The sequence below is a fragment of the Brachybacterium sp. J144 genome, from assembly GCF_036321705.1.
Taxonomy (GTDB): Bacteria; Actinomycetota; Actinomycetes; order Actinomycetales; family Dermabacteraceae; genus Brachybacterium.
The window spans coordinates 1-45,444 of the sequence record NZ_JAZDCG010000033.1 but is presented as its reverse complement, the minus strand read 5'-3'; the positions used below and the strand labels follow the sequence as shown (position 1 = coordinate 45,444).

General features: G+C 73.4%; 36 protein-coding genes and 1 tRNA gene. 13 read left to right on the top strand and 24 right to left on the bottom strand.

Features of this window, described 5'->3' with window-relative positions:
- Positions 1–32: 32 nt before the first annotated feature.
- From ileS to V1260_RS13360, 3 genes are all read right to left on the bottom strand, one after another.
- Positions 33–3,329: an isoleucine--tRNA ligase gene (ileS, locus tag V1260_RS13370; protein WP_329747319.1), complete on the bottom strand. Its 3,297-nt coding sequence runs from the start codon at positions 3,327–3,329 to the stop codon at positions 33–35.
- Between the two features lie 293 nt (positions 3,330–3,622).
- Complete coding sequence (locus V1260_RS13365) at positions 3,623–5,188, bottom strand: sensor histidine kinase (RefSeq protein ID WP_329747318.1); 1,566 nt, start codon at positions 5,186–5,188, stop codon at positions 3,623–3,625.
- Entirely contained in the window at positions 5,185–5,973 is a 789-nt protein-coding gene (locus V1260_RS13360; RefSeq protein WP_329747317.1) for a response regulator transcription factor, read from the bottom strand. Before V1260_RS13360 ends, V1260_RS13365 begins: the two co-directional genes overlap by 4 nt.
- Before the next feature lie 221 nt (positions 5,974–6,194).
- Between V1260_RS13360 and V1260_RS13355 the strand changes: the two genes are divergently transcribed.
- Both V1260_RS13355 and V1260_RS13350 read left to right on the top strand, forming a co-directional pair.
- Positions 6,195–6,569 (top strand): hypothetical protein, encoded by a 375-nt coding sequence (locus V1260_RS13355; RefSeq protein WP_329747316.1) that lies wholly within the window; start codon positions 6,195–6,197, stop codon positions 6,567–6,569.
- A gap of 93 nt (positions 6,570–6,662) precedes the next feature.
- Entirely contained in the window at positions 6,663–6,935 is a 273-nt protein-coding gene (locus tag V1260_RS13350) for a 2Fe-2S iron-sulfur cluster-binding protein (protein ID WP_329747315.1), read from the top strand.
- 95 nt (positions 6,936–7,030) lie between these two features.
- Here V1260_RS13350 and V1260_RS13345 read toward each other — a convergent pair whose 3' ends face one another.
- The 3 genes from V1260_RS13345 to V1260_RS13335 are packed head-to-tail and all read right to left on the bottom strand — an operon-like array spanning position 7,031 to position 9,220.
- Positions 7,031–7,261 carry a hypothetical protein gene (locus tag V1260_RS13345; protein ID WP_329747314.1) on the bottom strand — a complete coding sequence of 77 codons (231 nt, stop codon included), beginning with the start codon at positions 7,259–7,261 and terminating at the stop codon, positions 7,031–7,033.
- Between the two features lie 10 nt (positions 7,262–7,271).
- Positions 7,272–7,739: a hypothetical protein gene (locus V1260_RS13340; protein ID WP_329747313.1), complete on the bottom strand. Its 468-nt coding sequence runs from the start codon at positions 7,737–7,739 to the stop codon at positions 7,272–7,274.
- Positions 7,736–9,220: a PspC domain-containing protein gene (locus V1260_RS13335; protein WP_329747312.1), complete on the bottom strand. Its 1,485-nt coding sequence runs from the start codon at positions 9,218–9,220 to the stop codon at positions 7,736–7,738. Before V1260_RS13335 ends, V1260_RS13340 begins: the two co-directional genes overlap by 4 nt.
- 159 nt (positions 9,221–9,379) lie before the next feature.
- Here V1260_RS13335 and V1260_RS13330 point away from each other — a divergent pair, with 159 nt between their 5' ends.
- Positions 9,380–10,768: a sensor histidine kinase gene (locus V1260_RS13330; protein ID WP_329747311.1), complete on the top strand. Its 1,389-nt coding sequence runs from the start codon at positions 9,380–9,382 to the stop codon at positions 10,766–10,768.
- Positions 10,765–11,430 carry a response regulator transcription factor gene (locus tag V1260_RS13325; RefSeq protein WP_329747310.1) on the top strand — a complete coding sequence of 222 codons (666 nt, stop codon included), beginning with the start codon at positions 10,765–10,767 and terminating at the stop codon, positions 11,428–11,430. The genes V1260_RS13330 and V1260_RS13325 overlap by 4 nt, the downstream gene beginning before the upstream one ends.
- A gap of 48 nt (positions 11,431–11,478) precedes the next feature.
- On the opposite strand, the gene V1260_RS13320 is transcribed toward V1260_RS13325, so the two are convergent.
- From V1260_RS13320 to V1260_RS13290, 7 genes are all read right to left on the bottom strand, one after another.
- Complete coding sequence (locus V1260_RS13320) at positions 11,479–13,311, bottom strand: ABC transporter ATP-binding protein (protein ID WP_329747309.1); 1,833 nt, start codon at positions 13,309–13,311, stop codon at positions 11,479–11,481.
- The gene (locus tag V1260_RS13315; RefSeq protein WP_329747308.1) at positions 13,311–14,126 is read right to left on the bottom strand and encodes an SDR family oxidoreductase; all 816 of its coding nucleotides are present in this window, start codon (positions 14,124–14,126) and stop codon (positions 13,311–13,313) included. Before V1260_RS13315 ends, V1260_RS13320 begins: the two co-directional genes overlap by 1 nt.
- Positions 14,127–14,177: 51 nt before the next feature.
- Complete coding sequence (locus V1260_RS13310; protein WP_329747307.1) at positions 14,178–15,149, bottom strand: cation diffusion facilitator family transporter; 972 nt, start codon at positions 15,147–15,149, stop codon at positions 14,178–14,180.
- Entirely contained in the window at positions 15,149–15,586 is a 438-nt protein-coding gene (locus tag V1260_RS13305; protein WP_329747306.1) for an ArsR/SmtB family transcription factor, read from the bottom strand. The genes V1260_RS13310 and V1260_RS13305 overlap by 1 nt, the downstream gene beginning before the upstream one ends.
- A gap of 47 nt (positions 15,587–15,633) precedes the next feature.
- Complete coding sequence (locus V1260_RS13300; protein ID WP_329747305.1) at positions 15,634–17,112, bottom strand: FAD-dependent oxidoreductase; 1,479 nt, start codon at positions 17,110–17,112, stop codon at positions 15,634–15,636.
- Complete coding sequence (locus V1260_RS13295) at positions 17,109–19,325, bottom strand: molybdopterin oxidoreductase family protein (RefSeq protein ID WP_329747304.1); 2,217 nt, start codon at positions 19,323–19,325, stop codon at positions 17,109–17,111. Before V1260_RS13295 ends, V1260_RS13300 begins: the two co-directional genes overlap by 4 nt.
- 120 nt (positions 19,326–19,445) lie before the next feature.
- Positions 19,446–20,720 (bottom strand): dicarboxylate/amino acid:cation symporter, encoded by a 1,275-nt coding sequence (locus V1260_RS13290; RefSeq protein ID WP_329747303.1) that lies wholly within the window; start codon positions 20,718–20,720, stop codon positions 19,446–19,448.
- A 105-nt stretch (positions 20,721–20,825) separates the two neighbouring features.
- On the opposite strand from V1260_RS13290, the gene V1260_RS13285 reads away from it, so the two are divergent.
- The 7 genes from V1260_RS13285 (at position 20,826) to V1260_RS13255 (ending at position 29,313) form a co-directional block, all read left to right on the top strand.
- The gene (locus V1260_RS13285; RefSeq protein WP_442878160.1) at positions 20,826–21,638 is read left to right on the top strand and encodes an ABC transporter permease; all 813 of its coding nucleotides are present in this window, start codon (positions 20,826–20,828) and stop codon (positions 21,636–21,638) included.
- Positions 21,631–22,482, top strand: coding sequence for an ABC transporter permease (locus V1260_RS13280; protein ID WP_329747302.1), 852 nt, complete (start codon positions 21,631–21,633; stop codon positions 22,480–22,482). Before V1260_RS13285 ends, V1260_RS13280 begins: the two co-directional genes overlap by 8 nt.
- Positions 22,479–23,501, top strand: coding sequence for an ABC transporter ATP-binding protein (locus tag V1260_RS13275; protein WP_329747301.1), 1,023 nt, complete (start codon positions 22,479–22,481; stop codon positions 23,499–23,501). The genes V1260_RS13280 and V1260_RS13275 overlap by 4 nt, the downstream gene beginning before the upstream one ends.
- Before the next feature lie 109 nt (positions 23,502–23,610).
- Positions 23,611–24,906 (top strand): hypothetical protein, encoded by a 1,296-nt coding sequence (locus V1260_RS13270; protein WP_329747300.1) that lies wholly within the window; start codon positions 23,611–23,613, stop codon positions 24,904–24,906.
- A 77-nt stretch (positions 24,907–24,983) separates the two neighbouring features.
- Positions 24,984–26,042, top strand: coding sequence for a lipoyl protein ligase domain-containing protein (locus V1260_RS13265; protein WP_329747321.1), 1,059 nt, complete (start codon positions 24,984–24,986; stop codon positions 26,040–26,042).
- Positions 26,043–26,108: 66 nt separating this feature from the next.
- The gene (valS, locus tag V1260_RS13260; RefSeq protein ID WP_329747299.1) at positions 26,109–28,802 is read left to right on the top strand and encodes a valine--tRNA ligase; all 2,694 of its coding nucleotides are present in this window, start codon (positions 26,109–26,111) and stop codon (positions 28,800–28,802) included.
- A gap of 22 nt (positions 28,803–28,824) precedes the next feature.
- On the top strand, positions 28,825–29,313 hold the full coding sequence (locus V1260_RS13255; protein ID WP_329747298.1) for a hypothetical protein: 489 nt from the start codon (positions 28,825–28,827) through the stop codon (positions 29,311–29,313).
- Positions 29,314–29,373: 60 nt separating this feature from the next.
- Here the strand turns inward: V1260_RS13255 and V1260_RS13250 are convergent, their stop codons facing one another.
- The 4 genes from V1260_RS13250 to V1260_RS13235 all read right to left on the bottom strand — a co-directional run bounded on the left by V1260_RS13250 (position 29,374) and on the right by V1260_RS13235 (position 34,282).
- On the bottom strand, positions 29,374–30,732 hold the full coding sequence (locus V1260_RS13250) for a WXG100 family type VII secretion target (protein WP_329747297.1): 1,359 nt from the start codon (positions 30,730–30,732) through the stop codon (positions 29,374–29,376).
- 119 nt (positions 30,733–30,851) lie between these two features.
- Complete coding sequence (selB, locus tag V1260_RS13245) at positions 30,852–32,723, bottom strand: selenocysteine-specific translation elongation factor (RefSeq protein WP_329747295.1); 1,872 nt, start codon at positions 32,721–32,723, stop codon at positions 30,852–30,854.
- Positions 32,720–34,126: an L-seryl-tRNA(Sec) selenium transferase gene (gene selA, locus V1260_RS13240; RefSeq protein ID WP_329747294.1), complete on the bottom strand. Its 1,407-nt coding sequence runs from the start codon at positions 34,124–34,126 to the stop codon at positions 32,720–32,722. The genes selB and selA overlap by 4 nt, the downstream gene beginning before the upstream one ends.
- Before the next feature lie 61 nt (positions 34,127–34,187).
- Positions 34,188–34,282: transfer RNA gene (locus tag V1260_RS13235), tRNA-Sec, on the bottom strand.
- A gap of 139 nt (positions 34,283–34,421) precedes the next feature.
- Here V1260_RS13235 and selD point away from each other — a divergent pair.
- Positions 34,422–35,417: a selenide, water dikinase SelD gene (gene selD / locus V1260_RS13230; RefSeq protein WP_442878161.1), complete on the top strand. Its 996-nt coding sequence runs from the start codon at positions 34,422–34,424 to the stop codon at positions 35,415–35,417.
- A gap of 19 nt (positions 35,418–35,436) precedes the next feature.
- Here selD and nrfD read toward each other — a convergent pair whose 3' ends face one another.
- The 7 genes from nrfD to V1260_RS13195 form a co-directional block, all read right to left on the bottom strand.
- A complete protein-coding gene (gene nrfD, locus V1260_RS13225) occupies positions 35,437–36,552 on the bottom strand; it encodes an NrfD/PsrC family molybdoenzyme membrane anchor subunit (RefSeq protein WP_329747292.1) in 1,116 nt (371 codons plus the stop codon).
- Positions 36,549–37,550, bottom strand: a complete 1,002-nt coding sequence (locus V1260_RS13220; protein WP_329747291.1) for a 4Fe-4S dicluster domain-containing protein — start codon at positions 37,548–37,550, stop codon at positions 36,549–36,551. The genes nrfD and V1260_RS13220 overlap by 4 nt, the downstream gene beginning before the upstream one ends.
- Positions 37,547–40,843: a formate dehydrogenase-N subunit alpha gene (gene fdnG, locus V1260_RS13215; protein WP_329747290.1), complete on the bottom strand. Its 3,297-nt coding sequence runs from the start codon at positions 40,841–40,843 to the stop codon at positions 37,547–37,549. Before fdnG ends, V1260_RS13220 begins: the two co-directional genes overlap by 4 nt.
- A gap of 62 nt (positions 40,844–40,905) precedes the next feature.
- Complete coding sequence (locus tag V1260_RS13210) at positions 40,906–41,280, bottom strand: chorismate mutase (protein WP_329747289.1); 375 nt, start codon at positions 41,278–41,280, stop codon at positions 40,906–40,908.
- Entirely contained in the window at positions 41,280–42,617 is a 1,338-nt protein-coding gene (gene clpX, locus V1260_RS13205; RefSeq protein ID WP_329747288.1) for an ATP-dependent Clp protease ATP-binding subunit ClpX, read from the bottom strand. Before clpX ends, V1260_RS13210 begins: the two co-directional genes overlap by 1 nt.
- A 178-nt stretch (positions 42,618–42,795) precedes the next feature.
- Positions 42,796–43,422, bottom strand: a complete 627-nt coding sequence (locus tag V1260_RS13200) for an ATP-dependent Clp protease proteolytic subunit (protein WP_329747320.1) — start codon at positions 43,420–43,422, stop codon at positions 42,796–42,798.
- A gap of 130 nt (positions 43,423–43,552) precedes the next feature.
- Positions 43,553–44,185: an ATP-dependent Clp protease proteolytic subunit gene (locus tag V1260_RS13195; protein ID WP_329747287.1), complete on the bottom strand. Its 633-nt coding sequence runs from the start codon at positions 44,183–44,185 to the stop codon at positions 43,553–43,555.
- A 376-nt stretch (positions 44,186–44,561) separates the two neighbouring features.
- Here V1260_RS13195 and V1260_RS13190 point away from each other — a divergent pair, with 376 nt between their 5' ends.
- On the top strand, positions 44,562–45,371 hold the full coding sequence (locus V1260_RS13190) for a C40 family peptidase (RefSeq protein WP_329747286.1): 810 nt from the start codon (positions 44,562–44,564) through the stop codon (positions 45,369–45,371).
- Positions 45,372–45,444: the final 73 nt, after the last annotated feature.

Genomic DNA, 45,444 nt, shown 5'->3' with positions numbered 1-45,444 from the left:
CCCCCCCCCCCCCCCCGAGGGACCTGCCCTGCTCAGGCCTTCGCGACGCCGACCGTCACGGTGCCGCCCGTGACGGCCTCGGTCGAGGCGTGCGCCCCCGCGACGGGCTCGGCGCCGATCTCCACGGAGACCGCGAGCACCTCCCCGGCCACGAGATCGCGGTGGGCGCCGACCGCCTCGACCACGGTGGGATCGCCGGCCAGGGTCAGGACGATCCGGTCGGAGACCTCCAGGCCCGCCTCGCGGCGCGCCTGCTGGATCGCGCGGATCACGTCGCGGGCGGTGCCCTCCGCCTCGAGCTCCGGGGTGACCCGGGTGTCGAGGGCGAGGAAGTCGCCGCCGCGCAGTACGCCGACGGCGCGGCCCTCGATCGCCGCGGACTCCCCGGCGACGAGGTCCAGCGAGTACTCGCCCTCGACGAGGTCCAGCCCGCCCGCGGTGACGGTGCCGTCCTCGGCCTGGGACCAGTCGCCGCTCTTGGCGCCCTTGATCGCCTGCTGCACCTGCTTGCCGAGGCGCGGACCGGCGGCGCGCGCGTTGACGCTCAGGCGCTGCTCGACGCCCATGCCCTGGGCCTCCTCGCTCGTGACGTCCAGCAGGCGCACGGCCTTGACGTTGAGCTCGTCGGCGAGGATCGCCCCGAAGGGCTCGAGGGCGGCGGGATCGTGATGGACGACCACCAGCTCGGCGAGCGGCAGGCGCGCCCGCAGACCCTCCTTCTTGCGCAGGGCGTTGCCGGCGCTGGCCACGGCGCGCACGTCGTCCATGCGCGCGATCAGCTCCGCGTCCCGCGGGAAGAGGGAGTCGTCCGGCCAGTCCTCGAGATGGACGGAGCGGCCGCCGGTGAGCTGCTTCCAGATCTCCTCGGTGACCATGGGCAGCAGCGGGGCCGCGACCCGGCAGAGGGTCTCCAGGCAGGTGGAGAGCACGTCGATGGCCTGCTCGTCGCCCTCCCAGAACCGGTCGCGGGACCGGCGCACGTACCAGTTGGTGAGCATGTCGAGGTAGTCCTCGATCAGCTCGACCCCGTCGGCGATCGCGAGGGCGGTGAGCCGCTCGCGGACGCCCCGCACGAGCTCCCCGGTGCGGGCGAGCAGGTAGCGGTCCATGACGTCGTCGGACTCGTGGCGCGGGCGGCCCCGGTAGCCGGCGGGGATCCCGCCCGCGTCCTTCTCCCCGGCGGCGTTCGCGTACAGGCCCAGGAAGTACCAGACGCTCCACAGGGGCAGCACCACCTGGCGCGCGGCGTCGCGGATCTTGGGCTCGTCGACGATCAGGTTGCCGCCGCGGAGGATCGGAGAGGACATGAGGAACCAGCGCATCGCGTCGGCCCCGTACTTGTCGAACATCTCGCGCACGTCGGGGTAGTTGCCCAGCGACTTCGACATCTTCTGGCCGTCCTCGCCGAGCACGATGCCGTGGCAGATCACCGAGGTGAAGGCGGGGCGGTCGAACAGGGCGGTGGACAGCACGTGCATGACGTAGAACCAGCCGCGGGTCTGCCCGATGTACTCGACGATGAAGTCCGCCGGGTTGTGGGACTCGAACCAGTCCGTGTTCTCGAAGGGGTAATGCACCTGCGCGAAGGGCATCGAGCCGGAGTCGAACCAGACGTCGAAGACCTCCTCGACGCGGCGCATCGTCGAGGCCCTGGTGGGGTCGTCCGGGTTGGGGCGGGTGAGCTCGTCGATGTAGGGGCGATGGAGGTTGACCTCGCCGTGCTCGTCGCGCGGGAGGGTCCCGAAGGCCTCCTCGAGCTCCGCGAGGGAGCCGTAGACCTCGATGCGCGGGTGGTTGGGGTCGTCGCTCTTCCACACCGGGATGGGGGATCCCCAGTAGCGGTTGCGGGAGATCGCCCAGTCGCGGGCGCCCTCGAGCCACTTGCCGAACTGGCCGTGCTTGACGTTGCCGGGCACCCAGTCAATCTGCTCGTTCAGCTCGAGCATCCGCTCGCGCTGGTCGGCGACCTTCACGTACCAGGAGGAGACGGCCTTGTAGATCAGGGGGTTCCGGCAGCGCCAGCAGTGCGGGTAGGAGTGCACGTAGCTGGCCTCGCGGAACAGACGACCCATCGCCCGGAGGTTCCGGATGATCGGGCGGTTCGCCTCGAAGACCTGCACCCCGGCGATCTCGTCGAGGGCGGTGCCGCGGAAGTAGTCCAGGAACTGCGCGCCGTCGTCGACGGAGACGATCACGGGGATGCCGTAGGCGGCGTTGACCTGCTGGTCGACCTCGCCGTAGGCGGTGGCCTGGTGGACCACGCCGGTGCCGTCCTCGGTGGAGACGTAGTCGGCAACGGTGACGATCCAGGCGTTCTCGGTGCCCCACTTCTCCCGGTCCTCGGAGTACACGGTCCACAGCGGCTCGTACTCGACGTGCTCGAGCTCCGCCCCCGTGAAGGTGCGCTCCTCGACCGCGGCGGCCGCGGCGTCGGCGTCCTCGTAGCCGAGCTCCTTGGCGTACGAGCCGACGAGGGCGCGGGCCAGCAGGTAGCGGGCCTCGCCCGCGGCGGCGCCGTCGGCCGCCCCGAGGGGTCCGGCGGGGACGACCGCGTACTCGAGCTCGGGGCCGACAGCGAGGGAGAAGTTGGTGGGCAGGGTCCACGGGGTGGTGGTCCAGGCGAGAGCGCGGACCTCCCCGATCCCCAGCTCCCGGGCCCTGTCGCCGCTGAAGGGCAGGGTGACGGTGACGGTTTGGTCCTGACGGTCCTGGTAGACGTCGTCGTCCATGCGCAGCTCGTGGGCGCTGAGCGGTGTCTGGTCCTTCCAGCAGTACGGGAGCACGTAGTAGCCCTCGTAGGCGCGGCCCTTGTCGTAGAGGGTCTTGAAGGCCCACAGCACGGACTCCATGAAGGTCACGTCGAGGGTCTTGTAGTCGTTCTCGAAGTCGACCCAGCGCGCCTGCCGGGTGACGTACTCCTCCCAGTTCTTCGTGTACTTCAGCACGGAGGCGCGGGCGGCGTTGTTGAAGGCCTGCAGGCCCATGTCCTCGATCTCGGACTTCTCGGTCATGCCGAGCTCGCGCATGGCCTCGAGCTCCGCGGGCAGGCCGTGGGTGTCCCAGCCGAAGCGGCGGTCGACCTTGCAGCCGGTCATGGTGCGGAAGCGCGGGATGACGTCCTTGACGAAGCCGGTGAGCAGGTGCCCGTAGTGGGGCAGCCCGTTGGCGAAGGGAGGGCCGTCGTAGAAGACGAACTCCTCGGCGCCCTCGCGGCGCGCGATCGAGGCGCGGAAGGTGTCGTCGGTGCGCCAGAACTCCTGGATCGCGTTCTCGAGCGCGGGCAGGTTCGGCGAGGGGACGAGCGGGTCTCCGGAGACCGGGTAGACCATGGGAGGACCTCCGAGGAAGGACGGGGACGGCGGTGGGACGGCGATTCTGCTGTCCGAGGACGTCGCCGGCGCGCGGCCGGTGGCGCGGTACCACCTCGGTTGACACCTCCGCGGCGCGATGCCGCTCGGGTCTCCCCTCGTTCCTCAGCTGTGACGGGCTGGTCCCGGCGGGTTCTACTGGGCGCGGCGACGGCTCCTCGCGGATCCGTGCCCGTGCTGTTCTTCCCGCGGCTCTCCGGTGATGGCCGGGTCGATGCCGATGGCGGCCAGTGTACGCACCGCCCCGTGCGCGGTCACTCCCGCGCGAGCGGAAGAGACACGGTGAACACGGTGCGGCCGGGCTCGGAGGCGACGGCGATGGTCCCTTCGTGCGCCTCGACGATCGCCCGGACGATCGAGAGCCCGAGACCTGAGGTCCCCTCCCCGCCGGAGCGGGCGCGGTCGGCGCGGGTAAAGCGGCTGAACACGTCCGGCAGCAGCTCGGGGTCGATGCCGGGTCCCGCATCGGCCACCTCGAGCCGGGCCCCGCCGGGCTCCGCGCGCAGGCGGACCGCGATGGCGGTGCCCTCGGGGGTGTGCTTGCGGGCGTTGGAGAGCAGGTTGACGACCACCTGGGCGAGCTGCGCCTCCTCGCCGGCGACCATGACCGGCTCGTCCGGGACGGACACGTCGAGCGGATGGTCGGGGCCGGCGGCGCGGGCGTCCATGGCACACTCGAGCACGATCTCCCCGAGGTCGACCGGGACGCGGAGGAGGGGTGCGCGGTCATCGAGGCGGGTGAGCAGGAGCAGGTCCTCGACGAGGGAGGTCATGCGGCCGGACTGCGCCTGGAGCCGGTCGACGGACTGCAGGCCCCGGTCGCTGAGCTCCTCGGTGAGGCGCAGCATCTCGGTGTAGCCGCGGATGGCGGTGAGGGGCGTGCGCAGCTCGTGGGAGGCGTCCGCGATGAAGCGGCGCATCCGCTCCTCGCTGCGGTGCCGCGTCTCGATCGCGCCTTCCACGTTGTCGAGCAGGAGGTTCAGCGCGGCGCCGACGTCTCCCACCTCGGTCCCCGGGACGGCGTGACGCCCCGGGACCCGCTGCTCGAGGCGGACGCTGCCGTGCTCGAGCGGGGTGCGGGCCACCTCCGAGGCGAGCTCGGCCACGCCCTCGAGCGGCGAGAGGGTGCGGCGCACCAGCAGCGAGCCGCCGAGACCGGTGACCACCAGGGCGCCGAGCCCCGCACCGAGCAGGGTGAGGTCCAGCCGCAGCAGGGTCGAGCGGTTCTCGGCGAGCGGCAGGCCCGTAACCACGGCCGCGGAGTCGTCCAGCGGCTGGAGCATGACGCGATAGGTGCCGATGGAGAGGGTGACGGAGACGGCCTCCCCGGGCGCTCCGGCCGTACCGATCCCCCCGGGTCCGGTGCCGGCTCCCGCCCCGTCCGCGAGCTCGTCGAGCGCCGCCTCGAGCTCCTCCCGGTCCGCGACGGTGAGCGCACGGAGCTCCCCCGCGTCGTCGCGCCACAGCGCGGCGGTGATCGTGCCGTCCTGCACGTGCGCGGTGAGCTCGTACTCGCCGCTCCCCGGCCCGCCACCCTCGCCGTCGGGGATCCCGGCCCCGCGGTCCGCGGGGTCCAGCGGCAGGTTCCCGAGCTCGCGGGCGCCGGCGCGCTCCGAGGCGCGCTGCAGCTGCGCGTCGAGCTCGGCGTCCAGCTGCCGGCCCACGGAGACGTGGGTGACCAGGCCGACGGCGAGGCAGACGACCGCCACGGTCGCGAGCAGCAGCGCGACCAGCGTGGTGCGCAGCGCCGCCCGCCGCCGCGGACCCGTCCCGGCGGCGGCCGCGCTCCCGACGGCACCGGCCGACGGCGCTCCGCTCATCCCCCTGCTCCCCCGGCACCTGCTCCCCCGGCACCTGCGGCCCCGGGCGCGGGCTTGAGCACATAGCCCGCGCCGCGGACCGTGTGGATCATCGGCTCGCGGCCGGCGTCGATGCGCTTGCGCACGTAGGAGATGTAGAGCTCGACGATGTTGGCCTGCCCGCCGAAGTCGTAGTTCCACACGGCCTCGAGGATCTGCGCCTTGGACAGCACCTTCTGCGGGTTCTCCATCAGGTACTGCAGCAGCTGGAACTGGGTCGCGGTGAGGGCGATCACATCGCCGCCCCGCGTCACCTCATGGGCGTCGAGGTCCATCACCAGGTCGCCGACCACGAGCTCCTGGCTGCCCTGCGCGACGACGCCCGAGCGCTGCACCAACCGGTGCAGGCGCAGCAGCACCTCCTCGATCGTGAACGGCTTGGTCACGTAGTCGTCGGCGCCGGCGGCGAGACCGCCGATGCGGTCGGCGGGAGCGTCCATCGCGGTGAGCAGCAGCGCGGGGATCTCGGGATGCAGCGCGCGGATGCGCCGCAGCACCTCGACGCCGTCGAGGCCGGGCAGCATGCGGTCCAGGACGAGCACGTCGGGTCGGCTGCTGCGGGCCAGGCGCACCGCCTCGAGGCCGTCGCCGCACACCGTGACGTCCCAGCCGACCATCTGCAGCGGGAACCGCAGCAGGTCGGCGATGGTGGGCTCGTCCTCGACGACGAGGACGCGCACCGGCCCGCCGTCGGGATGCGACAGCGAGGGCAGTGCGGCGAGGGCGGATCTCGCGGACTCGGTCACCGGGCGCCTCCACGGGCATGGTCGATGCGGACCGGTCGGCTGGGGCGGCCGGGCCGGTGGATCTGAGAGTAGCCCCGCCCTGCGCCGAGAGGGCCTGTTCCGCCCCGCTTCCGAGCAGGTCACAGCGAACCCGGTCCGCGCGCACAGGACCGGCACAGGTGGGCGGCCTTGCATGGTGGCCATCGGCAGATCGCCGCACGGGACCCGAGGGAGGATCCGGCATGGACGAGGACGGCACGACCGCAGGCGGACCCGGGGACGGTCCCGCGCAGGACCGCGCCGGCACCGGCTCGGAGATCGCGCATCGCGCGGAGCACGCCGCGGGTGGGGCCGTCGGGTCCGTCGGAGCCGGTGCACCGGATTCCGAGTCCCCGCGGAGCCTCCGCGGGAGGGCGACCGCGAGCGTCGCCGCTCTCGGCGCCGCGACCCTGCTGGTGCTGAGCTTCGGCCCCTCGGCGCTCGCCCTCTCCCCCACGCCGTCGGCCGCCGGATCGGCCGATGCCGCAGGCGCCGTGTGGACGACCCCGCTGACGGGCCAGACCCCGATCCTCGGCCTCCCGCCCCGCTCCGCGGAGGACGACGGCTCCGACGGGTGAGGCGTGCCTCACCTCCTGTGCGGTCGCCGAGGGTGGGAGACTGGTGGCTCCATGGAGCCGCCCGACCGGGTGGCCGACGCAGAAGGAGCGAGGATGTCGCTGTTCGGAGAGCCCTTCACCGCCAAGTGCCTGAAGTCCGGAATCACCGTCGAGGTCGCCGAGGGCCAATCCCTGCTGCAGGCGCTCCTGGACGCCGGGGTCTCGATGGACTACTCCTGCGAGGGCGGGGTGTGCGGCACCTGCGTGGTGCCCCTGGTCTCCGGCGACGTCGAGCACATGGACGAGTTCCTCATGGACGACGAGAAGGACTCGCAGATGATCACCTGCGTCTCGCGCGGCGAGGGCGAGATCGAGATCGACGTCTGATCGGCGCCGACGCCTGCTGATCGCCGCCGTCTGAACTGCGCCGATGCCTGATCGGCGCCGGCGGGTGAACCGCGCCGACGGCGGGGCCCCGCCGGTTACAGCCGCGGCCCCGCCACCACCCAGGCGAGCACCACCAGCGCGACCAGACCCGCGGCCGCCGCGAGCGCCGCGGCGAGCGGCACCGTCGGCCCCACCACGAGCAGGCCCAGCACCCCGAGGGTCGCGACCAGCAGCATCGCCGCGAAGAGCACCGGGCGGCCGCCGAGCGGCTTGCGCGAGCGGGCGGTCAGCGCGGGCTCGGAGCCGGGCGCGGTCGAGATTGCCATGGGGTCCTCCTCAGGGGTGCGGTGCGGCATCGGGCGCGGATCCTCCAGCGGTGGGTCCCCGGCCGGATCCGGTCCCCGGGGCACGTGATCCATCCTCCGCGGCGGCGGGATGCGGGGCGTCCCCCGCCAGAGGGGTGAGGGCTCCGTCTTTCGTCGATCCGTCCCCGGTGGCCGTCCTCCCCCGGGTGGAGGGGAGCAGGGCCAGCACCAGCACCACGAGCGAGAGCCCGAGCACGGCCGCCACGGCAAGCAGCCACAGCTCGATCCGCGGGACGGGCAGCACCGCCGCCGCCGTCCCGACCACGCCGAGCAGGAGCACGAGCCCCGTGCCCACCGTGCCGCGCCGCGCCCCTGCCCGCGCCCGGTCCTGCGCCGCTCCCGGTCCGGACAGCGCCGTGTCCTGTCCGCTCGGCGCCGGTTCCGCGGCTCCTCCCGCTGTCGTCATCCCTGCTCGTCCGTCCTGGACCGTCTCCGTCATGACCCCTCCTCGAATCGCACCAGCTCGACCTGCCCGACGCCCGGCCATCCGGTGACCCGCAGCGCCGGGGCCTCCCGAGCACCCGCCTCCAGCCAGTCCCCTCCGGAGCCGAGCTCGACGCGGATGCCGTCGAGGTCCCGGGGCAGCAGCACCGTCACCCGGCCCAGCAGCGGGGAGCAGTCGACGGAAACGGGCACGGGGCCCTCCCCGCCCTGCTCCTGCTGAGCCCGCCAGCGCGCCACGTCCGCGGCGTCCACGTCCCGCAGGTCGATGGTGACCGGCTGCGACCACGTCTCCGGGCCCTGCGGGCAGGTGCGGCGGTCCCCGACGGAGAGATCCTCCGCGGTGAGGATCAGCGGCGCGGCCGCGGGATCGTGCACGGTCCGCACCCAGGCGGTGCCCGACCCAGCGCCGAGCAGGGCGAGCACGCCGACCAGGCCGAGCACGATGCTGCGTCGGCCCCGCAGACCGATCACCACGAGGGCAATGCCGGCGACGACCGTCGCGAGCCACAGGCCCGCGGTCACCCGTCCGATCTGCGGCAGGATCCAGGCCTCCGCGAGCCCCCCCGCGAGCCCGGGATCGAGGTTCAGCACGAGGACGCCGGCCGCCGCGGCGGCGAGCATGCCGGCGAGGACGGCGAGGACGGTCCGATCGCTCGCCCGGGGCACCGCGGGCCGCGGCGGGCGGGACGCCGCGGAGGGGATCTGCGCCCCGTCGGCCGAGCTGGATCCGCCGTCGGCCCCCGCCTCCGCCTCGCCGAGCGCCGGACCGGTCCGCCCCTCGCCGAGGGAGGCCCAGGCCCAGGGAGCGCGGCGACGGTGCTCGAGGAGGAAGGCGTCGAGGCTCTCCCGCTCCGTGATCCCGGCGCGGTGGGCGAGCGCGGCCAGCACCAGGGCGGAGCGCGCGGCGCGCGAGCGCAGCGCGGCGTGGACGACCAGACCGCCCAGCAGCACCACGAGCGCGCCGAGCACGGCCGCAAGCGCCGGCATCTCGAGGACGCAGACCAGCAGCCACCACAGCCCCACCAGCAGCGTCGGCAGGAGGGCGAGCAGCGCGAGCGCGTCGGCGAGCCGGGCCCGTCCGCGCAGCATCGCGGTGAGCGGCACCTCCGCCCCGTCCTCGGGAGCGGGACGCCCGGGCTCGTCCGCGGAGCGGGGGCAGAGGAGCATGCCGACGAGGTAGAGCGGCACCCCGGGACCGAGAAGCGTGAGCAGCACGGCGATGAGCCGCAGCAACCGGACCGGCACGCCGATGGACTCGGCGAGCGCGGCACAGACCCCGGCGAGCCGTCCGCGTCCCGGCTCGCGGAGCGGAGCGCCTCGGAGGACCCGGTCCGCGGTGCCGCCGCCGCGCCGGGGGCTGACCTCGGCGCGGAGGGCGCGCAGCGCGGCGTCCTCGGGCTCCGCCGGGGAGGGCACGGGTCGGGCGCCGGTCTCTGGGGCGCTCGTCTCTGGGGCGCCGGTCTCGGTGTCGGTCATGGCGATCATCCTGCCGCGCGGGCTCGACCGGGGCGTCCGTCGACATCCCGGAGCCATCCCGGAGTCGTCCCGGAGCCGACCCTGACCCGTCCCGGAACGGACCCGGGAACGTGCCCTCGCTCCGTGCTGTCGTCCCTGTCCCGAGGCAGAATGCTGGGCATGACCGCGCTGACACCGACCGCCGACGCCTGGACCCGCCGCCCCGGGGCGGCGCCCCTGGCCGGCGTGTGCGCCGCCCTCTCCCGGGCGCTGCGCGTCCCGGTCCGGGTGGTGCGGGCGGCGGTGCTGCTCCCCGCCCTGCCGCTGCTCCCGGCCCTGCTGCTCCTGGGCGACCTGGGCTCCACCTGGTCCGCGGTGCGCGCGCTGCTGGTTCTGGCCGCGCCGAGCGTGCTCGGCTACGCGGCGCTGTGGTGGGCGCTGCCCGACGGCTCCGGGGATCACGACGAGCTGCCCCTGCCCGATGGGACGGCCGCGGTGCGGGGTCGGCCCCGCGAGGCGGCCGAGGCGGAACCCGCTCCTCGTCGTCGCGGGCTGCGGGGCGGGCGCTGGCTACTCGCGGCCGCGATCCTCGGCGCCGTCGCCGTGCTGCTCGTGGTGACCGTCGGCGCGGACCTCGTGCGCCTGCTGTCCGGGACCGGCACCGTGCAGCCGGCGTCGGCGAACGGGATCGCCGGTGCGGCGGTCCTCGTGGGCATGGCCTGCGCCGGCGTGGCCCTCGGGCTGATGCCGCTCGGGGACCTGGACCGGGACCGCTGGGCCGGCCGCACCTCGAGCATGCCGCTCGGTGCGGGGCTCGCCCTCCTCGGCGGGCTCGCCCTGCTGCTCCTCGCCCTGCTGGTGGCGGTCGCGTCGACCGCGGGGCAGACGCTCGCCCTGCAGCTCGCCCTCGTCGCCCTCGGGGTCCTCGCGCTGCTCGCCCTGCTGCTCGTCCCCTGGGGCAGGCGGCTGTGGGCGGGGCTGCGGGAGGAGACCGAGCAGCGGGCGGTGATGCAGCATCACCGGGAGACCACCGCGCACCTGCACGACTCGGTGCTGCAGACGCTCGTGGTGCTCCAGCGACCCGGGACCGCGGCGGAGGAGATGCGGCGGATCGCCCGTGTCCAGGAGCGGGAGCTGCGCCGCTGGCTGTACCGCGACGGCGCCTCCGAGGTCGATGCCGCCACCGAGATGCGCGCCGCCGTGGAGGAGCTGACCGCACGGATCGAGGACTCCCACGGGGTGGAGGTGAGCACGGTGATCGTCGGCGATGCACCGCTCGAGGAGCGGCACCGCCCGCTCCTCGGAGCGCTGCAGGAGGCGACGCTGAACGCCTGCCGCCACGGCCGCGAGGGCGTCGACGTCTTCGTCGACGTCTCCCCCGCCCAGGTGCAGGCCTTCGTCCGGGACCGCGGTCCGGGCTTCGAGCTCGCGGAGGTGCCCGCGGACCGGCTCGGGGTGCGGGAGTCGATCATCGGGCGCATGGAGCGGGCGGGCGGCCGCGCCGAGGTGCGCCGTGCCCCGGGCGGCGGCACCGAGGTGGCGCTGATCCTGCCGGGGGCGGGGTCATGAGCGGGCTGAGCGTGCTGGTCGTCGACGATCATCGCCTCTTCGCCGCAGGGGTCGCCGCCGAGCTGGTGCGCGCCGATCCGCGGCTGCGCGTGGTCGGTCAGGCGCACGACGTCGACACGGCCATCTCCGCGATCGACGCGCTGCGGCCCGACGTGGTGCTCCTGGACGTCCACCTCCCGGGCGGCAGCGGGGGCGGCGGGGCCGAGGTCGCCGCGGCGGTGACGGCCCGTGCGGAGGCCTCCGCGGGGTCGACGCGCCTGCTCGCGCTGTCGGTCTCCGACGCCGAGGAGGACGTGCTGGCCGTGATCCGCGCCGGTGCCCGCGGCTACGTCACGAAGTCCATCACCGCCGAGGACCTCGCCGCCGCCCTGCGGCGGGTCGCCGAGGGCGATGCGGTGTTCTCGCCGCGGCTCGCCGGCTTCGTGCTCGACGCCTTCCGCAGCTCGGTCCCGGCGACGCCCACCGACCTCGATCTGCTCTCCCCGCGCGAGCAGGAGGTGATGACGCTGATCGCCCGCGGCTACACCTATCGCGAGGCGGCGGCGAGCCTTTTCATCTCCGATCGCACCGTCGAGAGCCATGTCTCGAGCGTGCTGCGCAAGCTGCAACTCTCCGACCGCCGCGAGCTGATGCGCTGGGCCCGCGACCGCCGCGTGATCTGAGCGGCCCCGCCCGGACGGACCGCCTCAGGGGGCCGACGCCCGGACCGCTCAGTCCCGCGCCGCTCCCTCGTCCCGCGCCGCGAGCTCGGCGAAGGCTCCGCCCGCCGCGAGGAGCTCCGCATACGTGCCGCGCTCGATGATCCGGCCCGCGGAGAGGACCACGATCTGGTCCGCATGGCGGATCGTCGAGAGCCGGTGCGCGATGGAGATGACCGTTCGGCCGCGGGAGACGGCGTCGAGTGCCCCGGACATGGCGCGCTCGGTCGCGGTGTCGAGGGCGGAGGTGGCCTCGTCGAGCAGGAGCACGGGCGGGTCGCGCAGGATCGTGCGGGCGAGCGCGAGGCGCTGCTTCTCCCCGCCGGAGAACCGGTAGCCCCGCTCCCCCACGATCGTGGCGTAGCCCTCGGGCAGGGCGTCGATGTGGTCGTGGATCTGGGCGATCCGGCAGGCGGTGACGAGCTCCTCGTCGCTCGCGCCCGGCCGGGCGAAGCGGAGGTTCTCGGCGATGCTCGCGTGCAGCAGGTAGGTCTCCTGGGTGACGACGCCGAGGCATGCGGCGAGCGACTCGCGGGTCAGCTCGCGCAGGTCGTGGCCGTCGAGGGTGATCCTCCCGGCCGAGGGATCGTAGAGGCGGGCGAGGAGGTACCCGGTGGAGGTCTTGCCGGAGCCGGTGGCGCCCACGAGCGCGGTGTGCTTCCCGGCGGGGATCACGAGGTCGATGTTGTGGAGTGAGGGCTCCTCCGCCCCGGGATAGGTGAAGTCCACGTGCTCGAGGCGCATCTCGCCGCGGGCGGCGGCGGGATCCAGGGCGGTCGCGCCGGGGCCGTCGGTCACGGTGAGCGGGGCGTCGAGGTACTCGAAGACCCGGGTGAACAGGGCGAGGGACGCGTTGACCTGGTTCGCGACCCGGAGCATCCCGTTGATCTGCGGGAACAGGCTCGATTGCAGGGCGATGAAGGCGACGAGCGTGCCAATGGTGACCCCGCGGTCGGCGAACAGCAGGTGCCCGCCGAGGAGGTAGGTCAGCGCCGGGAACAGCGCCATCAGCGTGGTGAAGACGGCCATGTGCCAGCGGCCGGCCATCTCGGAGCGCACCTCGAGGTCGGCGAGCCCGCGGGAGTCGGCGGTGAAGTTCTCCACCAGGGCGCGGGTGCGCCCCATGGTCAGGCCCAGCAGGATCCCGGAGACGGACAGCGACTCCTGGATCCCGGCGGAGAGGTCCGCCGCCTTCTCCTGCCGCTGTTTGACGATCGCCCGGCGGCGCCCGCCCACGCGCCGGTTCATCCACACCGCGAAGGGCAGGGCGACGAGGGAGAAGAGGGTCAGGCGCCAGTCGAGGGCGAACATCGCCACGATCGCCATGAGGATCCCGGCGCCGCTCGAGACGATCTGGGTCATGACGTTGGTGACCACGGCCTGCATCGAGCCGATGTCGGAGAAGATGCGGGACTGGATCTCGCCGGTGCGGGTGCGGGTGAAGAAGCCCAGCCCCATTCGCTGCAGGTGGCCGTAGACCGCGACGCGCAGGTCGTGCATGACGGACTGCCCCACCCGGGTCGAGAGCATCGCCTGGGAGACGCCCAGGGCGCTGCCGACGATGGTGACGGCGATCAGCCCGCCGACGGCCCAGGCGAGCAGGTCCGCGCGCTGCTCGGGCAGGGCGACGTCCACGATCTCCCGCACCAGGAACGGGGAGACGACACCCGCCGCGGCGCCGAGCACGATCAGGGCGAGGACCGCGACGAGGGTCGCCCGGTACGGCGTGAACAGGGCGAGCACGCGGCGCACATCGGCCTTCTGCCCCCTCGGGAGCCGCTCCTCGGGTCCCCGGCCCCCGCCGCCCATGCCCATGCCGTGGCCCGGCATCCCGCCGTGGACCATCAGACCCCCTGGTGGCGCGCGACCCGATGCGCCGCGGCCTGTGCGAGCGGCCGCACCGTCACCAGGTCGAGGTTCACGTGGTGCGGGGCGTTCAGGGCGTAGGAGATGACATCGGCGCAGTCCTCGGCCGTGAGAGGGTTCTCGACCCCGTCGTAGACGGCGTCGGCCCGTTCCTGATCGCCGAGCCGCACGAGGGAGAACTCCTCGGTGTGCACCATGCCGGGGGCGATCTCGATGACGCGGACCTTCTTGCCGTTGAGCTCGAGGCGGAGGGCTGCGGCGAGCATGTGCTCACCGGCCTTGGCGGCGTTGTAGCCGGACCCGCCGGGGTAGGCCTCCTGGGCGGCGACCGAGGTAACGAACAGCAGGTCGCCGCGGCCGCTCGTCCGCAGGGCGGGCAGCAGGGCGCGGGTGACACGCACGGTGCCGAGCACGTTGATGTCGTACATGCGCTGCCACTTCTCGAGGTCCGCCTCCGCAGCGGGCTCGACGCCGAGGGCGCCGCCGGCGACGTGGACCAGGGCGTTGAGGTCCTCGCCGAAACACTCGCGGACCCGGCCGACGAGGGCGTGGACCGAGGCGTCCTCGGTGATGTCCACGCCCAGCACCTCGCAGCCGGTCTCCGCGGCGAGCTCCGCGAGGCGGTCCTCGCGGCGGGCGACGGCGAGGACGCGCCAGCCGTCGGCGACGAGCCGGGCCGCGGTCGCACGGCCGATGCCGGAGGAGGCGCCGGTGACCACGGCGGTCAGGGCGGGGGGCGGGACCGGAGACGCTGAAGACGCGGAGGACGCAGGGTGCGCGACGGGAGAGCTCATGGGTCCGAGCCTACGTCCGCCGGGTGCTCGCCCCGGCGCCCGCCCAGCCGCTCACCAGGAGCTCTCCTCGTCGGTGCGATGCTCCGCCGGTTCGATCTGCAGGGTGCTGTGGTCGAGGCCGTGGGCCTCGCGCAGCACCTGCTGGGCGGCGTCGAGCACACCGTGGGCGTCGGCCCCCGGCTCCAGCCGCAGGTGGGCGGAGAGCACGTCCATGCCGGAGGTGAGCGTCCACAGGTGCAGGTCGTGCACCTCGGCGACGCCGGGGACCTCCCCGAGGTGGGTCTCGATGCCCTCGGCGTCGAGATGGCGCGGGGTCTCCTGAGCAAGCACCCCGAACACCTCGCGACCCAGAGTCACCGCGCGCACGGCGATGAACGCGCCGATCGCGAGGGCGACGACGGTGTCGGCGAGGGCGCTGCCGGTGAGGGCCACGAGCACCGCCGCGACGATCACGCCGATCGAGCCGACGGTGTCCGCGAGCACCTCGAGGTAGGCGCCCTTGAGGTTCAGGCTCTCCTGCGCCCCGGCGGCCAGCAGGCGCATCACCACGAGGTTCACGAGCAGTCCCAGCACGCCGACGACGAGCATCGGGCCGGTGTCGATCGCCGCGGGGGCGCCGAGCCGGCCGATCGCCTCGATCACCACCCAGACGGCGACGGCCAGCATGACCATCACCGCGAGCAGGGAGGCGAAGACCTCGACCCGGTACAGGCCGAAGCTGAGCCGGCTGCTGCGGGCGGTGCGCGCGGCGAGCACGGTCGCGCCGAGGGCGGCGGTGAGGGTGAGGACGTCGGCGGCCATGTGCCCGGCGTCGGAGAGCAGGGCGAGCGAGCCGGTCAGGAGCGCCGCCGCGAGCTCGACGACGAAGAAGCCGCCGATCAGGACGAGGGAGATCGTGAGGCGGGAGCGATGGCGACCGCCGGCGCTGAGCGCCTCCGCGCCGCCGCCGTGGGAGTGGCCGTCGTGGGAGTGACCGCCGTGGGAGTGGCCGCCGTGGGAGTGGCCGCCATGGCTGTGCCCCATCAGGCTCCTCCCTCGCGCTCGGGATGCCGCAGCGGCGAGTGCGCCGTATGGGCGAGGGCGAGATCCAGCAGCTCGACGACGTGCGGGTCCTCGAGCCGGTAGTACATGCGGCGCCCCTCGCGACGTGGGGCGAGGACGCGATGGGCGCGCAGCAGCTTCAGGGCGTGCGAGGTCGCCGACTCGGACTGGCCGGCCGTGAGGGCGAGGTCGTGGACGCACAGCTCCCCGCCGCGCAGGGCGAGCAGGATCGTGAGCCGGTGGGGTTCGCCGAGGAGGGAGAGGACGTCCGCGACGCCCGCGACCGCGGCGGGCGCCGGCAGGTGCGCGCGGGCGTGCCCGACGGCGGCGGCGTCGACGGCCTCGGCGACCGCTGCGTCGGGTCCGGGGACGGGGACGGGACCCTCCCCCTTCCCCTGATCATCTGACAAGACGTTCATACGTCGAGGGTAGGAGCGGCCCGCACCCGAGGGCAAGGGGTCCCCGATCACACAGGGGCGGGCTCCCGGCCACGGGAGGCGTCCAGCAGCTCCTGGATTCGAGTGCGGCAGGTGCCGCATCCGGTGCCCGCACGCGTGGCGCGCGAGACCTCCGCCGTACTCCCGCAGCCCCCCGCGACCGCCGCACAGACGCTTCCCTTGGTGACGCCGTTGCACTGGCACAGGACGTCCTCCTCCGCCATGTCCGCCACGGAGGCCGCCGGGGCCGCCGTTCGCGCGGCGAGCGGCCGGGCCAGCAGGTGCACCGGGTCCCGCGGGACCGGGGTGCGCAGGGTGAAGGCGGCGCTGAGCTCCGCCGCAGCGTCCTCGTCCCCCACGATCGTCGCCGCGACCAGGCGTCCCTCGTGCACGACCACCTCCGTGAAGCGGCCGCCGGAGGGATCGGCGAGCCGCACGGACCGCGGGGCGTGGAGCCCGGGGCCCGGCCGCTCGATACGACCCATCGTCACGAGCGCGAGGCCCACCGCCTTGACCCGCACCAGGTCCCCGCCCGTGCCGCGCGTCGGCACCGGCGCCGATGCCTCCTCCGCCCGCGGACGCCAGGACTCGACCAGTCGGCGAGCCTGCTCCCAGCCCTGGGCGACGAGCCCGCTCACCCCCTCGGGCGGCTGGGCGCAGTCGCCGATCGCGAAGACGTCCGGGTCCCCCGGGCAGGAGAGGTCCTCTCCCACCAGGATCCCCGCCCCGCACTCGAGGCCCGCCGCCGCGGCGAGCGCCGTCTGCGGCACCGTGCCCGTGCACAGCACGAGGAGGCCCGCGGGCCGCACGGAGCCGTCCGAGAGGTGCACCGCCTCGAGACGACCCGTCGGTGCCTCCACGCCCGTCGCGCTCGCCGAGGTGACCACGGTGATACCGAGCGTCTCGAGCGCGCCGTGCACGATCTCCGATGCGTCGCGGTCCAGCTGGCGCTCCATGAGCCGCTCGCGGTGATGGACGAGGGTCACCCGCGCCCCGCGCCCGGCGAGACCGGTGGCGACCTCGATGCCGAGCACGCCCGCACCGAGGACGACGACGTCGCCGCCGTCCTCGCAGCGGCGGAGGATCCGCTCGGCGTCGTCGAGGTCCTTCAGGGGGCTCACCCCGTCCACGAGGCCCGCACCGTCCGTGCCGATCCCCGGCGAACGCAGCCCGGGGACGTCGGGGATCCGGGCCGCGGAGCCGGTCGCGAGCACCAGGCGGTCGTAGGGGTGCGCCTCGCCGAGCTCGTCGTGGACCAGGTGCGCCGCGCGGTCGATGCGCACGGCCCGCACCCCGCGCAGCACGCGCGCCCGCTCGGGTCCCACCTGCTCGAGGGCGAGCGCGGCAGGATCGGCCGTCCCGGCGACCACCGAGGAGAGCTGGACCCGGTTGTAGGGGTCGTGGTCCTCCTGGCCGAGCACCGTCAGGCGCGCCTGCGGATCCGCCGCCGCGAGATCTGCGACGACCCGGGAGCCGACCATTCCGTGGCCGATCACGACGATCCTCATACGGCGCTCCTCTGCTGGACGGTGAGCACATGGGAGGCGGGGACGGACCGGGGTGCCGGGAGCACCTCGAGCGCCGTCACCTTGAAGCCGGGCATGCCGGAGAGCGGATCGGTCGCGCTGCCCGTGAGCAGGTTCGCGCTTCCGTCGCCGGGGTAGTGGAAGGGCATGAAGACGGTGTCGGGTCGGATGTCGTCGGTGACCTCCGCCGGCACGCGCAGCTCGCCGTTGCGGGTGCGGAGCAGGACCTCCTCGCCGTCCTCGATGCCGAGGAGGTCCGCGAGCAGGGGGTGCATCTGGGCGAAGGCCGCGGGTCGCGCGGCGAGCAGGGAGGGCACCCGGCGGGTCTGTGCCCCGGACTGGTACTGCTCGAGCAGTCGCCCGGTGACGAGGTGCAGCGGCGCGTCGGCCCGGAGCGGATCGGCCGGGTCCTCGTGCGTCACCGGGAGCAGGCGGGCACGACCGTCGGCCGTCGGGAAGCCGTCGAGCAGCGCATGCGGCGTCCCCGGATGCTCCGGGGCGGGGCAGGGCCAGTGCATCGACCCCTCGCGGTCCAGCCGCTCATGGCTGAGACCGGAGTAGTCGGCGCGGCCGCCCGCGGAGGCCCGGGCGAGCTCGTCGAACACGGCGGAGGCCTCCGCCGGGAAGCCGTCCGGAACGCCGAGCCGCGCGGCGAGCTCCCGGAGGATCCACAGCTCGCTGCGCGCCCCTCCCGGAGCCTCGCGCGCCCGGCGGCGGCGGATCACGCGGCCCTCGAGGTTCGTCATCGTGCCCTCCTCCTCCGCCCACTGGGTGACGGGGAGGAGGACGTCGGCCAGCAGCGCCGTCTCCGAGGGGACGGTGTCCAGGACGACGAGGAGGTCGAGCGCAGCGAGCCGCTCCCGCACCCGGGAGACGTCCGGTGCCGAGACGACGGGGTTCGCCCCGCACACGAGGAGCGCGGAGGGACCGCCCTCCGCGCCGAGCATGCCGAGCAGCTCGACGGCGGGGACGCCCGGGCCGGGCAGGGACTCCGGGTCCACGCCCCAGACGGCGGCGACATGCGCCCTGTCCCCCGGGTCGGTGATCTTCCGGTAGCCCGGCAGCTGATCCGCCTTGAGCCCGTGCTCGCGACCGCCCTGCCCGTTGCCCTGGCCGGTGAGCGGGCCGTAGCCGGAGCCGCGACGGCCCACGAGGCCCAGCAGCAGGGCGAGGTCGATCGCGGCGGTGACGGTCGCGGTGCCCTGGGTGGACTGCTCGACCCCGCGGCCGGTGAGCACATAGGCGCCGCGACCGCCGCGGGACGGGGAGGCATCGGCGAGCATCCGCGCGACCTGCCGCAGCCGCCGGGCGGGGACCCCGCACACGGCCTCCGCCCGCTCGGGCCACCAGGCGGCGGCGCTCGCCCGCAGCGACTCGAGGCCCGTGGTGCGCGCGGCGACGTACTCGTGGTCCACGAGGTCCTCCGCGAGCACCACGTGGAGCAGGGCCAGCAGCACCACGAGGTCGGTGCCGGGCACCGGGGCGAGGTGCACGCCGGCGCCCTCCGCGGTGAGCGCCGCCGTCGCCGATCCGCGCGGGTCCGTGACCACGAGGCCGCCGCGGGAGCGCACGCCCTCGAGGTGCTGGACGAAGGGCGGCATGGTCGCGGCGAGGTTCGATCCGAGCAGCAGCACGCAGTCCGCTCCGGCGAGGTCCGGGAGCGGGAAGGGCAGGCCGCGGTCCAGGCCCAGCGAGCGGTTCGAGGCCGTCGCCGCGGCGGACATGCAGAAGCGGCCGTTGTAGTCGATGAGCCGTGAGCCGAGGACGACCCGCGTGAACTTGCCGAGCGCGTAGGCCTTCTCGTTGGTGAGCCCGCCGCCGCCGAACACGGCGACGGCATCCGCGCCGCGGCGCTCCCGCAGCTCGTGCAGGTGGGTCGCGACGTGGTCGAGGGCCGCGTCCCAGCCGACCTCCCGCAGCACCCCGTCCGCGCCGCGCAGCTGCGGGGCGGTGAGCCGGTCGGGGGCGGTGAGGACCTCCGCGGAGGTCCATCCCTTGCGGCACAGCCCGCCCTGGTTCGTGGGGAAGTCCCGGCCCTCGACGGTGAGCACGGGGGCGCCGTCGGCTCCGCCCCCGGCGACGGGAATGAGCGTCTGCGCGCACTGGAGCGCGCAGTAGGGGCAGTGCGTCGCCGTCCCCGACGGGGCGGTGCCCGCGGGGACAGCACCCGCGGGGGCGCTCGGAGTGCTCGGCATGGGCCGAGCGTGCGCGGCGGGAAGGACTCGCGTCGGCCCCGGGTCACCGCCCGGGACGCCGGGTCACGATCCGGTCACGGAGGCCCGGCGATCTCGCCGCCCGGGCCGCCGCCGCTGCGATCAGACGCCTTGGACGTGCGGGGCTTCGTCGACCGAGAGGTCTCCCGAGACGCGGCCCCGGGACAGGCGCCCCATGACCGCGGCGATCGCGCCGTCGCCGGTCACGTTCGTCGCGGTGCCGAAGGAGTCGATCGCGATGTACGAGGCGATCATCAGCCCCACCGCGGCCTCGCTGAAGCCGAGCATCGAGGAGAGGATGCCGGCGGCCGCCATGATCGCGCCGCCGGGGACGCCCGGTGCCGCGATCATCACCACGCCGAGCATCAGCACGAAGCCGGCGAGCGCCCAGATGTCGATCGGCATGCCCGTCACGAGCATGATCGCCACGGAGAAGGTGGTGATCTTCAGCGTCGAGCCGGCGAGGTGGATGGTCGCGCACAGCGGCACCACGAAGCCGGCGACCGCCTCGGGCACCCCGTTGCGCTTGGTGCACTCGAGGGTGACCGGGATGGTCGCGGCGGAGGAGCTGGTGCCGAGCGCTGTCATGTAGGCCGGGGCCATGGTCCACAGCATCCGCAGCGGGTTCTTCCCCACGGCGAGCCCGGCGACGGTGTACTGCGCCAGGAGCACCACCACGGTCATGGCGAACACCAGCAGCACCACGGCGAGGAAGGTGCCGATCACGGTCCAGATCTGGCCGTTCATGGTCAGGCCCAGGAACATGCCGAAGATGTAGACCGGCAGCAGCGGGATGATGACCGCCTCGATGGTGCGCACCACGATCGTGCGCAGCTGCTCGAAGCTCTCCTGGAGGGCGCCGCGGCGCACCAGCGTCAGACCGATGCCGAGGCAGAAGGCGAGCACCAGCGCGGTCATCACCTCGATGACCGGCGGGATCTCGATCGAGAAGTACGGGGCGATCGCGGAGTCCTCGGGGTTCTCGAGGCTCACCACCTCGGCGCCGTCGAGCATCCGCGGCAGCACCAGCAGGGACAGCGCGAGGGCGAAGAAGCCGCAGACGATCGTGGAGAGATAGGCGACGCCCGCCGTGGCGGCGAGCAGCTTCCCGGCGCCGCGGCCGAGCTCGGCGATCGCCGGGGTCACGAGGCCCACGATGATCAGCGGGATGAGGAAGCCGAGGAAGCCCGAGAAGAGGCCGTTGAAGGTGGTGAAGACCCGGGCGATCGCCTCCGGCATCACCAGGCCCAGCAGGATGCCGAGCACGATCGCGACCGCGATCCGCGGCAGCAGGCCGAATCGGGGACGACGCGGAGCGGCCGGGCCCGCGGGGTCGGGAGCGACGGTGCTCTCGGCAGGGGTGTCGACGGAGTTCATGGCAGTCCGGTTCAGGAGGAGGGGGGCGGGACCGCCACAGGCTACTGCTCCGGGACCCCGCTGGAGCGACCGACCGATCGCACCCCCTTGCGGCATGCCTCGCGGATGGCTACTGTCGCGCGGGTGTCCGTGCACTGGAGGGTCGCCGTCGCCGCCTTCCGGCAATACTCGACCTACCGCCTCGCCACCGCCGCCGGGGTGTTCACCAACTCGGTGTTCGGACTGATCCGGGCCTCGATCCTGTTCGCCGCGATCGCGACGGCCGACGGCGAGCTGGCCGGGTACACCGCACTGCAGGCCGCGACCTACGTGTGGCTCGGACAGGCGCTGCTCGCCCCGATCGAGGCCTTCGGGACCCGCGAGGTGTCACAGCGGGTGCACCATGGCGACATCGCCGTGGACCTGCTCCGCCCGGTGCCCTTCCTGACCCTCTTCTACGCGCAGAAGCTGGGCCGCTCCTCGTTCCTGCTGCTGGGGCGGGGCCTGCCGCCGTTGCTGATCGGCGCTCTGATCACGGGGCTGGCCCTGCCCGAGGATCCGCTGTCCTACCCGCTGGGGCTGCTCTCGCTGCTGCTCGCGATCACGCTCGCCTTCCTCGCGGACATGCTCGTGAACCTCGCGGCCTTCTGGCTCGTGGAGACCCGCGGGCTGTCGGTCGTGTACATGGCGGTGATGAACCTGCTGTCCGGGTTCCTGATCCCGATCGTCTGGTTCCCCGACTGGCTGCTCGCGATCGCGCGCGCTACCCCCTTCCCCTCGATGATCCAGACACCGATCGACACCCTCTCGGGGAGGATCCCCGTCGCGGAGGCGGCGGGCCTGGTCGCGGTGCAGGCGGGCTGGATCGCGGTGCTCGCCCTCGCCGCGTGGGCGGTGCTCCGCGCCGGGGTGCGCAGCCTGGAGGTGCAGGGTGGCTGAGCGCACCGACCCCGCCGGCCGGCCCGACCCCGCGGACCGGCCGGTCTCGACGCCGCGGATGATCTGGATGCTGTACGCCTCCCGGATCCGCTCGCAGGCGACCTTCCGCACCAGCTTCCTCGCCGACGTGCTGGGTCAGCTGCTGGTGGTCGGCATCGAGTTCCTCGAGCTGTGGGTGATCCTCACCCGGGTCGGCACTCTCGGCGGCATGACCCTCGCCCAGGTCACGGTGGTCTACGGGCTCGGCGCCCTCGCCTTCGGCCTCGCCGACATGCTCTTCGGGGAGACCGACTCGCTCTCCGCCGCGATCCGCTCGGGCAAGCTCGAGACCCTGCTGCTGCGCCCGGTGCCGATGCTGCTGCAGATCTCGAGCCTGGACCTGTCGCTGCGGCGCATCGGGCGGATCGGCGTGGGCCTGGTCATGTACGTCGCGGCGCTCGTCGTCGCCGACTTCTCCCCCCGCCCGGAGACGCTGCTGCTCGCCGTGATCGCGCCCCTCGCGGGCGCCGCGATCTTCGGCGGGCTGTTCGTGCTCGCCGGCGCCCTGCAGTTCTGGCTGATCGACGGGCGCGAGTTCGCGAACGCCTTCACCTACGGGGGCAACTACGTCGCCACGACGCCCGGCGCGGTGTTCGCCCTGCCACTGCGGGCCTTCTTCACCTTCGTCATCCCGGCGACCCTGGTCGCCTACGCCCCCACCCTCGTCCTGCTGGACCTGCCCGGTCCCGCGCTGATCCCGACGTCGGCCGGCTGGGCGGGCGCGCCCGCCGCCGTGCTGGTGTGGATCCTCGCGGCCGTGCTCTGGCGGGCGGGGGTCCGCAGATACACAGGAGCCGGCGGATGAGCACCCCCGAACCCACCAGACCCGATGCCGCCACCGCGCCCGTCGCCCCCGCCGTCGTGCTCGAGGGCCTGCGGCGGGACTACACGGTCCGCGCGGCCGATCCCGGCGAGCGTCGCCGGCGCCGCCGAATCGTGCGCGCCGTCGACGACGTCTCCCTGCGCATCGAGCGCGGGGAGGCGGTGGGCTTCGTCGGCGCGAACGGCGCCGGGAAGTCGACCACCATCAAGATGATGACCGGGATCCTGCGGCCGACGGCGGGGTCGGTGCGGGTGCTCGGGCGCGATCCGGTGCCCGAGCGGCGCCGTCTGGCGCGCGAGATCGGTGTGGTCTTCGGGCAGCGCTCGCAGCTGTGGTGGGACCTGCCGCTGCGGGAGTCCTACGGGATCCTCGGCGCCATGCACCGCCTGACGGAACGGCAGCGCGAGGCCCGGCTCGAGCGGCTGGTCGAGGGGCTCGGCCTCGCGAGCTTCCTCTCCCGCCCGGTGCGCCAGCTGTCCCTCGGCCAGCGGATGCGCGGCGAGGTCGCGGCGGCGCTGCTGCACTCCCCCGAGCTGGTGGTGCTCGACGAGCCGACGATCGGCCTGGACCTGGTCTCGAAGGAGGGGCTGCGCCGGTTCCTGCGCGAGGACCGGGCGGAGCGGGACTCGACGCTCTTCCTCACCACCCACGACATGGGCGACGTGGAGCGGCTCTGCGAGCGGATCGTCGTGGTCAGCGAGGGCACGGTCGCCTACGACGGCTCCCTCGAGGACTTCCGCCGGCATCTCGGAGCGCCGCGCGAGCTGATCGTCGACCTCGCCGCTCCGCGGGACCGCCTCGAGCTGCCGCCCGGGGTGCAGGAGGCCGGGGTCGAGGCCGACGGGATCCGGCACCGGCTCCGCTTCTCGGGGCAGGAGCACACGGTGCCGGGGATCCTCGCCGCGATCGGGGCCCAGGCGGAGGTGCGCGACCTCTCCCTCAGCGAGCCCGCGATCGAGGATCTCGTGCGGCGGATCGCCCAGAGCGGCCCCGCAGTCTGACCTTCGCGGGCCCTCCGCCCCACGTCGTCACACGTCTTCCCCTGCCACCTGCGATGTCACAGACTGGGCGGGGTCATAATGGACGACTACCCCCGCGCGAAGGAGGACCATGGCCCGCTCGTACGCCACCGTCGGTCAGATGCTCACCTATGCCGTCGACCGAGCCTCCTCCTCCCCGGATCTCGAGAACTGGTCCGAGCGCAATGTGCGCGTCGAGGTGATGCTGCGCCACATGCTCGAGTTCGTGCTGATGTCCCCGCGCAGCCGCGGCGCCTTCCTGCGCGTGGTGGGTCGCACGGAGCACACCACCGGCTCGATCACGGCTGCCCCGCGGCTGCGTCGCTCCTCCCCAGACCTCGTCGCCGAGCTGCTCCCCTCGGACACCGAGAGCGACGACGGGGCGCGCCTGGCGATCTCGCTGCGCGTCGGCGGTCCCTTCTCGACCGGCCAGCTGCAGCAGATGCGGACGGCGCTGGGATCCTCCCCGCAGCATCTGCTGCTCGCGATCGCCCGCCACACCGATCGGGCCGAGCTCGACGGACCGGTGCCGGACGGCGTCGTCGCCACCAGCTGGGCGCGCGTCGGCCGCCGCATGCCGAAGGCGGATCCCGGTCACGCCCATCTCTGGGAGACCCTCGGCGAGGTCGGCGAGAACGCGGGCCGACCCGTCGTGCAGTTCCCCGTGGACGCGAAGCGCCTGCTCACCGACAAGGACACCGCCCGCGAGTTCCGCGCCCACCTCGACGTGCTGCACCATGCCTCCCGGACCCTGTTCGGCACCAGTCCCCGCTTCTCCACCCGCCGCGGTCAGACCGACGCCCACCTGCAGGCCGGCGTGGGCCGCACCCGCACCGGCCTCGAGTTCGGGGAGACGGACCACGGCTCCCCCGTGCACTTCCTGCGCACCGGCCAGTCGCCGGTCCCGCTCGGCATCGGCGCGCTGGTGGACGAGGCGGACCGTGCCGACGCCGAGGAGCGGCTCGCGCAACTGACCCGGCGGACGGCCTGGCGCACCGAGGCCGGCTCCCCGCCTGAGACGGGCGAGCTGATCGGCGAGCCCGCCTCCTCCGCCGTCGAGGGCGCCCGGCTGCTGCTGTGGGCGGTGCTGAACCCGATGCTGCTGCGCGACCGCGGCTTCGACCTCGCCCCCGCCCGCCGCCAGCCCGCCCTGACCGCGACCTCCTTCGGGGTGCGCCTGGTGCAGCGCGGCGATGACTCCGGCACCGAGTACCGCCTGTGGGTGGGCGGCTCGCGCGAGTGGCGGAATCTCATCCCGCGGGTCACCCGCGAGGAGACCCCGGACCGGCCGTCCGAGACCTACGCGGTCGCGCCCCGCAAGAGCCAGTCGACGGCGGACTTCGTCTGGGAGGTCCACAAGGCGCTGCGCTCGCTGACGATCCGCTGAGGTACGGTCCCGGGCCCCCGGCCCCCGTCCCTCCGGCGCACAATGGAGCCATGGTGACCCCCGAGGAGACGCAGGTCCTGCACGGCGAGTACAAGGTGCGGGGAGGGAAGCTGGTCGCCGTCGACGTGACGGCGGAGGACGGCCGGATCGCCTCCGCGCACGTCTTCGGCGACTTCTTCCTCGAGCCCGACGAGGCGCTCGAGGACCTGAACTCCGCCCTGAGGGGCATGCCCACCGAGGCGACCGCCGCCGAGCTCGCCGCCGCGATCACCGACCGCCTCGCCGGGCGCCCCGAGCCCGTGCAGATGATCGGCTTCGACGCCGAGGCGGTCGCGATCGCGGTGCGCCGCGCGCTCGGGCACGCCTCGAGCTGGGAGGACCTGACCTTCGAGGTGATCCCTCCCGTCGTGCTGCCGCCCGTGATGCACGTGGCGCTCGACGAGGTGCTGCCGCTCGAGATGGTCGCCGGTCGGCGCGGGCCCACCTTCCGCCTCTGGGACTGGGACTCGCCGCTCGTGGTGATCGGCTCCTACCAGTCGCTGCGCAATGAGATCGACCCCGAGGGCGCGGCACGGCACGGCATCGGCGTGGTGCGGCGCATCACCGGCGGCGGCGCCATGTTCATGGAGCAGGGCAACTGCATCACCTACTCCCTGGTCGTCCCCACCTCGCTGGTGGAGGGGCTGAGCTTCGAGCAGGCCTACGCCTATCTCGACGACTGGGTGATGGGCGCCCTCGCCGAGATCGGGGTGAAGGCCCGCTACGTGCCGCTCAACGACATCGCCTCCGAGCAGGGCAAGATCGGGGGCGCGGCCCAGCGCCGTTTCGCGGGCGGCGTGCTGCTGCACCACGTGACGATGAGCTACGACATCGACGCCGCCAAGATGGGCGAGGTGCTGCGGATCGGCCGCGAGAAGCTCTCCGACAAGGGCACCCGCAGCGCGAACAAGCGCGTGGACCCGATGCGCTCCCAGTCGGGACTGGCCCGGGAGCGGATCATCGACGGGTTCCTGGACTACTTCCGCGCCCGCTACGACACGACCGAGTCGACGTACACCGAGGACGAGCTCGCGCGAGCCCGGCAGCTCGTCGAGACGAAGTTCGGCACCGAGGAGTGGACCGCGCGGGTGCCGTGACGCGACAGCGCTCACACTGCCGACGCCTGCGTTGCACCGCTCCGCAGACCTGGAACAATGTCCCGCATGACCGACACCGCATCGCGCCCTGACGCCCAGACCTCGATCCCCGATCGTCCCTCCCTCGAGGGCCTCGAGGAGAAGTGGGACGGCGTATGGAGCGAGCAGCAGCTGTACGCCTTCGATCCGGAGACCACCCGTGATCAGGTGTTCAGCGTCGACACCCCGCCGCCCACGGCCTCGGGTTCCCTGCACGTCGGCCATGTCTTCGGCTACTCGCAGGCGGACATGATCGTCCGCTACCAGCGCATGCGCGGGAAGAACATCTTCTACCCGTTGGGCTGGGACGACAACGGCCTGCCCACCGAACGCCGGGTGCAGAACTACTACGGCGTGCGCTGCGATCCGTCGCTGCCCTACGACCCTGACTTCACGCCCCCGCAGGAAGGCGGCGACAACAAGTCGGCGAAGGCCGCGAACCAGCTGCCGATCTCCCGCCGCAACTTCATCGAGCTGTGCGAGCGCCTCACCGAGATCGACGAGAAGTCCTTCGAGGACGTCTTCCGCGCCCTCGGCCTCTCCGTCGACTGGAACCACGGCTACCAGACCATCAACGCCCACTCCCGCGCGACCTCCCAGCGAGCCTTCCTGGAGAACCTCGCCGCCGGCCAGGCGTACCAGTCCGAGGCCCCCACCATGTGGGACGTCACCTACCGCACCGCCGTCGCCCAGGCGGAACAGGAGGATCGCGACCGCGAGGGCGCCTACCACCGCCTCGGCTTCACCCGCACGGACGGCTCCGGCGAGAAGGTCGTCATCGCGACCACCCGCCCCGAGCTGCTACCCGCGTGCGTGGCCCTCGTCGCCCACCCCGACGACGAGCGCTACCAGGGCCTGTTCGGCACCACCGTCACCTCGCCCCTGTTTGGTGTCGAGGTGCCCGTGCTCGCCCATCCCCTCGCCCAGCCCGACAAGGGCGCCGGCATCGCGATGATCTGCACCTTCGGCGACGCGAACGACGTCACCTGGTGGCGCGAGCTCGAGCTGCCCACCCGCTCGGTGATCGGCCGCGATGGCCGCTTCCTCCCGGAGACACCGTGGATCACCTCCCCCGAGGGGCAGGCGAACTACGCCGAGCTCGCCGGGCTCACCGTGTTCAGCGCGCAGAAGCGCGTGGTGGAGATGGCGACGGAGTCCGGCGACCTCACCGGCGAGATCGAGAAGATCTCCCACCCGGTGAAGTTCTACGAGAACGGCGACAAGCCGCTCGAGTTCGTGACCTCCCGCCAGTGGTACCTGACCAACGGCGGCCGCGACCAGTCCGAGGGCGGCCTGCGCGATGCGCTCATCGCCCGCGGCAAGGAGCTGACCTGGCACCCCGCCCACATGGAGTCCCGCTACCGCAACTGGGTCGAGGGCCTCGCCGGTGACTGGCTGATCTCCCGCCAGCGCTTCTTCGGCGTGCCCTTCCCGGTCTGGTACGGCGTCGGCGCCGACGGCGAGACGGACTACGACGCCGTGCTGACCCCGTCCGTGGACCGGCTCCCGATCGACCCGACGATCGACGTGCCCGAGGGCTTTACCGAGGAGCAGCGGAACCAGCCCGGCGGCTTCGTCGCGGACCCGGACATCCTCGACACCTGGGCCACGTCCTCGCTCACCCCGCAGCTCGCGGGCGGCTGGAACTCCGACGCAGAGTCCGATGGGCTCTTCTCGAAGGTCTACCCGATGGACCTGCGCCCCCAGGGCCACGACATCATCCGCACCTGGCTGTTCTCCACGATCGTCCGCTCGCACCTGCAGCAGGACGCCCTGCCGTGGAAGCATGCCTCGATCAACGGCTGGATCCTGGACCCGGACCGCAAGAAGATGTCCAAGTCCAAGGGCAACGTCGTCACCCCCATCGGCCTGCTGCAGCAGCACGGCTCCGACGGCGTCCGCTACTGGGCCGGCCGGGCCCGCCAGGGCGTGGACACCGCCTTCGACGAGGGCCAGATGAAGATCGGCCGTCGTCTCGCGATCAAGATCCTCAACGCCTCGAAGTTCGCGCTCGGCTTCGGCGAGGCCCCCGCCGATCCGGCGGGCCGCCTGGCCGCCGATCCCGCCGTCGTCACCGATCCGCTGGACCGGGCGCTGCTGGCGAACCTCGCCGAGGTCGTCGAGCAGTCCACCGTCGCCTTCGACGACATGGACTACGCGCGGGTGCTCGAGCTCGTCGAGCCCTTCTTCTGGGCCTTCTGCGACGACTACATCGAGCTGGTCAAGGAGCGCGCCCACGGCAACTCCGCGACCGGGCAGGCCGGAGCGGACTCCGCGCGGGCCGCGCTCGCGATCGCGCTCGAGGTGCAGCTGCGGCTGTTCGCCCCGGTGATCGTCTTCGCGACCGAGGAGGTGTGGTCGTGGTGGCGGGACGGCTCGGTGCACACCCAGCCCTGGCCCGAGGCCGCACCCCTGCGCGAGGCCGCCGCGGGGCAGGACGCCGCCCTGCTCGACGCGGTCGCCCAGGCCGCGATCGTGGTGCGCCGCCTGAAGTCCGATGCGAAGGTCTCGCAGAAGACGCCGGTGCTCTCCGTGACGGTGCGCGCTCCGCAGGCCACGGCCGCACACCTCGAGGCCGCGCGCGACGACCTGATGGCACTGGGCCGGATCGAGGCGCTCGAGATCGTCGGCGGTGAGGTCGAGGGCATCACCACCGAGGACGCCGTGCTCGGCGAGCCGCCGGTGAAGCAGCCGCGCAGCGGCCAGGGCGCCGCGTCCTGACCGGGGGATCGATCGGTCCCCGATGAGTGCTCGCACCTATCGCAGCGGGTCGGCGACGATGCTGCGCGTCGTCGGCCCGCTGATCGCCGTCGTCGACATCCTCGTGTTCGTGCCGCTCCCGGTGCTGCTGTGGCTCTCGAGCGAGGACGCCTCGGTGCTGCTGATGCTGCTGTTCGTCCCGATCGGCGTGATCGCCGGGGTGTTGCTGTTCCTGGCGGGACAGCGCTCCTCGGTCACGGTCAGCACGGAGGACGTCTCCTGGCGGACTCTCACCAGCGCCCGCCGCACGGTTCCCTTCTCGGCGGTGCGCGGGGTGGAAGTGCCCACGGCACGGCGGGGTCCCACCGGGGTGCGCCTTCACCTGCTGGACGGGAACATCGTGGCCGTCGGCGCCCTGGCCATGTCCTCCGGAGAGGGCGGCAACTCCGCCGACGGCGGCTACCTCCGTGCCGCGCAGGCGATCACTGCGGCGCACGCCGCGTGGTGGGCGCGCCACCCCGGCCACCGCTGAGGCGGATCCCGGCCGACGAGCCGCTCCGCCCCGGGGCCTCGCCCCCGAGGGCGAGGGTCATCAGTCGAACGGGTTCAGGGAGCTGACGGTGCTGCTGACCGCACTGCTCGCGCTGTCCCAGGCACCGGAGGCATCCGAGATGGCGTCGTCGATGTCGTAGTCGCTGGGGGTGAAGGTGTTGACGATCTGATTGGGGTGGATGGCGAGGCTCGTACTGCCGCCCAGCCCGAGCTCGACCGCGAGCTGCCCGCCGACGTTCACCGAGATCTCGTCGGTCGAGACGGTCGCGCCGGCGGAGGCTCCGGCTCCGGCCCCGGCCTTCTCGCTGATCGACGTCGAGGAGGAGAACCATCCGCCCGGACTGGTGCTCTCGTAGGTCTGAGTGACCTGGCCGCCGGCGAAGGCGTTCGCGCCGCCGCCGATCGTGAACCCGTTGGCCTGGCCGTCCTCGTTCCGGGTGACGTGGGCGTAGCTGTAGGCGTTCGCGTTGGCGCCGACGTAGGCGTCGGTGGTGATGGTGCTGGAGGACCCGAAGGGCCCGTCGAGCGTCGCGCTCTGCGAGGCGTACAGGCCCGAGCCCGCCTTCGCGCCGTACGAGTAGCCGTCGGGCCCGACGGTGCCGCCGGCCTCGACGTACGCCTCCGCCCCGACCCGGTGGCTGGTGGTGAGCCCCGTTCCGAAGGGTCCGTTCAGCTGGGTCTCGACCCCCGCCTCGAGGTTCCCACGGGCGCCGATGGTCGCAGTGGTGTTGCCGTACGGGTCGGTGGTGACGTTGGTGCCCGCGCTGTAGTTCGCCCCTGCGTGCACGTCCACGTAGCCGGCGTCGTTGCTGATCTCCTGACCGGGCAGGAGCTCCGGGTTCCAGGTGAAGTCGTCCCCGATGGGGCGCTGCTCCCCGAAGGTGGTGCCCCGGGTCGAATAGCCCTGGTCGCCGTAGAAGAACGGCGGGGCCGGGGGACCCGACGGCGTCGGCAGGGGGAAGGGCGGGAAGGACGGGAAGGGCCCACCGGACCCGAACGGCCCACCGGGCCCGAAGGGACCACCCGGACCGAAGGGCCCACCGGGGCCGAGGGGACCGAAGGGGCCGGGGAGCGGGAAGGGGAAGGGCAGCGGCAGCCCGAAGGGGCCGTGTCCTGGTCCTGCCCCACGGCCGTTCTCGGAGGCGCTGTCCTGCTCCTCGGCGTGCTCGCGCAACTGGTCGGCGCGCGCCTGCAGCTCCTCGGCCCGCGCGGAGATCCCCGCCCGCACCTGGGAGGTCCACCGCTCCCGGAAGGCGTCGGCGTCGGGCCCGTTCCAGTCGACCGAGGCGATCAGTGCCGAGGTGGTGCCGAGGAGGTCATGCAGCGTGCCCGCCTCGCGCCGGCAGGCCTCCGCCTGCGTGCGCAGCTGCTCGGTGTCCGCTCCGAGGAACCCGCTCATCTCGTCCCCTCCCCTGACCCGCCCCGTCGGCGGATGCTCGTCCCTGATCTGAGAAGGAGCCTAGGGCGGATGCCCGGCACCGCCCATGGGGAGCACTCCCCATTTCGGGCGACGGGCGGTCAGCGCACGATCTCGCGGCGGCCGGCGTCGACGCGCCTCGTCCAGCCGCGGCGATCGAGATGCTCGAGCAGCGGGATCGCGACCCGGCGGGTGGTGCCGAGCGCCTGCCGCGCGGTCGAGGCGGTGAAGGGCTGCTCCAGCCGGGCGAGCTCGCGCATGGCGAGGGCCGCCGCGGCCGGCAACAGCACCACCTCGCCCGGCAGGCGCAGGATCCGCTCCTGCCGGGCCGCGGCGGCGAGCTGCTCCGGTCCGAGACCCAGGGCGGCGAGTTCCTCCGCCTCGGGAGCGGCGAAGGGAGTTGCGCGCATCCGCTCCTCGAGCCGGGTGATCGCCGCCTCGGCCTGACCGAGCCCTCCCGCACGCACCGGATCGACGAGCCGGCCGTCCCGCTCGACGAGGCTCGCGGCGCGCAGCAGGCTCGGGAGCAGCGCGGGGCCGAGCGCGGCGGGCAGCGGCGGGGTGGCGGGCCCTGCGGTGCCGGCCCGCGTACCGGTCCGGGCATCGTCCCGGCGGGCGGCGAGCGCGTCGAGGGCGGCCTTGAGCGGCAGCCCGGCCGAGAGCGGACGGGCCGTGTGCTCGGCGTCGACCAGCTCGGCGAGACGCCGCGACCAGGCCACCTGCGCCTCGCGGTCCACCAGCAGATCTCCTGCGCGCGCGATCCCCTCGGGCAGCGGGTCCGGGAGGCGGACCCCCTGCCGGACGAGCCGCCCGGACGGCACCGCCCCGTGGCGGAGGATGATCCCGGCGGCATCCCCGTCGGCCCCGATCCCCGCGAGCGCAGCGGCCCGACGGGCGGCGTCCCCACGACGGGTCAGCACGGGCGGGTCGACGTCGAGCACCAGAGCGCCGCCGAGCAGCGGGTGCTCGCCGCTGCCGCGCAGCACGATCCGGTCGCCGCAGCGCAGCGGCAGCGGCCGGTCGAGGGTGAGGCGGGCGTGGGGACCGCCGAGGGGGCGCAGACGCACCGGCACCGCGGCGGTGCCCGCATGGGCGACGAGCTCCGCGGGCGCCGCGCCGAGGTCGTCCAGCGCGCCGCGGACGTCGACCCGGGCGTCGACGACACCGATCAGATCCCAGGCCCCGGGGGTGAGCAGGGCGTCGCCACGGTGGATCGAGCCGGCCTCGGCACCGCGCAGGTTCACGGCAGTGCGCCGCACGGGTCCGAGCTGCTCGGCGTCCTCGCCGCCGGACTGCAGGGCGCGCACGGTGGTGCGTCGCGCCTGGCCCGCGCCGACCAGGTCCAGCTCGTCGCCGACCCGCAGGGTGCCCGCGCCGAGGGTGCCGGTGACCACGGTGCCCGCGCCGGGGAGCGAGAAGGAGCGGTCGACCCACAGGCGCACGTCGGCGGTCTCGTCGGGGGTCCGCGCTCCGGCGACGACCTCGTCGAGCACCTCGCGCAGGGTCTCCATCCCCTCCCCCGTGCGGGCGGAGACCGCGACCGCGGGGACGTCCGCGAGGCCGGTGCCCGCGAGCTCCTCGCGGGCGCGGGCGGTGACCTCGAGGGTCCGGTCCGGGGCGAGGTCGGTGCGGGTGATCACGAGCAGGCCCTGGTCGAGGCCGAGGGCGGCGATCGCGTCGCGGTGGTCGGAGGACTGAGCGCTCCAGCCGCCGTCGGCGGCCACGACGAAGCAGACCAGCGGGGCGGGGCCGAGGCCCGTGAGCATCGTGGCGAGGAAGCGCTCGTGCCCGGGGACGTCCACGAACGCGATCTCCCGCCCGGAGGGGAGTGTGGTCCCGGCGAAGCCGAGTTCGATCGTGAGTCCGCGCCGCCGCTCCTCCGCGAGGCGGTCCGGTTCGATGCCGGTCAGGGCGCGGACCAGGGTGGACTTGCCGTGATCGACGTGGCCGGCGGTCGCGATCACCTGGCTCATGGGGCGGGGGTCTCCGCCGCGAGGCGGGCGCGGGCGGCGAGCACGGCCCGCTCGACCGCGCCGTCCTCGGCCTTGGGCACGCAGCGCATGTCGAGCAGGCAGGCGCCGTCGCGGACGGTGCCGACCACGGCCGGATCGCCGGTGCGCAGCGGGGCGGCGAGCTCCTCCTCGAGCGCGACCGCCCAGCCGGGCAGGGGCACCCCGACCCCTCCCCCGCCGCCGACGCGCCCGTCGTGCGCCCGCAGCTCCCCGCCGAGCCGGGCGGCGAGGCGCGCGCTGCGCTCCCGGAGCGCCTGCGGATCGGCGCGCAGGGCGGCGAGCACCGGCGGGACGGGCCCGCGGAGGGTCGCCTCGAGCGCGGCGAGGGCGAGCTTGTCGGCGCGGACGGCGCGGGCGAGGGGGTGACGGGCGAGGCGCGCGATGATCTCCGCCCGCCCCAGCAGAATCCCCGCCTGCGGCCCGCCGAGGAGCTTGTCCCCGCTGGCCAGCACCAGGTCGGCGCCGGCCTCGAGGGCGCCGGCGGCATCGGGCTCGGCGGGCAGGGCCGGTTCGGGGCGCAGCAGGCCGGACCCGAGATCGGCGATCAGCGGCAGGTCGTGCTGGTGGGCGATCGCGGCGAGCTCCGCGATGCCGACGCCGCTCGTGAATCCCTCGAGGCGGAAGTTGCTCGGGTGCACGGTGAGGATCGCGCCCACGCCGGGGCTCCCCTCCGCACCGCCGTCCGCTCCCGTCGGTCCCGCAGCGCAGGCTGCCCGGAAGTCCTCGGCGTGGGTACGGTTGGTGCTGCCCACCTCGCGGATGCGCACCCCGGTGGAGGCGACGAGATCGGCGAGGCGGAAACCGGCGCCGATCTCGACGAGCTCCCCGCGGCTCCACAGCACCTCGCGCCCGCCGGCGAGCGCGGTCGTCGCGAGCATCAGGGCGGCCGCCGCGTTGTTCACGACCAGCGCGTCCTCGGCGGCGGGGCAGGCGGCGAGGAGCGCCGCGCGGGCGGCGGCGCCGCGCCGCGAGCGCATCCCGGTTGCCAGGTCGAGCTCGACGTCGGTGTACCCCGCGACGTCCTGGAGGGCCTGCCTCGCGGCGTCCGAGAACGGGGCCCGGCCGAGGTTCGTGTGCACGAGCACTCCGGTGGCGTTCAGGACGGGGCGCAGCGATCCGGCGGAGCGGGGGGCGAGCGCGGCGAGCACCGCGTCGCGGACGCCCTCGGGGGCGATCTCGCCGCGTCGGGCGCGGTCCTGCGCCCCCTGGACCGTGCGCCGCAGCACGGCCGCGCCGAGGCTCGCCCCGGCCGCGGCGATCTCGGGATCGGCGAGCAGATGGTCGGTGCGGGGGATCCGGCGGCGCGGGTCCTCGCCGATGCCGGCCCCGGGGCCGACGCCGGCGCTCGACGATGATGCGCGCACGGGACCTCCTCGTCGCGCTGCTCGCGCGGGCGGGGCCGACGGACGTCGACCGCGGACGGTGTGGCGGAGGCGGACGGGAATCGAACCCGCCGGACCGAGATGCTCGGTCCCACCAGTTTTGAAGACTGGGGCGACCACCAGGTCGCAGACGCCTCCATCGCCCACGCTATCACCGCCTCACCTGCCGCTTCACGGGGACGGCTAGGCTCGGGGCATGGTTGCCGACGACCTCCCCCCGACCGCTCCCGACACCGCTCCGACAGCGATCGGCGCACCTGCTCCTGTGGTCCCCGCGCTGCCGGGTCCCCGGATCCGCCTGACCACCATGGCGCACGGCGGCGGCTGCGCCTCGAAGCTCCCGCCGGGCGAGCTCGAGGACGTCGTCCTGGGACTGACCGGGCAGCGGTACGACCAGGTGATCGTGGGGCTCGACGACGGCGACGACGCCGCCGCGGTGCGGATCGGCGGACCGGACGGGGAGACCGCCGTGCTCTCCACCGCGGACTTCTTCACCCCCGTCGTCGACGACCCCTACGACTGGGGGCGGATCGCGGCCGCGAACGCGCTCAGCGACATCTACGCGATGGGGGGTGAGCCCGTGGTCGCGATCAACCTCGTCGGGTGGCCCCGCGGCGTGCTGCCCTATGAGCTGCTGCAGGAGGTGCTCGCGGGCGGTCTCGCGATCGCGCAGCAGGCCGGGGTCCCGGTCATCGGCGGCCACTCGGTGGACGATCCCGAGCCGAAGTACGGCATGGCCGTGACCGGCACCGCTCCGGCGAATCGCCTGCTGCGCAACGACGCCGCGGAGCCGGGCCTGCCGCTCACCCTGACCAAACCGCTCGGGGTGGGCCTGCTGAACAACCGCATGAAGACCACCGGCGAGGTCTCCGCCGCGGCGATCGAGGTGATGACCACGCTGAACCGCGAAGCGTCCCGGGCGGCGCTGGCCGCCGGAGCCCGCGCGGCGACGGACGTGACGGGATTCGGGCTGCTCGGGCACCTGGCGAAGATGGCCCGGGCCTCCGGGGTCGGCGCCGTGATCGAGCGGGGCGCGGTGCCGCTCGTCGACGGGGCGGCGGAGGCGCTGCGGGACGGCTTCGTCTCCGGCGGGACGCGGCGGAACCTCGACTGGGTGCGGCCTGCGGTCGAGGCGGGTCTCGGGATCACCGAGGACGATCTGCTGCTGCTCGCCGATGCGCAGACCTCGGGCGGGCTGCTCGTGGTCGGCGAGGTGCCCGGATACCCGGTGATCGGCGAGACGGTCGCGGGCTCCGGGATCCGGGTGCGCTGACCGAGCTCCCGCCGCCCGCTCAGCCGGCGGTGGTGATCGAGTCGTCGGTGATGCCGGCGGCGCGGCGGGCCGCCAGGCGCGCCTTCTGCGGCTCGATCACGCGACGCGGGTCCTTCACGGACTCGAGGCCGGCGTGCAGCACGCCGAAGCGGGTCAGCGCCGAGGCGGTGAGCAGCGCGGCGCCGCTCGCGACCGAGAGCGCGCGGCTGCGCCGCCCCAGCAGCGCCCCGATCCCGCCGACGACGGCGAGGCGCTCCGCCCAGACGAGCAGCTGCCCCGGGGCGCCGGTCTCGAGCGGCTGCCGCTCGAGCGGGTGCATCGACTCCTTCATCCGGTGCATGCTCACCACGTCCCCTGCGACCCCGGCGACCGCGAGCAGCCGCGCCGGTCCGGCCTCCTCCACCGGGGTGGTGACCATCGCGGCACCGCCGGCGGCGAGGCTCGCGGAGGAGGCGAAGAGGGCCGGGAGGTGGCCGCGGCCGGCTTCCCAGGTGGGGACGACGGTGTTGCCGAGCAGCGCCCCGGTGTACGAGGCCAGCAGCGGGGCGAGGACCGCCTGGCCGACGGAGGCCGGGCCCTCGGCGGCATGCAGCAGCGGGCGCAGAGGTCCGAGCGGCAGCCTCTCCCCCGCCAGGCGGTCGACCTCGAGCGCGCCGAGCACTCCGGAGAGCGAGCCGAAGCCGCCCACCACCCAGGTCCCCAGGCTCATCGGGCTCGTGACCTTCACGGTCCGCATCATGTTCAGGAAGCGCTCCGGACGGCCGAGGTCCTCGATGAGCGCGACGGTGCCGAGCCCGATCGTACCCAGCGCCGTGAGCCGTGCCGTGCGGCGCAGCGTCGGCCTGCCCGTGGTCTGCGCGCCGAAGGCCAGCAGGGCGGAGCCGCCCGAGACCCCGCCGAGGAACAGGTACGCGGCGATCGGGGCCTTCCACGGCGGGGCCTTGACGACGGGCCGGCCATAGTAGGAGTCGTACTCGCCGGACCGCTCGATCTCGACGTCCTCGACGACGGCACCCTCGCGGGACCCGTCGCCCATCCCGACCTCGCCGAGGCCGCGGCGACGGCGGCGTCTCCCGCCGCCGCGGCGTCGGGGCTGCTCCGGCGGTCGGTCGGCGTCGAAGGCGGTGATGCTCATCGGCGCGCTCCCAGGAAGGACAGCGCGACGGCCGCGACCATGCCCGCGGCCGCGAGGCCGGTTCGGGCGTAGGTGCGGGCCAGGGACTTCGTGGGCACCTGCGGGTCCGGCGGGAGGCCGTAGACCTCGGGCTCGTCCAGCAGCAGGAACACCGAGCCGGTGCCGCCGACGCCGTCCCGCGGGTTCGCGCCGTACAGCCGTGCCTCGGTCATGCCCCGCTCGTGCAGGTCGGCGACGCGCCGCCGGGCCTCGGCGGTGAGATCCGGGTGCTCGCCGAAGGTGATGGACTGCGTGGGGCAGGTCGCGGAGCAGGCGGGCTGCTCGCCGTCGACGAGCCGGTCGTAGCACAGCGTGCACTTGCTCGCGGTGTTGCGGCGCGGGTCCTCCTCCTCGCGCACGGCGAAGGGCGAGACGGTGCCGTCGTCGCGGCGCTCGATCACCCCGAAGGGGCAGGCGCTGACGCAGGTGCCGCAGCCGTTGCACACGTCCTGCTGGACCACCACGGAGCCGAACTCGGAGCGGAAGATCGCGCCGGTCGGGCACACGTCGAGGCATCCGGCGTTGGTGCAGTGCTTGCACACGTCCGAAGACATCAGCCAGCGGAACTCAGGGGTGTCCGGCGGGGTGCGGTCCGCCTGCGCGATGTCCCCGGCGGGCATGGCGCCGCGCGGTCCGGCGCTCCTCGGCCCGATCCCCGGCATGCCGAGGCTGACCAGCTTCCGCCCGGACTCGCGCGCCTCCTCGATCCGCTCCCGGCCCTGCTCGACGAAGGCCACGTGGCGCCAGGTGTTCGCGCCGAGCTCGCCGGTGTTGTCGTAGCTGGAGCCGAGGATCTCGAGGTTCCCGTCGATCGGGTTGCGGTTCCACTCCTTGCAGGCCACCTCGCAGGCCTTGCAGCCGATGCAGATCGAGGTGTCGGTGAAGAACCCCCGGCGCTCGTGATCGTGGCCCCAGCCGGCCTCCGCCGCGGGTCCCTCGGGTCCGGCGAGCAGGCTCATCGGTTCCTCATCTCCTTCATCGTCGGCTCCCCCGTGGGGACGGCGGTCGCCTCCTCGGGACCGCGCACCTGATGCGCCGTCCCCTCGACGACCGGTCCCGCGCCCGGCGCCCCCTCGGCTCCGTCGACCTGCGGGTGCAGCGCGGGGACCAGCCCGGCCCGCCGACGGTACTCCCGGACCAGCTCGGCCCGGCCGGCGCCGCGCGGCCGCCGCCCGGGGAGGATCGTGCAGGCGTTGTTCTTGCTGTTCTGGATCTGGGTGTTGGCGTCGAGGTTCATGCCGATCAGGTCGTTCGCCCCGTCCCCGGTCACGATCGCCTCGCTGCCCTGCCCCCAGTGGAAGGGCAGGCCGATCTGATGGACGGTCCGCTCCCCCACTCGCAGCGGCGTCATCCGCTCGGTGACCAGCACCTTCGCCTCGATGGCGTTGCGCGCCGAGATGATGGTCGCCCAGCCGTAGGGCTCGAGTCCGAGCTCCTCGGCGAGTTCCGGGGAGACCTCGCAGTACATCTCGGGCTGGAGCTCGGCGAGATAGGGAAGGAAGCGGCTCATGCCGCCCGCGGTGTGGTGCTCGGTGATCCGGTAGGTGGTGAACACGTACGGGTAGACCTCGCCGCTCGCCCCCATCGCGCCCGCCGAGCTGAGGTTGTCCTCGTCGCGGAAGGTGACGCGCGTGGGGTTGGACTGCTGCGCGTACAACGGATTGCGGATCATCGACTCGGGCGACTCGTAGTGCGTGGGCATCGGCCCGTCGACCATCCCGGTCGGGGCGAAGAGCCAGCCCTTCCCGTCGGACTGCATGATGAAGGCGTCGGTTCCCGCGAGGGCCGCGGCGCCGCCCTTGCTCGGATCCCCGGGATCGTCCGGCCGCTTGGTCGGCGGGAAGTCGGGGACGTCCTTGCCGGTCCACGTCCCGGCCTCCTCGTCCCACCAGACCCACTTCTTCCGCTCGCTCCAGGGCCGGCCGGCCGGATCGGCGGAGGCGCGGTTGTAGAGGATCCGACGGTTCGCGGGCCAGGCCCAGCCCCAGTCTGCCGCGGTCTCGTCCTGATCCTGTCCCGGGGTGCGCCGGCGTGCCCGGTTGACCCCGCCCGCCTGCACGCCGGCGTAGATCCAGCAGCCGCCCATGGTCGAACCGTCGGCCGCCATCTCCCCGAAGGAGGCGAGCGGCTGACCGGCGTTCTCCCCGGTCAGGTGGCGGCCGTTGATCTCGGCGAGGACCGCCTCGGCATCGGGCTCGCCGTGCTCGTCGACGGGATAGTCCCAGGTCAGATCCAGAATCGGTCGATCGCGCGGATCGGTCGAGTCGCGGAGCTTCTCGCGGATACGGCAGCCCAGGTCATACATGAACTCGAGGTCGCTGCGCGCATCACCGGGCGGGTCCACGGCCTTGTCGCGCCACTGCACAAGGCGCTGGGTCTGCGTGAAGGAGCCGGCCTTCTCGGTGTGGTTCGCGGCCGGGAGGAAGAACATCTCGGTGCCGATCTGCTCCGGGGACAGCTCCCCCGACTCGATCTCCGGCCCGTCCTTCCAGAAGGTCGCGGACTCGATCATGTAGAAGTCCCGCACCACCATCCATTTGAGGTGGGTGAGCCCGAGGCGCTGCAGGCGGCCGTTGGCCGAGCCGACGGCGGGGTTCTGGCCGAAGAGGAAGTATCCGTCGACCCCGCCCTCGAGCATCCGCATCACCGTCTGGTACGTGCCGTGGGCGCCGGTGAGCCGGGGCAGGTGGTGGAAGCCCCAGTCGTTCTCCGCGGTGGCGTGCTCCCCCCACCAGGCCTTCAGCAGGTTCACGGCGTAGACGTCCGCGTTCGCCCAGAAGCCCTTCTGTTCCTTCCTCCCCACGGAGCGGACGTACTCGGCGAAGTCGTCCTGGCCGGCCTTCGGCATCGGCAGGTACCCGGGGAGGATGTGGTAGAGCGTCGGGATGTCGGTGGAGCCCTGGATGGTGGCGTGGCCGCGCAGGGCCATGATCCCGCCGCCCGGACGGCCCATGTTCCCCATCAGCAGCTGCAGGATCGCGGAGGTGCGGATCATCTGCGCACCGCCCTGGTGCTGGGTCCAGCCGAGGGCGTACGCGAACATCGTCGTCTTCTCGCGACCCGAGTTCTCCACGATCGAGCGCGCCAGGAACTCGAAGTCCTCCGGGGAGATGCCGCAGGTGTCCTGCACCATCTGCGGCGTGTAGCGCGCGTAGTGGCGCTTCAGGATCTGGAAGACGGTGCGCGGGTGCTGGAGGGTCTCGTCGCGCTCGGGGAGACCGCGGGCGATGCGGTCCGGATCCCCGGCGTACGCCCAGGTGGAGTCGTCATAGGTGCCGGTCTCCGGGTCGTAGCCGGAGAACAGACCGTCGAGGTCCTCGGGATCGCCGTACTCCTCGGAGATCAGCGTCGAGGCGTTGGTGTAGGCCCGCACGTACTCGTCGAAGAACAGCTCGTTCTCGAGCACGTGCCGGATCACGCCGCCGAGCAGCACGATGTCGGTGCCGCTGCGGATCGGGATGTGCCTGTCCGCGTTCGCCGAGGTGCGGGTGAAGCGCGGATCGATGTGGATCACGCGCGCGCCACGCTTCTTCGCCTCGATCACCCACTGGAAGGCGACGGGGTGGGCCTCGGCCATGTTCGAGCCCTCGATGACGATCAGGTCAGCGTTGGCGAAGTCCTGCACCGTGTTCGTGGCTCCGCCACGACCGAACGAGGCTCCCAGACTGGGAACCGTGGCGGAGTGTCATATGCGGGCCTGGTTCTCCATCTGGATGGCGCCCGCGGCGGTGAAGAACTTCTTGATCAGATAGTTCTCCTCGTTGTCGATGGTCGCGCCGCCCAGGCTCGCGATCCCCATCGTGCGCCGCAGTGGGTGGCCCTTCGCGTCGACGTCCTCCCAGTGCTTCCGGCGCGCCTCGAGGAAGCGGTCCGCGATGATGTCCATCGCGGTGTCGAGGTCGAGCTCTTCCCACTCGGTCCCGTACGGCCGGCGGTAGCGGACCGTGGTCTGGCGGAGGGAGGAGTTGGCGAGCTGCTCGCTCGCGGCCCCCTTGGGGCAGAGCCGACCGCGGGAGATCGGGGAGTCCGGGTTGCCTTCGATGCTGAGGACGCGTCCGTCCTGGTGGTGGACGCGCTGGCTGCAGCCGACGGCGCAGTAGGGGCAGACGCTGTCGACGACGCCGTCCGCGGCGGCGGTGCGCGGCGCGATGCTGCGGGTCCGCGCGGAGGTGACGGCGGTGCCACGACCGGTCGGATCCGCTCCGCGAAGCTGCCGGATCACCGGCCAGTCGAGGAACGTGATGCGAGCCATGGCGCCGACCCTACCAGCGCGCACGCCGCGCGGCGGGAACTCCTGGCAGGTTCCCCTGCTGGTCAGGAGGCAGCGGGGTCCGACGGGCCGGGCTGCTCCGGGGAGGAGGGGTGCTCCTCTCGCAACCGCTCGTGGTGGCGGATCACCTCGGTGACGATGAAGCGCAGGAAGGCCTCGGCGAAGACGGGGTCCAGGCCCGCCTCGTCGGCGAGGGAGCGCAGACGCTGGATCTGCTGCTGCTCGCGGTCCGGATCCGCCGGGGGCAGGCCGTGAGCCGCCTTGAGCACCCCCACCCGCTGGGTGTGGGCGAAGCGCTCGGCGAGAAGGTGCACGAGGGCGGCGTCGATGTTGTCGATGCTGCGGCGCTCCCCGAGGAGCAGCTCGCGGGCGCGCTCGACGTCGTCGGGCACGAGCGGGGCGGGACGGTCTGCGCTCATCAGGCCGAGCGATCCTGGCGCTCGCGGTCGGCGCGCTCGCCGTCCGTCGCGGTGACCATGAGAGGCGCGCGCCCCTCGGTGACCACCCCGGCGGTGATCACGACCTTCGCGACGTCGTCCCGGGAGGGCACCTCGAACATGACCGGCTGCAGCGCCTCCTCGAGGATCGCGCGCAGACCGCGCGCCCCGGTCTCGCGGGCGATCGCCCTGTCCGCGATGGCCTCGAGCGCCGACTGCTCGAAGTCGAGCTCGACACCGTCCAGCGCGAACATCTTCTGGTACTGCTTCACCAGGGCATTGCGCGGCTCGGTCAGGATCGAGATGAGGGCCGGCCGGTCCAGGTTCGTCACGCTCGTGATCACCGGCAGGCGGCCGATGAACTCGGGGATGAGCCCGAACTTCAGCAGGTCCTCGGGCAGCAGCTTGGAGTAGATCTGCTCCTGCTCGAGAGGGGTGTGCAGCTCCGCGCCGAAGCCGATGCCGCGCTTGCCGATCCGCGAGCCGATGATGTCCTCGATGCCGGCGAAGGCGCCCGCGACGATGAACAGCACGTTCGTGGTGTCGATCTGGATGAACTCCTGGTGGGGGTGCTTGCGCCCGCCCTGCGGGGGCACCGCGGCGACCGTCCCCTCGAGGATCTTCAGCAGCGCCTGCTGCACGCCCTCGCCCGAGACGTCGCGGGTGATCGAGGGGTTCTCGGCCTTGCGCCCGATCTTGTCGACCTCGTCGATGTAGATGATGCCGCGCTCGGCCTTCTTGACGTCGTAGTCCGCGGCCTGCAGCAGCTTCAGCAGGATGTTCTCGACGTCCTCGCCGACATAGCCCGCCTCGGTCAGCGCGGTCGCGTCCGCCATGGCGAAGGGGACGTCGAGCATGCGCGCGAGGGTCTGGGCGAGATAGGTCTTGCCGCAGCCGGTGGGCCCGACGAGCATCACGTTGGACTTCGCGACCTCGACCGGGTCCTCATGGCTCCCGGCCTCCTCGGCCAGGGCCGCCGCCGCGGTCTTGCCGCCGTGCGCACCGGCCTCGGCGTCCTGGGCGCGCAGACGCTTGTAGTGGTTGTAGACGGCGACCGAGAGCGCGCGCTTGGCGGGCTCCTGGCCCACCACGTACTCCTCGAGGAAGTCGAAGATCTCGCGGGGGGCGGGCAGCGGCGCCTGCTCCTCGGCGGCGGGCTGCGCCGCCTGGATCTCCTCCGCGATGATCTCGTTGCACAGCTCGATGCACTCTTCGCAGATGAACACCCCGGGACCCGAGATCAGGCGCTCCACCTGCTTCTGCGACTTGCCGCAGAAGGAGCACTTGAAGACGTCCGTCCCCTCGCTCGTGCGGGCCATCTGCGTGTCCTCTCGTCAGGTGGTCGGGGGTCTGCCGGACCGATGCCCGGCAGGGCGGTCCTCGCGGTGGAGGACCTCGTCCACGGTACCGTGCGGGGCCCCGCGGATGCGGGAGGCCGCGCCCGGGGACGGAGGCGTGCCGGACGGGGCGGGGGCCAGGGCCCCCGCCCCGTCGAACTCAGCGCGCGACCTGGGCGCGGGGCTCCTTGCGGGAGGTCAGCACCTGGTCGACCAGGCCGTACTCGAGAGCGCTCTGGGCGGTGAGGATCTTGTCGCGCTCGATGTCCTTGCTCACCTGCTCGGCGGTGCGGCCGGAGTGGTGGGCGAGGGTCTGCTCGAGCCACTCGCGCATGCGCATGATCTCGTTGGCCTGGATCTCCAGGTCGGAGGCCTGGCCGCCGCCCTGACCGCCCATGGCGGGCTGGTGGATGAGGATGCGGGCGTTCGGGAGCGCGAGGCGCTTGCCCGGGGAGCCCGCGGCCAGCAGCACGGCGGCGGCGGAAGCCGCCTGGCCCAGGCACACGGTGGTGATGTCGGGCTTGATGTACTGCATCGTGTCGTAGATCGCGGTCAGCGCGGTGAAGGAGCCGCCGGGGCTGTTGATGTACAGCGTGATGTCGCGGTCCGGGTCCTGGGACTCGAGCACGAGCAGCTGCGCCATCACGTCGTCGGCGGAGGCATCGTCCACCTGCACCCCGAGGAAGATGATGCGGTCCTCGAAGAGCTTGGTGTACGGGTCCTGGCGCTTGAAGCCGTAGGCGGTGCGCTCCTCGTACTGCGGGAGCACGTAGCGGCTGGTGGGCATCGGGGTGGTGCCCGCACCGACCTGCGCGGTCGGGACGGACGGCAGCGAGCCGTAGAAACGGGGGTCGAAGGTCACGAGGTCTCCTGGCGTGGGGTGGTGTCTGCGGGTGACGGGGCGGGCGGGAGGACGGTCAGTCGTCGGTGCCGCCGCCGCCGGTGACGTCGCCCGAGCCGCTGACGATCTTGTCGATGAAGCCGTACTCGAGGGCCTCGGCGGCCGTGAACCAGTGGTCGCGGTCGGAGTCGGCGTGGATCTGCTCGACGCTCTTGCCCGTCTGCTCGGCGATCAGCTCGGCGAGCTGCTGCTTCATGGAGAGGATGAGGTCGGCCTGGATCTTGATGTCGGTGGCGGTGCCACCGAGGCCGCCGAGCGGCTGGTGCATGAGGACCCGGGTGTGCGGGGTCGCGTAGCGCTTGCCCTTGGTCCCGGACGACAGCAGGAACTGCCCCATCGAGGCCGCCATACCCATGCCGACCGTCACCACGTCGGGCTTGACGAACTGCATGGTGTCGTAGATGGCCATGCCCGCGGTGATCGAGCCGCCGGGGCTGTTGATGTAGAGGTAGATGTCCTTGTCGGGATCCTCCGCGGCGAGCAGCAGCAGCTTCGAGCAGATCGCGTTCGCGTTCTCGTCGCGCACCTCGGAGCCGAGCCACACGATGCGCTCGCGCAGCAGGCGCTGGTAAACGTTGTCGTCGAGCCCCATGGGGGTGTCCCCCATGGCGCCGCGCGGCGCGGAGGTCCTGGTGTTCTGAGAGGTCACGGTGTCTCCTTCAGGGCGGGATGGACGATGGCTCGACTCTAGGCGGTGCGCGGGGCACCCCGGGGGGCTGTTCGCCGCAGGCGCACTGGCCGAGCACGGGGCGGGAGGACGGGTCCGACGCCGGCCGCCGCTGTGTCGGGCGGTTCGCCGGATCGTCAAGCCGACCCCCCGTCGGGTCACGTCTGGTCGACCTGACGCAAAGACCCCGTCAAGTCCCCTGCCCGGCTCCGCCAAACCCCTTCGGTCGGAGGCGCACGGGCCCCTACGGTGAATCCATCACCCACGGTGACGCACTCACCCCGACAGCGGTGGTCGCACGATCCAGCACGACATCCCCGGTCGACGTGACCGGGCCCGGAAGGAACGAACCGCACTCATGGCCAAGCACAACACCCACCGGACCCCCGGTCTCGCCCGTACCCCGATCGCCGGCGCCCGCAAGGCTGCCTACGGCGTCGGCGGCGCCGCGATCCTCGGCTCCGTCCTCGTCGGCACCGCCTTCACCGGAGGCGCCGCCCAGGCCGCCCCGGCGGCCCCCGCCGCTCCCGCGCAGTCCGCCCCCGCCGCCCAGACCGCGGCCCCCTCCGCCGCCCTCGACTCGACCGAGAAGCTCCGCTGGGGCTCGCGCGGCGACAACGTCGAGGACCTGCAGAAGGCGCTCAACGACAACGGCGCCTCCCTCGAGGTCGACGGCGTCTTCGGCAAGCGCACCCACGCGGCCGTCAAGGACTACCAGTCCGCGAACGACCTGCAGGTCGACGGCGTGGTCGGCCCCCAGACCCGGGGCGCGCTGAACGGCGGCTCCTCGGCTCCGATCGGCGGCTCGGCCTCCGCGTCCTCCTCCGAGGGCTCCTCCTCCTCGAGCAGCATCGTCGACGCGGCCCGCTCGGCCGTCGGCACCCCCTACTCCTGGGGCGGCTCCAGCCTCAGCGGCATGGACTGCTCCGGCCTGGTGAACTTCGCCTACGAGGCCGCGGGCATCGACCTGCCCCGCACCTCTGGCGCGATCGCCGACGGCGGCCGCACCATCTCGCAGTCCGAGGCGCGCCCCGGCGACCTCGTCACCTGGCCCGGCCACATCGCGATCTACGCCGGCAACGGCAAGGTCATCGACGCCTCCAGCTCGAAGCAGCGCGTCGTCGAGCGCTCGATCTGGGGCAACCCGACCTTCGTCAGCTACCGCTGATCCCCCCGGCTCCGCCGGTCACGGGGCCGAGCCCCCCCAGGGGGTTCGGGCCGTTCCTCCTCCCTAGCAGGGG

Bases quoted from the DNA above. Each gene is read 5' to 3' on its own strand.
- V1260_RS13290 (WP_329747303.1), bottom strand. From the start codon at position 20,720: ATGAACTCCGTCGACACCCCTGCCGAGAGCACCGTCGCTCCCGACCCC.
- V1260_RS13300 (WP_329747305.1), bottom strand. From the start codon at position 17,112: ATGAGGATCGTCGTGATCGGCCACGGAATGGTCGGCTCCCGGGTCGTC.
- V1260_RS13200 (WP_329747320.1), bottom strand. From the start codon at position 43,422: ATGCCCACCAGCCGCTACGTGCTCCCGCAGTACGAGGAGCGCACCGCC.
- ileS (WP_329747319.1), bottom strand. From the start codon at position 3,329: ATGGTCTACCCGGTCTCCGGAGACCCGCTCGTCCCCTCGCCGAACCTG.
- V1260_RS13310 (WP_329747307.1), bottom strand. From the start codon at position 15,149: ATGGGGCACAGCCATGGCGGCCACTCCCACGGCGGCCACTCCCACGGC.
- V1260_RS13210 (WP_329747289.1), bottom strand. From the start codon at position 41,280: ATGAGCGCAGACCGTCCCGCCCCGCTCGTGCCCGACGACGTCGAGCGC.
- clpX (WP_329747288.1), bottom strand. From the start codon at position 42,617: ATGGCCCGCACGAGCGAGGGGACGGACGTCTTCAAGTGCTCCTTCTGC.
- V1260_RS13255 (WP_329747298.1), top strand. From the start codon at position 28,825: ATGAGTGCTCGCACCTATCGCAGCGGGTCGGCGACGATGCTGCGCGTC.
- V1260_RS13340 (WP_329747313.1), bottom strand. From the start codon at position 7,739: ATGACGGAGACGGTCCAGGACGGACGAGCAGGGATGACGACAGCGGGA.
- V1260_RS13190 (WP_329747286.1), top strand. From the start codon at position 44,562: ATGGCCAAGCACAACACCCACCGGACCCCCGGTCTCGCCCGTACCCCG.
- V1260_RS13355 (WP_329747316.1), top strand. From the start codon at position 6,195: ATGGACGAGGACGGCACGACCGCAGGCGGACCCGGGGACGGTCCCGCG.
- V1260_RS13335 (WP_329747312.1), bottom strand. From the start codon at position 9,220: ATGACCGACACCGAGACCGGCGCCCCAGAGACGAGCGCCCCAGAGACC.
- V1260_RS13365 (WP_329747318.1), bottom strand. From the start codon at position 5,188: ATGAGCGGAGCGCCGTCGGCCGGTGCCGTCGGGAGCGCGGCCGCCGCC.
- V1260_RS13275 (WP_329747301.1), top strand. From the start codon at position 22,479: ATGAGCACCCCCGAACCCACCAGACCCGATGCCGCCACCGCGCCCGTC.
- V1260_RS13350 (WP_329747315.1), top strand. From the start codon at position 6,663: ATGTCGCTGTTCGGAGAGCCCTTCACCGCCAAGTGCCTGAAGTCCGGA.
- V1260_RS13320 (WP_329747309.1), bottom strand. From the start codon at position 13,311: ATGGTCCACGGCGGGATGCCGGGCCACGGCATGGGCATGGGCGGCGGG.
- V1260_RS13295 (WP_329747304.1), bottom strand. From the start codon at position 19,325: ATGCCGAGCACTCCGAGCGCCCCCGCGGGTGCTGTCCCCGCGGGCACC.
- V1260_RS13330 (WP_329747311.1), top strand. From the start codon at position 9,380: ATGACCGCGCTGACACCGACCGCCGACGCCTGGACCCGCCGCCCCGGG.
- V1260_RS13345 (WP_329747314.1), bottom strand. From the start codon at position 7,261: ATGGCAATCTCGACCGCGCCCGGCTCCGAGCCCGCGCTGACCGCCCGC.
- nrfD (WP_329747292.1), bottom strand. From the start codon at position 36,552: ATGAGCATCACCGCCTTCGACGCCGACCGACCGCCGGAGCAGCCCCGA.
- V1260_RS13220 (WP_329747291.1), bottom strand. From the start codon at position 37,550: ATGAGCCTGCTCGCCGGACCCGAGGGACCCGCGGCGGAGGCCGGCTGG.
- V1260_RS13325 (WP_329747310.1), top strand. From the start codon at position 10,765: ATGAGCGGGCTGAGCGTGCTGGTCGTCGACGATCATCGCCTCTTCGCC.
- selB (WP_329747295.1), bottom strand. From the start codon at position 32,723: ATGAGCCAGGTGATCGCGACCGCCGGCCACGTCGATCACGGCAAGTCC.
- V1260_RS13270 (WP_329747300.1), top strand. From the start codon at position 23,611: ATGGCCCGCTCGTACGCCACCGTCGGTCAGATGCTCACCTATGCCGTC.
- valS (WP_329747299.1), top strand. From the start codon at position 26,109: ATGACCGACACCGCATCGCGCCCTGACGCCCAGACCTCGATCCCCGAT.
- V1260_RS13315 (WP_329747308.1), bottom strand. From the start codon at position 14,126: ATGAGCTCTCCCGTCGCGCACCCTGCGTCCTCCGCGTCTTCAGCGTCT.
- V1260_RS13305 (WP_329747306.1), bottom strand. From the start codon at position 15,586: ATGAACGTCTTGTCAGATGATCAGGGGAAGGGGGAGGGTCCCGTCCCC.
- V1260_RS13285 (WP_442878160.1), top strand. From the start codon at position 20,826: ATGGCTACTGTCGCGCGGGTGTCCGTGCACTGGAGGGTCGCCGTCGCC.
- V1260_RS13250 (WP_329747297.1), bottom strand. From the start codon at position 30,732: ATGAGCGGGTTCCTCGGAGCGGACACCGAGCAGCTGCGCACGCAGGCG.